This is a genomic window from Longimicrobium sp. (assembly GCF_035474595.1).
Classification (GTDB): Bacteria; Gemmatimonadota; Gemmatimonadetes; order Longimicrobiales; family Longimicrobiaceae; genus Longimicrobium.
The window spans coordinates 1-57,671 of record NZ_DATIND010000037.1 but is presented as its reverse complement, the minus strand read 5'-3'; the positions used below and the strand labels follow the sequence as shown (position 1 = coordinate 57,671).

44 protein-coding genes (1 of these 44 running past the window's edge) are annotated in these 57,671 nt (G+C 73.3%); 3 read left to right on the top strand and 41 right to left on the bottom strand.

Features of this window, described 5'->3' with window-relative positions; genetic code table 11:
- The 24 genes from VLK66_RS06155 to VLK66_RS06040 form a co-directional block, all read right to left on the bottom strand.
- On the bottom strand, positions 1-2,327 hold the 5' portion of the coding sequence (locus VLK66_RS06155) for a DUF6519 domain-containing protein (RefSeq protein WP_325308506.1). 682 nt of this gene lie to the left of the window's left edge; the window shows 2,327 of its 3,009 coding nt (coding positions 1-2,327); its start codon is at positions 2,325-2,327; its stop codon lies off the left edge, out of view.
- Positions 2,328-2,337: 10 nt separating this feature from the next.
- A complete protein-coding gene (locus VLK66_RS06150; protein WP_325308505.1) occupies positions 2,338-4,488 on the bottom strand; it encodes a phage tail protein in 2,151 nt (716 codons plus the stop codon).
- Positions 4,485-7,307: a putative baseplate assembly protein gene (locus VLK66_RS06145; protein WP_325308504.1), complete on the bottom strand. Its 2,823-nt coding sequence runs from the start codon at positions 7,305-7,307 to the stop codon at positions 4,485-4,487. The genes VLK66_RS06150 and VLK66_RS06145 overlap by 4 nt, the downstream gene beginning before the upstream one ends.
- Entirely contained in the window at positions 7,304-9,826 is a 2,523-nt protein-coding gene (locus VLK66_RS06140) for a putative baseplate assembly protein (RefSeq protein WP_325308503.1), read from the bottom strand. The genes VLK66_RS06145 and VLK66_RS06140 overlap by 4 nt, the downstream gene beginning before the upstream one ends.
- Before the next feature lie 434 nt (positions 9,827-10,260).
- A complete protein-coding gene (locus VLK66_RS06135; protein ID WP_325308502.1) occupies positions 10,261-10,617 on the bottom strand; it encodes a GPW/gp25 family protein in 357 nt (118 codons plus the stop codon).
- Positions 10,618-10,620: 3 nt separating this feature from the next.
- A complete protein-coding gene (locus VLK66_RS06130) occupies positions 10,621-10,962 on the bottom strand; it encodes a hypothetical protein (protein WP_325308501.1) in 342 nt (113 codons plus the stop codon).
- A 325-nt stretch (positions 10,963-11,287) separates the two neighbouring features.
- Positions 11,288-11,803 carry a phage baseplate assembly protein V gene (locus VLK66_RS06125; protein ID WP_325308500.1) on the bottom strand — a complete coding sequence of 172 codons (516 nt, stop codon included), beginning with the start codon at positions 11,801-11,803 and terminating at the stop codon, positions 11,288-11,290.
- The gene (locus tag VLK66_RS06120; RefSeq protein WP_325308499.1) at positions 11,800-12,930 is read right to left on the bottom strand and encodes a hypothetical protein; all 1,131 of its coding nucleotides are present in this window, start codon (positions 12,928-12,930) and stop codon (positions 11,800-11,802) included. Before VLK66_RS06120 ends, VLK66_RS06125 begins: the two co-directional genes overlap by 4 nt.
- Positions 12,923-13,282 carry a hypothetical protein gene (locus tag VLK66_RS06115; RefSeq protein WP_325308498.1) on the bottom strand — a complete coding sequence of 120 codons (360 nt, stop codon included), beginning with the start codon at positions 13,280-13,282 and terminating at the stop codon, positions 12,923-12,925. Before VLK66_RS06115 ends, VLK66_RS06120 begins: the two co-directional genes overlap by 8 nt.
- Entirely contained in the window at positions 13,279-13,938 is a 660-nt protein-coding gene (locus VLK66_RS06110; RefSeq protein ID WP_325308497.1) for a hypothetical protein, read from the bottom strand. The genes VLK66_RS06115 and VLK66_RS06110 overlap by 4 nt, the downstream gene beginning before the upstream one ends.
- A gap of 34 nt (positions 13,939-13,972) precedes the next feature.
- Entirely contained in the window at positions 13,973-14,596 is a 624-nt protein-coding gene (locus tag VLK66_RS06105) for a hypothetical protein (RefSeq protein ID WP_325308496.1), read from the bottom strand.
- The gene (locus VLK66_RS06100; RefSeq protein WP_325308495.1) at positions 14,593-15,939 is read right to left on the bottom strand and encodes a DUF4157 domain-containing protein; all 1,347 of its coding nucleotides are present in this window, start codon (positions 15,937-15,939) and stop codon (positions 14,593-14,595) included. Before VLK66_RS06100 ends, VLK66_RS06105 begins: the two co-directional genes overlap by 4 nt.
- Before the next feature lie 45 nt (positions 15,940-15,984).
- Complete coding sequence (locus tag VLK66_RS06095) at positions 15,985-21,120, bottom strand: DUF4157 domain-containing protein (RefSeq protein ID WP_325308494.1); 5,136 nt, start codon at positions 21,118-21,120, stop codon at positions 15,985-15,987.
- The gene (locus VLK66_RS06090; RefSeq protein ID WP_325308493.1) at positions 21,117-21,395 is read right to left on the bottom strand and encodes a hypothetical protein; all 279 of its coding nucleotides are present in this window, start codon (positions 21,393-21,395) and stop codon (positions 21,117-21,119) included. The genes VLK66_RS06095 and VLK66_RS06090 overlap by 4 nt, the downstream gene beginning before the upstream one ends.
- Positions 21,386-23,356, bottom strand: coding sequence for an ATP-binding protein (locus tag VLK66_RS06085; RefSeq protein WP_325308492.1), 1,971 nt, complete (start codon positions 23,354-23,356; stop codon positions 21,386-21,388). Before VLK66_RS06085 ends, VLK66_RS06090 begins: the two co-directional genes overlap by 10 nt.
- A complete protein-coding gene (locus VLK66_RS06080; protein ID WP_325308491.1) occupies positions 23,353-24,678 on the bottom strand; it encodes a DUF4255 domain-containing protein in 1,326 nt (441 codons plus the stop codon). The genes VLK66_RS06085 and VLK66_RS06080 overlap by 4 nt, the downstream gene beginning before the upstream one ends.
- The gene (locus VLK66_RS06075; protein ID WP_325308490.1) at positions 24,675-25,565 is read right to left on the bottom strand and encodes a hypothetical protein; all 891 of its coding nucleotides are present in this window, start codon (positions 25,563-25,565) and stop codon (positions 24,675-24,677) included. The genes VLK66_RS06080 and VLK66_RS06075 overlap by 4 nt, the downstream gene beginning before the upstream one ends.
- Entirely contained in the window at positions 25,562-26,302 is a 741-nt protein-coding gene (locus tag VLK66_RS06070) for a hypothetical protein (RefSeq protein ID WP_325308489.1), read from the bottom strand. Before VLK66_RS06070 ends, VLK66_RS06075 begins: the two co-directional genes overlap by 4 nt.
- Positions 26,303-26,524: 222 nt before the next feature.
- Positions 26,525-27,052 (bottom strand): phage tail protein, encoded by a 528-nt coding sequence (locus VLK66_RS06065; protein WP_325308488.1) that lies wholly within the window; start codon positions 27,050-27,052, stop codon positions 26,525-26,527.
- A gap of 168 nt (positions 27,053-27,220) precedes the next feature.
- Positions 27,221-28,822 (bottom strand): phage tail sheath family protein, encoded by a 1,602-nt coding sequence (locus VLK66_RS06060; protein WP_325308487.1) that lies wholly within the window; start codon positions 28,820-28,822, stop codon positions 27,221-27,223.
- Positions 28,823-28,856: 34 nt separating this feature from the next.
- Entirely contained in the window at positions 28,857-29,591 is a 735-nt protein-coding gene (locus VLK66_RS06055; protein ID WP_325308486.1) for a glycosyltransferase family A protein, read from the bottom strand.
- Positions 29,588-31,120 (bottom strand): glycosyltransferase family 2 protein, encoded by a 1,533-nt coding sequence (locus tag VLK66_RS06050; RefSeq protein ID WP_325308485.1) that lies wholly within the window; start codon positions 31,118-31,120, stop codon positions 29,588-29,590. Before VLK66_RS06050 ends, VLK66_RS06055 begins: the two co-directional genes overlap by 4 nt.
- A gap of 566 nt (positions 31,121-31,686) precedes the next feature.
- Positions 31,687-32,571 carry an aldo/keto reductase gene (locus tag VLK66_RS06045; RefSeq protein ID WP_325308484.1) on the bottom strand — a complete coding sequence of 295 codons (885 nt, stop codon included), beginning with the start codon at positions 32,569-32,571 and terminating at the stop codon, positions 31,687-31,689.
- Positions 32,572-32,760: 189 nt separating this feature from the next.
- Positions 32,761-33,360, bottom strand: a complete 600-nt coding sequence (locus VLK66_RS06040; protein ID WP_325308483.1) for a D-Ala-D-Ala carboxypeptidase family metallohydrolase — start codon at positions 33,358-33,360, stop codon at positions 32,761-32,763.
- Positions 33,361-33,764: 404 nt separating this feature from the next.
- On the opposite strand from VLK66_RS06040, the gene VLK66_RS06035 reads away from it, so the two are divergent.
- On the top strand, positions 33,765-34,718 hold the full coding sequence (locus VLK66_RS06035) for a c-type cytochrome (protein WP_325308482.1): 954 nt from the start codon (positions 33,765-33,767) through the stop codon (positions 34,716-34,718).
- Positions 34,719-34,727: 9 nt separating this feature from the next.
- Here VLK66_RS06035 and VLK66_RS06030 read toward each other — a convergent pair whose 3' ends face one another.
- The 12 genes from VLK66_RS06030 to VLK66_RS05975 form a co-directional block, all read right to left on the bottom strand.
- Positions 34,728-35,534 (bottom strand): hypothetical protein, encoded by an 807-nt coding sequence (locus VLK66_RS06030; protein WP_325308481.1) that lies wholly within the window; start codon positions 35,532-35,534, stop codon positions 34,728-34,730.
- 220 nt (positions 35,535-35,754) lie between these two features.
- Entirely contained in the window at positions 35,755-36,639 is an 885-nt protein-coding gene (locus VLK66_RS06025; RefSeq protein WP_325308480.1) for an energy transducer TonB, read from the bottom strand.
- 363 nt (positions 36,640-37,002) lie between these two features.
- The gene (locus VLK66_RS06020; RefSeq protein ID WP_325308479.1) at positions 37,003-38,214 is read right to left on the bottom strand and encodes an ATP-binding protein; all 1,212 of its coding nucleotides are present in this window, start codon (positions 38,212-38,214) and stop codon (positions 37,003-37,005) included.
- Positions 38,215-38,409: 195 nt separating this feature from the next.
- Positions 38,410-40,083: an ABC-F family ATP-binding cassette domain-containing protein gene (locus tag VLK66_RS06015; protein WP_325308478.1), complete on the bottom strand. Its 1,674-nt coding sequence runs from the start codon at positions 40,081-40,083 to the stop codon at positions 38,410-38,412.
- A 211-nt stretch (positions 40,084-40,294) separates the two neighbouring features.
- Positions 40,295-40,897, bottom strand: coding sequence for a hypothetical protein (locus tag VLK66_RS06010; protein ID WP_325308477.1), 603 nt, complete (start codon positions 40,895-40,897; stop codon positions 40,295-40,297).
- Positions 40,898-40,908: 11 nt separating this feature from the next.
- Positions 40,909-43,002, bottom strand: a complete 2,094-nt coding sequence (locus VLK66_RS06005) for a leishmanolysin-related zinc metalloendopeptidase (protein ID WP_325308476.1) — start codon at positions 43,000-43,002, stop codon at positions 40,909-40,911.
- 701 nt (positions 43,003-43,703) lie between these two features.
- A complete protein-coding gene (locus VLK66_RS06000; protein WP_325308475.1) occupies positions 43,704-44,975 on the bottom strand; it encodes an aspartyl protease family protein in 1,272 nt (423 codons plus the stop codon).
- 101 nt (positions 44,976-45,076) lie between these two features.
- Positions 45,077-46,132, bottom strand: a complete 1,056-nt coding sequence (locus VLK66_RS05995; protein ID WP_325308474.1) for a 3-isopropylmalate dehydrogenase — start codon at positions 46,130-46,132, stop codon at positions 45,077-45,079.
- Between the two features lie 402 nt (positions 46,133-46,534).
- Positions 46,535-46,927 (bottom strand): cytochrome c, encoded by a 393-nt coding sequence (locus VLK66_RS05990; RefSeq protein ID WP_325308473.1) that lies wholly within the window; start codon positions 46,925-46,927, stop codon positions 46,535-46,537.
- Positions 46,928-47,007: 80 nt separating this feature from the next.
- Positions 47,008-47,718 carry a zinc ribbon domain-containing protein gene (locus VLK66_RS05985; RefSeq protein WP_325308472.1) on the bottom strand — a complete coding sequence of 237 codons (711 nt, stop codon included), beginning with the start codon at positions 47,716-47,718 and terminating at the stop codon, positions 47,008-47,010.
- A gap of 184 nt (positions 47,719-47,902) precedes the next feature.
- The gene (locus VLK66_RS05980; protein WP_325308471.1) at positions 47,903-49,060 is read right to left on the bottom strand and encodes a tetratricopeptide repeat protein; all 1,158 of its coding nucleotides are present in this window, start codon (positions 49,058-49,060) and stop codon (positions 47,903-47,905) included.
- 115 nt (positions 49,061-49,175) lie between these two features.
- A complete protein-coding gene (locus tag VLK66_RS05975; protein ID WP_325308470.1) occupies positions 49,176-50,300 on the bottom strand; it encodes a tetratricopeptide repeat protein in 1,125 nt (374 codons plus the stop codon).
- Between the two features lie 216 nt (positions 50,301-50,516).
- On the opposite strand from VLK66_RS05975, the gene VLK66_RS05970 reads away from it, so the two are divergent.
- Complete coding sequence (locus tag VLK66_RS05970) at positions 50,517-50,846, top strand: hypothetical protein (protein WP_325308469.1); 330 nt, start codon at positions 50,517-50,519, stop codon at positions 50,844-50,846.
- A gap of 246 nt (positions 50,847-51,092) precedes the next feature.
- The gene (locus VLK66_RS05965; RefSeq protein WP_325308468.1) at positions 51,093-51,422 is read left to right on the top strand and encodes a hypothetical protein; all 330 of its coding nucleotides are present in this window, start codon (positions 51,093-51,095) and stop codon (positions 51,420-51,422) included.
- A 98-nt stretch (positions 51,423-51,520) separates the two neighbouring features.
- On the opposite strand, the gene aroE is transcribed toward VLK66_RS05965, so the two are convergent.
- The 5 genes from aroE to dnaB all read right to left on the bottom strand — a co-directional run bounded on the left by aroE (position 51,521) and on the right by dnaB (position 57,598).
- Positions 51,521-52,360 (bottom strand): shikimate dehydrogenase, encoded by an 840-nt coding sequence (gene aroE / locus VLK66_RS05960; protein WP_325308467.1) that lies wholly within the window; start codon positions 52,358-52,360, stop codon positions 51,521-51,523.
- Entirely contained in the window at positions 52,357-52,866 is a 510-nt protein-coding gene (locus VLK66_RS05955; RefSeq protein WP_325308466.1) for a hypothetical protein, read from the bottom strand. The genes aroE and VLK66_RS05955 overlap by 4 nt, the downstream gene beginning before the upstream one ends.
- Before the next feature lie 103 nt (positions 52,867-52,969).
- On the bottom strand, positions 52,970-53,740 hold the full coding sequence (ispD, locus tag VLK66_RS05950; protein ID WP_325308465.1) for a 2-C-methyl-D-erythritol 4-phosphate cytidylyltransferase: 771 nt from the start codon (positions 53,738-53,740) through the stop codon (positions 52,970-52,972).
- A complete protein-coding gene (radA, locus tag VLK66_RS05945; RefSeq protein ID WP_325308464.1) occupies positions 53,718-55,088 on the bottom strand; it encodes a DNA repair protein RadA in 1,371 nt (456 codons plus the stop codon). The genes ispD and radA overlap by 23 nt, the downstream gene beginning before the upstream one ends.
- A gap of 5 nt (positions 55,089-55,093) precedes the next feature.
- Positions 55,094-57,598: a replicative DNA helicase gene (gene dnaB / locus VLK66_RS05940; protein ID WP_325308463.1), complete on the bottom strand. Its 2,505-nt coding sequence runs from the start codon at positions 57,596-57,598 to the stop codon at positions 55,094-55,096.
- Positions 57,599-57,671: the final 73 nt, after the last annotated feature.

Genomic DNA, 57,671 nt, shown 5'->3' with positions numbered 1-57,671 from the left:
GGCTGGTCGCAGACGACGTCGATCCCCGAGAGCCCGAGCGTCGGCCCCGGAATCAGCACGTCGGGGCGCAGGTTGGTGGCGCCGACCGTCACGTTCTGCACCACGATGCGCTGCGGCGGCGCCCCCAGCCCGGCGCAGAGCTGGTCCAGCGCCGCCTGCACGTTGTTGATGCTCTGCGGCAGGTTGCAGTTGCTGGACGGCGTGTAGCCCACCTGCGCGGCGATGCTCAGCCCCCCGGTGAAGCGCACCGACACCGGCGAGCCCAGCGGCAGGCTGTTCGGCGCGGCCGACAGCGTGGCCGTGCACTGCTGCGACGGCCTGGTCCCGTCGTTCGCCGGCACCCAGAACACCTGCGCGAAGCCGTTCGCGTCGGTGGTCGCGGTGAGCGTCGCGGGCGCGCCCCCCGCCACGGGAATGGCCGCGCCCAGATGCCCGCCCGCATCCGCCGCGAAGGTGACGGTCGCGCCCGCCACCGGCCCGCAGGCGTTGGCCACGGAGACGCGCAGCGGCTGGGCGAGCGGCTGCCCGGGCATGGCCTCCTGCCCGTCGCCGCCGGCGTAGAAGAGGCGGCAGAGCTGCGTCTGCCGGTCCAGCGCCGCCTGCACCGTGTTCACCTGCGGCACGTTGCCGCTGCCGCAGACGTTGCGCGGGTCGTAGGCCACCTGCGTGGCCTGGCTCAGGTTGGCGCCGAAGATGATCGGCAGCCCCACCCGCTGATCGGCCGCGTCGCGCAGCGTGGCCCGCACCCGGTGCGGCGCGCCGGTGGACGGGAGCCGCCAGAGCGCCTCGGCCACCCCTTCGGCCGTGGTGAACGACGCCATCTGCGCCCCGAAGGCGGTGTTCGGGTTGGTCCCCTGCACCTGCCCGCCGCCGTCCAGCACCTCGAACACCACGCGCGCGCCCTGCACCGGCCACCTCCCGTTGGCCACACCGACGCGCAGCGGGAGGGCGAGGTTGGTGGAGTTCCCCGGCTGCAGGAAGTTGGGCATCACCTCCTGCCCGTCGCCCCCCAGATACTCGAACGTCGTCAGCTCCGTCACGGGCGGGAAGAGCGAGCGGCAGTCGAGGAAGCCGGACACGCTCCCGTTCCCCGCGATGTCCACCAGCCCCAGCCGCGCGTAGTGGTGCTGCGTTCCCGCGGGGAGGCGCTCGGCGGGCTGGTTGGCCCCGTCCTTCGGCCACTCCACGTCGCCCGTCGTGGTCCGTGCGGGAACCAGCCACCAGTCGCCCGCGCGGTAGGTGCCGGCGGCGAAGCGGATCTCCACCCCGTCCTGCTCCAGCGCGATCCATCCCCCCGTGGTGACCTTCACCGCCTCGCCGCCATCCCACCTGCGCAGCTTGGGATGGAGCGCGGCGTTCACCGCGTACCCCGGCGACTGGGTGAGGCGGACGGTGCCGGTGGAGACGTCGACCTCGTCGATCTCGTACATCGTCCCCGGGACGCCGCGCAGCTCCAGCGCGTCGTCGACCAGCTCCACCGTCTGCCCCGGAGCGAAGGAGAGGAGCGCGTCGCGCCCCACCTCGCCCACCACCACGTCGGCGCCGGCGATGGACTTCACCGAGGTGACCACCGCGCCGTTGTCGCGCGACCACTTGAAGGTGGCCACGCCCACCGCGCCGCCGTCGTGCACCTCCACGCGGTAGAGCTGGTTCTCCAGCCGCCGGTACCCCGCGTCGTCCGAGACCACGCAGGGGCCCTGGTTGGTGTTCCCCGCCGCCGCGCGGGCCCGCAGCGTTCCCGTGGGCGGCAGGACCAGCTGGTCGTACGCGGGGACCGCCGCCAGGCACGCGGTGCCGGCGGCCACGGGAAGCGCGCCGATCTGCCAGACCACGCGGGCGCGGGTGGCGGTGTCGGGGCCGTTCAGCGCCACCTCGCGCAGGAGCGGGTCGTCGAGCCAGGTCACGTGCCGCTCCCACACGTGCAGGTACAGCAGGTGGCGCCCGGCGGGGAGCGCGGACAGCCCCGCGCCGTCGGGCTGGTGCAGGTACGAGACGATCTGCTCGTTCTCGCACAGGACGCCGTCCACGTAGTAGCGGCCGGGGCCCAGCAGCACGTCGCCCGACAGGGGGAACACGACGCCGCGCCCCTGCAGTTCGGTGCGCTGCGCCTGCGTGAGCGGGGCCGCGTCCACGTAGCCGAACGCGGCGGCGTGCAGCGGGCCGCCCGCCGGGCCGATCAGGTCGCCCGCCGTCACGTGCCGCCGGTACGCCTCGATGTCGGCCTGCTCGTTCCAGTCGGCGTCCAGCAGCACGCGGCCCTGCTGCTGGCGCACGCTGGAGAAGTGGCGCTCCGGGCGGAAGGTGGCCCGGGTGAGGTCGCCTTTCATGGGGATCTCCTCAGGTCGCGAAGAAAAGGCCGGCCTCCAGGCCGACGCGGAGGTGCTCGCCCAGCCCGGCGCGCAGGTCGGCGATCCGCTGGGTCTGCTGCAGGAAGTGCCAGGCGCCCATCTCGCCCTCGTCGTCGGCGCCCTCGCGGATCACCGCGGGGCACGACAGGGAAAGCTGGGCGTACGCGGGGTGCCCGTATCCGCGCGAGGTGAACTGCGGCTCCTCGCGCCGCGCGGCCGACGCCGTCTCGGGGCGGCACTCGTAGCGGCGGGGAACGCGCGACTGGGGGGGCACCCAGCTGTAGCGCACGCACCCGGTCTGCCGCCGCTCCACCGTGACGGTGCGGGTGAAGATGGAGTTGCTGGCGGTGAGCGTGACCGCGCGCACGCCGCCGAAGAGGGTGACCGCCTCCAGCTCCACCGCCGGGCCGCGGAGCGCGGTGAGCGCCCCCAGCCCGTCGACGATGCTGTCCTCCACGCGCAGGAGGCGGGCGGCGCCGCGGATGCTCACGGCGCCGGTGATGCTGCGGGCGATGGTCACCTCCAGCCGCGGGTTCCCCGCCGCGCAGGTGACGCCGCCCGCCGCGGGAACCAGCGTGCTGTGCGAGACCAGGAGCTGCCCCAGGTTCCCGTCGCGCACCTCGATCTCGCCCTCGATCAGCAGCCCGTCGACCGAGAAGCTCCCCGGGTTCGAGCTCTCGATGGTGATCACCCCCTGCGGCTTCACCCCGCGCACGGCGATGGAGCCGCGCAGGTGCGGCCGCAGGTCCTGCGGGAGAAGGCGCGTCTTCCCTCCCCCCGGCGGCATCGGCGCGGGATCGGGCCACCCCGCGGCCACGAGGAGGAGGTGGCTTCCCTCGGGGATCAGCACGGTGTCGCCGCCGGTGAGCGGGTAGTCCAGCGTGCGGCTGTCCATCACCGCGATCACCCCCACCGTGCCCGGCGGCTGGGCGTTCCACGCGGCCACCGCGTCGCGCAGGTCGGCGTACAGCACGTCGGGGTCGGACGAGGGATCAGCCACCACGCCCGCCTGCCAGTGCACCTCGCCGCCCACGCGCTCCAGCCACGCCTCCACCGGCTCGCGGCGGTCGTACGGCCCGCCGCCCAGGTCGCCGGGGAAGCCGTAGGCGAAGCCCACCTCCACCGTGTCCGGCAGCGCCAGCCCGTCGGCCAGCGCCAGCCGGCCGCGCGGAGGATCAACCGACACCAGCGTGTCGAAGGTGCGTCCGTCGGGGAGCTGGAAGGTGGACGCGGGCGGGCGCCGCCAGGGGTCCAGGTCGCACACCATCACCTGCTCGCCGGGCACCAGCTCGCCGTCCAGGAATACCTGGATCACGGCATCGTCGCCGAACCAGGTCTCCACCACCTCCGCTCCCGCTTCCAGCGAGGCGCGGCGGGCCTCCAGCTCGTCGTACAGCGCGCGGCGGCGCAGCGGATCCGGAACGTCCTGCTCGCGGGCCAGGTGGCTGATGGCCGTCTCGGTCCGCGCGCGGTTGAAGAGCGGCCCATCCGTCCCCAGCGGGCTGAAGGTGTAGCCCGCGTCGCCCGGCGCGGTCACCAGCCGGGCCTGCGCGCGCACCACCGGGTAGCTCTGCAGCCGCCACAGGAACACGCCCACGTCGGGGATGTTGTATCTCCCCCGCCCGTTGTCGATGTGCCGCACCTCGGCCGTGTGGGCCACCTGCTCGAACGGCCCGCCGACCAGCTCGAGACTCGACGAATCGCGCAGGCTCGCCGTCCCCCCCGTGCCCGGGCGGACGTGGGAGAGGTGCTGGGTGCCCGCCAGGAGCTGGAAGTACTCCACCGCGTGCGCCGGCCACCCGGTGACGTCGCGGGCCACCTGCTCCAGCACCGCCGCGGTCCCCTTGCGGCGGCGGTAGCCGATGGCGTTGGCCACGCGGGCGCGCTGCGTGTAGGCGCCGCCGGCGGCGGGGCGCAGGCCGCGCACGCCCAGCAGGTCGCCCACGTAGGGCACCACCCACTCCTGGCAGGTCTCGATGAACCAGTTCTCGTACAGCCCGGAGATGTCGGCCTCCACCGCCGCCATCTCCGTCTCCATCACCGCCATCAGCGCGCGCAGGGGGTACCCCTCGTCGGCGTCGCGGAGGCGGTAGACGGCGGGAAGGAGCGCGTACAGGCGCTCGGCGCCGGATTCGCTCATGCGGGCACCTCGCGAAGGGTCACGCCGTGGTCGTCGAGCAGGAGCAGCTCGGAGGGAAGGGTCGTCGTCCCCGAAAAGCGCGTGGTCTGCGACGGAAGGACCTTGGCCGCGGGAAGCCCGCTCCCGGTGGACTGGCCGACCAGCTCGAGCCGGTCGAGATCGACCGCGACGATGCCGGGGACGGCCTGGATGACGGAGATCACCTCGGCGCCGGTCACCGGCTGCGCGAAGTCGCGCGCCTCGAACGAGAACGCCTCGCGGAGCGCGGCCTCCGCGTCGGCCAGCACGTCCACGGCCACGAAGACCGGGTCGATGATGACGGCCGCGTCGAGGCGGAAGGTGCGCGCGGCGTAGCTCTCCACCTTCACCCGCTCGCTCCCTTCGCGGTAGCGGTCGATGGCCGCGACCAGGTTGTGGTAGACGTCGGAATCCGACGCCACGCCGCCCCCGGTGGCCGCGGCGATGGTGATGTGGATCACCTGCCGCTCGCCGCTCCACAGCGCCACGGCGCGCGCCTTCCCGATCCCCCCGAAGGCGCGGGCGAAGTCCTCGAAGTCCTTCAGGGAGACGATCCGCCCCAGCGTCAGCACGGTCCGCGGTGCGTTCCCGCGGGCGTCCTCCAGCTCCTCGGGCGCGGCGGCGCCGGTGGCGGCGACGGGGTTCGTCACCTCCTTCAGTCCCAGCGGGCGGCTCTGCAGCAGGCTGAGCGTTCCCGTCCCCACCTCGCCCGCCGGGCCGATGCCGGTGCGGTACGTCGCGGTCACGTTGGCCGAGCCGGTGGGAAGGCGCGCGCCGCGGATCCCGTCGCCGAACTGCACGGTGGCGGTGCCGTCATCGGCCTGGCGGACGGTGTAGACCTGGCTCTCGGGGCCGGCGTCGTTGAAGGCCACGACCTCGCTCCAGCGCAGGTCGTTCACCCGCACCTCCAGCGTGGTCGCCGTTCCCGTGGCCGTCGCCGCGGAGACGTAGGTGAGCGGCGGGCGCTTCAGCGTGAACTTCTGGTTGGCCTGCGAGCCGTCGCCGCTGCCCAGCACCTCGCTGACCGTTTCGCCGTGAGTGGCGGCGGCCACGTTGGCCCAGATGCGCGTGGAGCCGCGGTCGTACCAGCGCTGCATCCCCGGGTTCTGCAGCTTCAGCGTGGTGTGCACCCCGTCATCGGTCACCGTATCGAGCACCACGACCTCGCTCAGCAGCTCGTCGCCCTCGTCCGCGTCCTCGTCGGTGATCTGCCCCTTGCCCTCGGCCACGGTGCCCTGGACGCCCAGGCGGTTCATCACCTTCCACGTGACCGTGGTGCCGGCGGTGGTGGCGGGCGCCACCATCCACAGCACCTCGCCCGCGTTCACCTTGGTCGTCGCCCCGCCGGTGGAGACCAGGACGAGGCCCGTGGCCAGGTCGGCCACCCGCGCGCGCCGCCTGCGGCCGGAGACGATCAGCGTGCGCCCGGAGACCAGCCCGTCCACCGTGCGGTCAAGCTGCACGGTGAGCCCGCCGACCAGCGAGGTGTCGGGCGCCTCGGTCAGCGGCAATTCCTCGCTCTGGAGATGGACGACCGTCTCGCGGCGCGGGAACCAGCTGAGGTGCTCGCGCGCGTCCAGCGTCAGCCGCGTCACCTTCGCGGTCAGCGTCCAGTCGGTGCGCGCCGCGGGGAGCGCGGTGACCACGCGGTAGAGCTCGGTGTAGTCCGCCTTGCTGAGGACGATCCAGCTCCCGGAGACGACCTTGGGATACGTGGCGTCGAGGTCCAGCTTCTCGTCGGCGCCCTCGGCGGTGGTGAACTCCGGCCACTGGGTGAGGCTGCCCGTGTAGTTCCCGTTGGCGTCGAGATCCGACTTCGCCGGATCGAAGGCGGCCTTGATGATTCCCGGCATCGCCCGCCAGTCCGGCGCGTTGAAGCCGAAGAGCGAGCCGCGGGCGCGGAACACGTAGCAGGCGGGGTCGTCCGCCGGCTCCACGCGCCGGGTGGACGACTTGTAGCCCAATCCTTCCGTCCACGTCACCTTCGTGCGCCCGTTGGCTGCGTCGGCCTCGACCGCCGAGACGAAGCGGAAGTCCCAGTTCTCGCTCCCGCCGTACGCCACCCGCTCCTTGCCGACGAGGAGCAGCGCGTCGCCCACCTGCAGCCCCGTAGCGATCCCGTCCAGCCAGAGCACGGTCTCGCCCAGCTCCAGCCCCTGCGTCTTCGTCTTCCGCGGATAAAGGAGGTTCCACTCCGGCCGCGCCTCCACCTCTTCCACCGTCTCGAAGGTCTGCGCCGTCTGCCCGGGGCCGGGAACGCTCTGCACCCGCAGCCCCGTGGCCAGCGTGACGGTTTCGGGAACGACCGAGGCGGCGGTGAGCGGGGCCACCTTCACGTCCTCGAGCGTGAACGCCAGCTCGGTGGACGCGGCCACGCCGGGGTTCAGCTCGTAGCCGATGGTGCGCGCCAGCTCCAGCACCGAGCGCCGCTCCGTGGCCGTGCGCAGGAACCCCTCGTTGGCGATGCGCTCCTGGTAGAAGGTCAGCACGTCCGCCGTGGTGGCCCACGCGTCGAGCAGCGAGATGGCGGGGTCGTCGGGCGCGCGGGTGGAGAGGGAGACCAGCGGGCGCAGCTCCGCCGTCCCGTCGTCGGAGAGCACGGTCTGCGAAACCAGGCGCTTCAGCATCCGCTCCAGGAACTGCGGCTGCGTGCCGATGCGGTACGCCAGCGCGGGAAGCCCCGGCGGGTTGGTGATCTCGGCCGCGGCGTCCGTCGCCAGTCCGGGCGAGTCGGTGCCGCAGCAGCCGCAGGTGTCCAGCGCGGCGCCGCAGTCGGCCGCGCGAGGGTCGGCGTCGCTCACAGGCCACCCTCCATCTGGAAGTCGATCTTGCCGTTCTCGGGAAGGCTGGGGTCGTTGTCCATCCGCGCGATCTCCAGCCGGTCCAGCACGATGGCGCCGCCGGCCAGCTCGCCGCGCGCGGGCTGCCCCCAGCGCTGGAAGGTCTTCGGCTGCACGAAGGACACGCCGGGCACCTGCATGGCCGCGGCGATCAGGCGGCTCAGGTACACGGGCTGGCCGAAGGTCAGGTTGTCGGGATGGAAGAAGGCGCGCTGCCCGTCGGGCGTGGTGCCGCTGCCGAACACGTCCAGCAGCGCCCGCTTCACGTCGGCGCGGAAGAAGCCCGGCTTCACGCAGACGGCGAGCACCACGTCGAGCGGCACGAACTGGGGCGAGTCGATCTCCAGGTCGTGCCCGGCCAGGCGGAAGGGCTCCAGGAAGGCCCGCATCTCGTCGCGGAAGGCCTGGTCCACCGCGCACCCGCCGCGCCGGTCGATGCTCACGAACACCGTGTACCAGCTTCCCGTCCACCGGCGGGTGGCGGCGGCGCGCTGCACCTCGGGGTGGCGCTGCGCCATCTCGGCGTAGTCGGCCTCGGTGACGGCGCGCTCCTGCCGCAGGAAGGCGGTCGGCGCGTACTTGCGCACGTCGGCCAGCGGCTCGGGGTCCTCGCCCCCCGCCGCGGGAAGCGGGTTGCGCACGCGGACCACGCCCTGGGGCGCATCCACCAGCCGGGTGATGGCGTCGGCGCCCACATTCCCCGCGCGGCCGTTCCCCACGCGGTAGGTGGCCGCCAGGTTCGAGACGGGAAGGCGCCCGGCCAGCCCGTCGCCGAAGCGCAGGAAGGTGGTGCCGTCCTCCTCGCTCTCCACCACGAACTCGGTGGCGAAGCGGTCGCTCCCCAGCAGGTCGGGGCGCGGGTCCCACACCGCGCCGGGCGTTTCGGGAGATTCCAGGCGGATCCATGGCCGCACGTCGCCCATCTCCCGCTGGAAGGCGGCGATCGCCGGCTTCGCGGGGTCCACGGCAACGGAGTTCCCCGCCGCGTCGGTGGCGCGCGCCTGCCGGGTGAGCGGCGCGCGCGCCAGCCGCGGGCGGTAGCGCGCGGAGGCGGTGAGCTCGTCCAGCTCCTCGGCCACCGTCCGCCCGTGGTCGGCCAGGACGACGTTGCCGCGGGCGACGGAGACGGCGTGCAGCAGGTCGGGGTCGGACGAATCGGCCACGTCCCACAGGCAGAGCGTGAAGGGGAGCGCGTCCTGCGGGTCCCACGACACCTCCAGCACGCGCAGGAGCTGGGTGGGATCGTCCTCGGTGAAGAGCGGGTCCTCCGTCTCCACCACCCGCGTGAGGCGGACGGCGTGGCGGTGGCGCGGGTCGGCGTCGGCCTCGGCGCGGCTCTCGGGCGAGCGCACCTCCTCGAACACCAGCACGTCGCCCGGGCGCAGGTCCACCAATCCCCCCTCGTTCAGGCGGACCAGCGTGGCGCGGGTGGCGCCGCGGGGCAGGCAGCAGCGCTCGTCGCCCCAGTTGTGCACGCGGATGCGCGAGTTGGCGGCGCGCAGGGTGACGGGGTGCAGCGTCTCGAATACCAGCGCCCCCGCGTCCTCGGCCGTCTGCGCCGGGTCGTCGCCGGTGACCTCGGTGGAGAGCGGGGTGGCGGCCTCGGTCAGCAGCTGCGTTCCCGGCTGCAGCACCTCGCCGTCGGCGTCGCTCGCGGGCTCGACCTCGAAGGTCACCCAGGTGCGCGCGTTGGCGCCGTCGTGCATGAAGTAGTCGACCAGCCGCGCGTGCCGGCGGACGGAGACGCGGCGGCGGGCGGTGCCCAGGTACGCCTCGGTGGCCACGGCGTCCTGGTAGTAGCTCAGGTGGTCGGCGGCGTAGGCCAGCACCTCCACCAGCGCGATCCCCAGGTCGGCGGCGTTGCGCTCGCTCCACCCCGGCATGGTCACGGCCATGCGGTCCAGCATCAGGCGGCGGAACGAGGCGTAGTCCTTGGCCAGGTAGTCGATGGGCGGCGGGGTGGCGGCGGGCTCGGCGCACCCCTCGCGGGGGCGGCAGTCGAACTCGCTGGGGCACTCCACCTTGAACGAGAAGGCCACCTCGGAGAGCTGGGGATCGAACCCCTTGGGCGGGAGGTCGGCGGCGCCGGGGCCGCTGTCCACCAGCCGCAGCGTGTAGGTGGAGAAGTCGCCCGCGCGGTCGGTGCGCACGACCAGCACGTTCTGCGGGTCGTCGTCCAGCGCCTGCAGCGTGTTCTTGAGCCTGTTCGACTCGGCGGCGTCGGGCTGCCCGGCCAGCACCTCGCTGGCGGGAAGCGCCCACTCCACGGCCACCCCCTGCACCCGCACGCCGCCCTCGATGCGCACGCTGGCGGCGGTGAGGGCGGTGACGGGAAGGAAGCAGTGCACCAGCAGCGTCTGCTGGCGCGGGGGGATGCTGGAGGTGTCGAGCACCTCCAGGAAGTCGATTCCGTTCAGCGTTCCGTCCTGCCGCACCAGGGCGCGGCGGGTGTCGCTGGGGCAGTAGAGCTGGCTCTTCATCCCTTCGGTCCGCTTGCTCGGGGAACGAGGGTGGATTCGGCCGCCACGCCGTGCGGCCTCACCTGCGAGGTCCGCCCGAACGCGCCGGAAGATCGGCGGCGATGGAACTGCGACAGCGAACGGCGATGGAACGACGGCGACGGAACCCGCGACTTCTGGATGGTCTGCGCGCCTGCATGAATCCCGATGAACCGCGTTCCCGTCGAGACTTCAGTGCGATTCCGCCGCGCCCGTGGAACCCTCTCCCCCCGCGGGCCCTCCCTTCCGCAGGCCCTCCCCCCGCGGCTGGGGCCGCGTACCCCCTCCCGATGACGGGAGGGGGTAACTTCGATGGCGGCGCTCAGGCGATGGCGCCCACTTCACTTCTCGTGTGATGCGTGGCCCGAGGCCGCATCTCCGCGCCACTCACGCACTTCCGCACTTCCGCACTTCCCTCACGCTTCCCGGCTGAACGTCTCTTCCCTGCGCTGGTCGGAGCGGCGGACCAGGTAGCGCACGGTGACCTCCACGCGGCCGTCGCCGGCGTCCACGGTGACGTCGTCGACCTGGATGATGTCGCCCAGCCACTGCTGGAGGGCGCCCTGGACCAGGAACTGGGTGGTCGCGGTCAGCTCGTCGCTCACGGGGGCGAAGACGAGCTGCAGCAGGCCGCTGCCGAAGTCGGGGCGGTTCACGCGCTCGCCGGGCGTGGTGAACAGCACCTGCTCGATCAGGTCGCGGACGTGGTCGTCGTCGCCGGTTTCGCCGGTGCGGCCGCGGTTGTCGGTGTGGAACGGGAAGTCGATGTTCATGGGCTACATCCCGGTGACGCGCGGCTGCACCGCCGAGACCACCGGCGGCCCCTGCGGAATCCCTTCCGCGCTGAAGCACATCCCGCTGCTGGCCTGGAGGATGGCGGGCGAGCCGTTCACCATCACCCGCGCGGCCGGCACCAGCCACTGCACGCGGATGCACGGCTGCGGCTTGGTGCCCGCGCCCACGGGGATCTGGAACGGGCACCCGGCGATGGGATAGCTGTCGGCCATCGACGCGGCGGGCGCGTTCACCACCACGCGCGGGCTCCCGGGAACGACCTGGGCCATCCCCCCGTGCGGGCACATGATCGTAGCCCCGACGTGCACCAGCGGTCCCGGCATCTCCCGGCCTCCTTTGAGATCATCCCCCGAACGGACATCACCGCGTTCCCTCCGCCTCGCGCCCTCCCCCGCGCCGGAGGGCGCGACCCCCTCCCGTTCCGGGAGAGGGTGGCTCCCAAACCATCTCCGCGCCCCGGCAGCCCCCGCGCGGAGGACGCTTCAGCCGGGCGGGCAGGACGCCTCCCAGTCGCACCACCCTCGCCCAGCCACCTCTCCCGGTACGGGAGAGGTGGACGGCCTGGGCCGGCCGGAGAGGGCGCGAGGCGTCGGACGCGCACTCCCGCACTCCCGCACTCCCGCACTTTCGCACTTTCGCACTCCCGCACTACGTCACCACCATCGCCCCCTGGTTCACCGTCACCGACGGCCCGGCCATCACGATGCTCGCCCCCTGGCCGTTGGTGATGATGATCCCCGTCTGGCTGATGGAGATCATGGCCCCGGTGTTGGTCTTCAGCAGGATGCCCCCGGCCGCGCCGGGAACGTCGCTGATCATCAGCGTGTTCTGCCCCTGCGTCTGCAGCACGATGCTGGGCACCCCCGGCGCGGCGGCCAGCGCCAGCGCCGGCGGCTCGGCGGCCGAGCCCCACCAGCAGCCGGACCAGATGGGGTAGTCGGGGTCGCCCTGCTCGTACTCGATCCACACCCCCGTGCCGATCTGCGGCAGCACCCACATCCCGTACTGCTTGCCGGTGATGGGCACGCACGCCGTGGCCCAGCTGCTGGGGATCACGCCGGTGACGTCGGGGACCATGGCCTGCACGCGCCCCTGCTGCATGGGGTCCACGTTGTTGATCACCGTGCCCCGGTACTTTCCGTAGAAGCGCTTCTTTTCGGTCATGCGGGCACCCGGGGAAGCGTGGAGACCAGCCCGTTGCGGACCAGGGTGAACTCCTGCCGGTAGTCGCCGCGCTGGATGGTGTGCGTCACGCTCTTCACGTAGTACAGCCCGTCGAACGCCGTCCCCGCGCCGCGCACCCCCACCAGCCCCCGCGCCTTCAGCACGCGCCCGTAGCGGGCCACGTTCAGCGTTCCCGTTCCCGTCACCGCGTCGCTGCTCTTCGCGGCCTTGGCCAGCCCGATCAGCGCCGAGCGGATGGGCCCCAGCTTGGCCGTGCCGTCGATGATGTAGAACTTCTTGGGGATCGGCGGCACCGCGCCCAGCGGCGGGCTGAGCGGGGTGATGTCGGGGATGGGGATGGGGATCAGCGCCTTGCTGCGCGGCTCCTGGATGATCAGGATCGGCAGCTCCTTGCTCTCGGTGTCGAAGGTGAAGCCCAGCCGCTCCACGTTGGTGTGCGCGTCCATGTCCACGTTCAGCGCCGGCTGCGGCGCGCCGATGCGGATCTCCGGCCCCCAGTACGCCACGCTGGCCCCCGGCGCCGGCCCCGGGCTCACGTAGAAGGCGTAGCCCACCTCGTCGGCCAGGCTCTTCACGTACGCCAGGTCCGTCCCCTCCTGCGTGGGGATGCGCTCCACGGGAATGGGGATGTCGATCAGCACGCTGGGGATCACCATGGGGATCACCCCGAAGGCCATGTACTTGGCCAGGATGATGGCGACGCGCGCCTCGGGCGGCATGGCCGGGTACAGCATCCCGCTGAAGTCCAGGTAGTCCATCACCGCGGTGAGGTCCTTCCCCTTGATGGTGAGCGTCGACGGGCCGCCGTTCTCGCCCGGGGCGAGCTCGTGGTTCGTCATCACCCCGTCCATCAGCACCTCGGGCGTTCCGTTCACCGTGGCCACGATCACCACGCGGACCAGGGGGATGGAGCCGCCGCCGGCCAGGAGGAAGATCGTCTGCAGCGGCGAGCTCTTCGTCAGCGAGAAGGTGAGCTCGAAGCCGCTGGCCGTTTCCCCCGCCGTGGTCATCACCTGCACGCGGACCAGCGCGTCGAGCACCGCCTGGGGTACGGGCACGGGGACCGCGGGGCCGATCATCAGCGACAGGCGTACCGGGTTAGCCATTCAGCCCCCCCGGCAGCCCCGCGGGAAGGGTGATGCGCAGCGTCCGCCCCTCCTCCTCCATCTCCGCCGGGCGCATGGCCCCGTTGGCGTCGCAGATGCGCCAGAACGCCTCGGGGTCGCCCAGGTAGCGCGCGGTGAGGTGGTCCAGCCGCTCGCCCTGGCGGACGGTGTGCTCCTGCAGCAGCGCGAAGCGGTCGGCCGCGGGGATGAAGCGGCGGCGCAGATACGCCACGATGCGGCCGTCCGCTCCGGTGTAGGCGGCCGTCTCCACGCCGGAGTAGCGCGACTGCGGGGGAAAGCGGCCGGCGGTGCCGGCCAGCGCCAGAAGCGCGCGTACGGGGTCGCTGCTCACGGGATCCCTCCGATCCCCAGCGCGCCGAAGGCGCCGCCCGCGGCACGCGCCGCGAGACGTTCCTTCTGCTGCTGGTAGGCCATGTACAGGCTTCCGCCGCGGTGCTGGAAGCCAAGGTCGTTCACGCTCAGCACCCGCATCCCCAGGCTGACCTTGGCGCGGATGGGGTTCAGCGCCGGGTCGAACGCCTCCTCGGTGATGCCGAAGTCGGTGATGCGCACCGGCAGCACCCGCGTCTTGCTCCACACGAAGAGCGAGAGCGGCGCCTCCATGGGAAGGATCTCCAGCGTCCCCGACTGCGCCAGCCGGTTGTTCTCCACCAGCGCGGCGCTGGTGGGGTAGACGATGGTCTCCAGCGCGGCCAGCTGCGGGTGGATGCCCAGCTGCACCGCGTCGGGGTTGCGGTCGGGCTGCTCCAGCTGGTCGGTGGCGTCGATCTCGGCCTCGAGGGTGATGGTCTCGACCGGCGGCGCCTTGATGCGCAGCGCCTCGCTGCGGTCGCCGCCGTCCTGGCCGGTGGCCTGCGGCTGCAGCTTGCGGGTGAGCGTGTCGGGGTTGTACTGCAGCACGATGATGCGCAGCACCGCCGACGTCTCGGCGTCGATCAGCACGATCCCCCCCTTCAGCAGCCGGGGCGAGCCGGGAAAGGTCGTCATGCGCTCCTCCTCGGCGGTGCTTGGGCCTCGCTTCTCATCCGTCTCCCTTCGGGTTGTCCCTCTCCATCCGCGTCTCCGCCATCAGTGCCGCGCGGAGCGACGCGATCTGCGCGTCCCGCTCCGCCGGGTCGCGGCGCACGTCCAGCGGCTCGCCGCGGATGCCGCGGACGAAGTAGAGCGCCAGGTCCTTCACCCGGAAGGCGAAGGCGTTGCCGAGCGTGGCCACCTGGCTGCCGCTGTACCGCACCGGCGCGCCGTCCTCCAGCAGCTCCCACAGCGGCGCGACGGCCGCCGTTCCCAGCGCGCGCAGGTGGCGCCCCGCCGGGCCCTCCACCTCGCCGGGGATGCCCCAGGCGTTCCCCCACCCGGTCCACCCGCCGGCCAGCGCCGCCGCGTAGACCGGCGCGAGCGCGGCCGCGTCTCCCGGTGGCGCATCGCCCGCATCTCCCAGCGCCAGGACCTCGGCGGCCAGGAAGCGCGCCTCGCCCGGCGCGCCGGGGTCCAGCATCACCTCCCGCAGCCGCTCGCGGCCGCCCGGCTCGTCGCGGAGGGCGGCGGCGGCGGAGGGGTCGGCGCGGTGGAAGAGCTCCAGGTAGCCCAGCCCGCGGAGCCGCCGGACCAGCGCCTCGCGCCCGGGATCGCCGCCCGGGTGCGTCACGGGGCCTTCGCGTCGGCGAGCGAGGCCGCGGATATCCACCCCACCGCGCCGCGCCGCGGGCCGTCGACCACGGTGACCATCCACCACTGGTCAGCCCCCAGGTTGAACAGCCGGCCGGCGGCCTTGTCGGTGACCTCGACGCGCGTGTTCACCGGCAGCTTCGCCTTCACCGAGTCCTTCGCCTTCGCGGGGTTGCCCACCAGCTCCACGTCCTTCGCGTTCGTGTACTTGCCGGTGACCAGCGGCAGGTCGATGGTCTCGTCGCCCGCGGCGGTCTTGCTGGCGTTCCACAGCTCCGCGGCGGCGCCGAACACGTCGCTGGGCGCGTCGGCCGAGACCACCGAGAGGGGGAGCTTGGTGAAGGCCCCCGCCGCGTCGATCTCCCATCCCCAGCGCACCGAGCCGTAGTAGGTGCCCCGCTGCGCCCCGTCGACCGCCAGCGCGGTGCTCTCGAACACCTCGCTGCGGTTCACCCCGGGCGGCGTGATGGTGGGCTTGTCGATCAGCAGCGCGTCCTGCTTGTGGAGCTTGCCGCCGTCGGTGTAGCGCCAGCCGTGCCGCCCCCATCCCTTGGTGGTGGGCGTGCTGGACAGGGTGTCGCCGGGAGATGCCTTCTTCGTGGCGTACAGCGGGTTGGCGTAGTCGTCGACGCGGTCGATCCCCACCCCTTCCCCCGCCTTTCCCGCGGGGATGGCACGTCCCCGGTCGCTCGCGCTGGCGAACGCCGCCTTCCCGCCGACCTTGGCGATCGAGGTCTGCACCATCCCGATCTTCCGCGCGAACACGTTCCGCCCGGGCTTGAAGCGGAGGGTGATGTCGACGCCCACGTCCTTTCCGCCGTCCTGCACCGCGTCGTACTTGTCGGTGTCGAACTCGCCCGCCCAGGTCGTCGCGGCGCGCTGCAGCAGCGGCGAGGGCGGCGCGGTCTGGGACAGGCGCCGGCGCGCGGCGGGGCGCGGGGCGGGCGAGCGCGAGACCTCGTCCGCGGCCCGCTCGGCGTCCGACGAGGCACGGCCGACGCGCGGCGGCCCGTCGGCCAACGGACGGCCGGACTGCTGGACCACGTGCGCCAGCTCGTGCTGCAGGAGCCTGCGCCCGGCGGGGGTGTGCGGCGAATACTCGCCCGCGCCGAACACCACGTCGCTGCCCAGGGTGAAGGCGCGCGCGCCGACCCCGGCCGCCGCGGCCGCGGCGCGCGCGTCGCTGTGCACGCGCACGCGGCCGAAGTCGTGGCCCAGCCGCTGCTCCATGGCGCGGCGCACCGGCGCGTCCAGCGCGCGCCCCGCGGACCGCTGCCCGGCCATCGCCGGCGCGGGCGGAGCCGTCGCCCTGGTGCGTGCCACCCGTTCGCGCATCGTCTCCCTCTTCCTTGCCGGATTTGCCGGCCGTCAGCGGATGATGATCTCGCGCAGCCGGGGCGCGCCGTACTCCCAGTACCGCTCCTGCACCACGATGACGAAGTTGCGGAGCTCGGCGGGGATCACCGAGCGCAGCGAGGCCAGCGTGCGCCCGTAGCCCACCGACTTGGCGATGTGCTCGGCGTGGCCGCGCGAGGTCACGTCGGCCACCACCAGCCGCCCGCCCGCGCGGTCCACGATCACCGCGTCGGGGCGCTCGTTGCCGGGGAAGATCTGCCGCAGCCAGCGCGTGGCCGCGTTTCGCCCGAAGCGCCCGCGGGGGATCATCTCCGCCTCGGCGGGAAGCTCGCTGGCCCAGCGCGCCAGCTCGCCCCGCTCCAGCGCCGTTCCCGCCGCCTGCCGGTAGCGCAGGTCGGCGATGTCGGTGGCGGTAGGCGGCTCGGCGGTGGCTTCCAGGTCGGCGATGGCGTCGGCCGTGTCGCTGGGGCCTTCCAGCACCTCGCTGGCGGAGGGGCGCCCGCGCGGCGCCTCGGCCTCGGCGGCCCAGAAGTCCTCGGGCCGGTCGAACGGCTCGTCGAACGGCCTGCGCTCCATCCGCCCGCCCCGGCTCCCCCGCCCGCCGCCGCGCCCGCCACCCCCGCGCCCGCCTCCGCCGCCCCGTCCCCCGCCTCCGCGTCCCCCGCCGCCCCCGCGCCCACCGCCCCCACGTCCCCCGCCACCCGCCGTGCTCCCCCGCCCGCCGCGCGGGCCCGTCGCCGTCCCGCCGCGTCCGCCGCCGCCGCGTCCCCCGCCACCGCCGCGCCCGCCGCGCCCGCCCGGGCCGGAGCTGGCGCGGGGTGCCTCGCCCGCGCTCTCGCCCGCCAGGCGCAGCCCGCGCCCGCCCGCGCCCTCTTCCGCCGCCAGGGCGACAGGGCGCTGCCCCTCGGCGCCCGCGGCCTCGGCAAACTCCACCGGCACCTCGCCCGAGACCGGCTCGGCCGGCGCCGTCCCCGGACGGGAATTCGCGCGGGCGCGGCTGGCGCGGTACTCGGCCAGGTCCACCACGTTGCCGCGTCGCGGGCTCGCCGCCGGGCGGCCGCCGTCCGCGCGCGGCGCCGGCTCGGGGGGCGCGCCCTCCGGGGCCGCGCGGGCGGGGCGCGCAGCCGGCGGCTCCACGGGCGGGCGTTCCGGCTGCACCAGCCGCAGCCGCGGGCGTCCGGCGGGAGCGGGCTCCGGCGCGGGGGTGGGCTCGGCGACGGACGCCGGCTCCGAGGCGCGGGGCCCCGCCGCAGGCTCCGCCGCGGGCGCCGGCTCGGCGACCGCGGGACGGCCGGCCGCCGGCTCGGAGACGGCGGGACGGCCGGCCGCCGGAGGCTCGGCCACCGTGGGACGCACCGGCGCCGGCGGCTCCACCGGCGGCGTGGCGGGCGGCTCGGCCGCGACCGCCGGGCGCGAGGCCGGCGCGGGCTCCACCACCGGCTGCGGCGGCGGCTCGGTCACCGTGGGGCGGCCGGCGGGCGGCTCCACGACCGCCGGCGGCTCCACCACGGGCGCGCGCAGCGGGAGGGCGGGTGCCCCCTCGGCCAGCGCGCCCGAGCCGCCGCGGAGCCGGCTGGCCGCCCGCCCCAGCGCCGTCCACGCCGCGCCCTGGCTGGGGTTGGTGAACGAGGGAGGGAGGCGGCCGTTGATCTGCTTGTTGATCCGCCCGCCCACGAAGAAGCTGGCGAAGGTCGTCAGCCCGTGCCCCAGCGCGTAGCCGGCCTGGAACGGGGTGAGGTCGGGGTTGGTGAACGCCGACGCCGCCTCGCTAAGCCCCAGGATGTCGAGCACCGCCCCGCCGAACGCCGCCGGCCCGCTCTGCCCCGCCCCCACCCGCCGCTCGTACGCCTCGTACAGCCCGTAGACGAGCAGGCCCACGGCCGCCACGCCCACGATGATCTCGGCCACCACCGCCGAGACCCCCGCCACCACCAGCAGGAAGACGGCGAGCTTGATGACCAGGATGACGGCCACGACCAGGAGAATCGCCGCGATGATCCCCACGATGATCCCCGCCACGATCTCGCCGATGTCGCGCAGCGCCGCGAGCACGGGATGGTCGTAGTCCCACCCGGTGTCGCTCCCCGCCTCGCGCGCCTTCGGCGCCACCTCGCGCACCGCGTCGTCGTTGTGCGCCAGCCCCTCGCGCACCTTCCCCGACACCTGCGTCTCCGCGTCGGAGAGCATCGTCCGGAAGCGCCCCCGCAGCTCGGTGGCGGACGGGGCCAGGCCGTCGCGCGCCTGCGTCTCCATCTGCCCCACCGACGTGTCCATCTCCGTCAGGATGCTGCCGTAGCCGGTGTCGACCTCGACCACGAAGGTGGAGAGCGAGGTGGAGATGGAGTCCACCGTGCGCGTGATCTCGGTGGTCACCGCGCGCTCCACCGCGCGCAGCCCCTGCCCCACGCCGGGGAGAACGCGGGGGAACTCGCCCGCCATCCCCTCGGCCCCGGTGCGCGTCTGGGCCACCGCGTCCTCGGCCGCCGCGCCCGCGAACTCGCGCACCTGCCCGGCGAAGGCCCGCGACGAGCCGGGGTCGGGCGCCGGCGCGTCGCGCAGCACCGCCGAGCCCTCGGCCACCAGCTCGCGGATGCGGCTCGCGGCCGGCTCCACCGACCCGTCGATGAAGCGCAGCGCCCGCCCCAGCGCCGCGTCGATCTGCGTGGTGGCCGCCGTTCCCACGCCGCGGGTGCGCGTCTCCGCCGCCGTTGCGGCCGCGTCCAGCGTGTCGGTGGCCTGCGTGTGCTGCGTGTCGAGCTGGGTGTGCGCGGTGGCGGCGCGGGCGTCCAGCGCGGCCAGCGCCGCGGCGGTCTGCCGGTCCACCTGCGCCAGGAGCTCGGGAAGGTGCTGGTCGTAGCCCCGCAGCGCGTCGTCGCCCCCCTGCCGGAAGCGGTCGGGAAGCGGCGTGGTCACCTCTTCCACCGCCGCCACGCCGTTGGGAATGCGGGCGCGGATCTCCCGCGCGGTGTTGGCTCCCACCCGCCGCGCGGCCGAGGCCTGGCGGCGGCCGCGCTCGTTGCCGGCGTACCCCGCCGCCACGCCGTTGGCGGCCTCCACCGCCTGGTTCGCCTGCTCCTCGCTGCGGGTGCTCACGCGCGTGGCGTGGCGGGTGCGCAGCGCCTCGGCATCGGCGATGGCGGTGGTGACGTGCCCCTCGATGGCGGTGCGGTGGTCGTCGAACACGCGCTGCATCCGCTCGCGCCCGGCGCGCCCCGCGATCTCGCCCTCGGAGCGGCGCGCGGAGAGCTGGCTGTCGACCTGCGCGTGCGCGGCGGTGAAGGCGTCGTCCACCGTCCGCCGCCTGGCCGTGAACACGGCCTGCACGCGCAGCACGGCGGCGTCGGTCCGCGCGGTCACCGCGCCGCGCACCTGCTGCGCCTGCCGCAGCACGGTGCGGCGCGCCTCGGCGGCCCCCTCGCGGATGCGCGCCTCGGACTCGGCCGGCACCTGCTCCGACAGCTCGCCGGCCAGCTGCGCGGCGTCGGCGCGCGCGGCCTCCAGGTCGATCTCCGGCTCCGCCGGCGCGGCGGCCGCGGGGCCGGCGGGCGTCGTCCCCGCCGCCGCGGGGGACGGCGCCGCGCCGGGGGAAGGAGAAGCGGGAGATGGAGATGCGGCGCCGCCCGTGCCACCCGCCGGCGTGGGAACGGGGAGGTCCTCCGACACCGCGGCGCGGTCGGTCCGGTCGTCGCCGGGAGACTGGCGGCCGAAGGCGCCCGCGAGCGAGATGAGCCCGCCCAGCCCCGCCGAGCGCGCCAGCGCCTCCAGCGCGCCCGGGCGCTCCGGCGCGGTCGGCCGGGCGGCGCCGCGCGGCCGCGGGCCCAGCGGCGCGCGCGCCGGCTCCGCGCGCTCGCCCGGAGGCGCGGCGGGCGCGGAGGGCGGCCCCTCCGCGGAGGGCGGGCCGCCTGCGCCTCCGCCCGGCGCCCCGGCACCGGCGGCGCCCTCGGCCGGCGGCGGGGGCGGCTCGGGGAGCGGCTCCACGCGGTCGGCCAGGCGCACCGGGCGCTCGCCCTCGCCGCCCTCGCGCTCGCCGGCGTCCGCGTCCGCCGCCGTCTGCGCCCCCGCCCGGGCCTCGCCGTCGGCGGCGACGGTCTCCGCGGCGGCGGCGTGGGCCGCGGCGGTCTGCGGGGCGCCGGCACCGGCCGGGGCGCGCGGCGTCGACGCTTGCGACGGCGGCGGCAGCCCCTCGCGCGCGGACGGCGGAACCGGAGCCGGAGGACGGGCGACGGCGGGCGCGGGCGGCACCGCGGGCGCGCGCCGCGCCGCCGCCGCGGCGACGGAGCGGTCGTCCGGCCGGCCCGGGCGCGCGGGGTCCTGCGCCACCGCCGTCCCGTCCGCCGCGGGGCGGAGCGGAGTGGGGTTCGCGGTCGCCTCGGGTCCGGGAGGACGGGCGGCGATGCGGTCGATCTCCCCCCGCCGCGCCGGGTCGGCCTCCTCGCGGAGGCGGCCGAGCACCGCGCCCCGCGCCAGGTCGCCCAGACTGGAGATGCGGAGGTGGACGCGCCCCTCGCGGTCGGCGGGGTCGCGGCGGAGGGCGCGGAGCAGCTCCTCGACCGACTCCACCTCTTCCTCTTCGTCGCGCGCGCCTTCGTCCGCCTCCGTCTCCTCCGCCTCCGCCGCGGCGGTCTGGCGGGCGATGACGCCGGGGATGGGCGACGGGGTGAGCGCGGCGGGGCCCGGCTCCCGCCCCGCCATCGCCGCCCGCGCCGCGCCCCCGGCCTCGCGCTCCGCCCGGTCGCCGGGAGAGGTGACGGGAGATTCGGGGGAGATGGAGGGCGATTCGTCCCCCTGCTGGACGGTGTGCGCCAGCTCGTGCGCGAGGAGCCGGGCCCCCGCCGCGCTCGCCGGCCGGAAGGCGCCCGCCGCGAAGAAGATGTGCGCGCCGCGGGTGAAGGCGCGCGCCTCCAGCGCCTCGGCCGCTTCCGCCGCCGCCGGCCCGGCGTGGACGCGCACTCGCCCGAAGTCGTGCCCGAAGCGCTCCTCCATCTCCCGCCGCACCCCCGGCTCCAGCGGCGCGCCGGGGGAGCGGGCCGCGCGCTCCAGCGCGGGAGCGAGGCGCTGGGCGCGCTCGTCCTCGCGCTCGGGGCGGGCGGGCTCGGCGGCGGCGGGCGCGGGGCGCGCGGCGGTGGGAGCGGCCAGGACGCGCGTCATCGCCCCTCCCCTCCCCCCAGCGCGCCGTACACCGAGCGGGCGAGGCGGGCACCGAGGACGGACGGGGAGGCGTCCGCCGGGAGCGCCGCCGCGGGAGCGCGCAGCGCGGGGACGTCGCCGCCGGCAGCGAGGCCCGCGGGAACGCCGTGCTCCGCCATCAGCCGCCCCAGCTCGCGCTCCAGCGCCGCGCCGATGCGGTGCCGGTCGCCGGGGCGGAAGCCCTCGAGCACCAGCGAGCCCACGTGCAGCTCCACGGCGCGCGGCTTCACACCCATCCGGCCGTCTCCGCGTCGGAGAGCGACTTCTCCAGCTTGGCGTACTCGGCGCGCGCGGCGCGCAGCAGGTGCGGCATGCGCACCGGCTCGCCCGCGTCGGCCGCCAGGAACGCCGCCGACAGCGCGATGTTGCGGATGTTGCCCCCCGCCACGTTCAGCCGCGCCAGCTTCGCCCAGTCCAGCCGGTCCACCGGCGTGGCCGCGGGGAACACGCGGCGCCAGATCTCCGCGCGCTGCGCCGCGTCGGGGAAGGGGAAGTGCACCACGAAGCGGAGGCGGCGCAGGAAGGCGCTGTCCAGCGCGTCGCGGGCGTTGCTGGTGAGCACCGCCAGCCCGCGGTACGCCTCCATCCGCTGGAGAAGGTAGCTGACCTCGATGTTGGCGTAGCGGTCGTGGCTGTCCTTCACCTCGCTGCGCTTGCCGAACAGCGCGTCGGCCTCGTCGAACAGCAGCACCGCGCCGCCCTCCTCGGCCGCGTCGAACACGCGGCGCAGGTTCTTCTCCGTCTCGCCGATGTACTTGCTGACCACGGCGGAGAGGTCGATGCGGTACAGGTCCAGCCGCAGCTCGCGCGCGAGCACCTCGCCGGCCATGGTCTTTCCCGTGCCGCTGGGCCCCGCGAACAGCGCGCTGATCCCCAGCCCGCGCGAGCCGCGCCCGGCGAACCCCCACCCCTCGTAGACCTGCGAGCGATGGCGCACGTGCAGGGCGATCTCGCGCAGCGTCTGCACCTGGCCGGCGGGGAGCACCAGGTCGTCCCACCCCGACTGCCCGGCAATGCGCTGCGCCAGGTCGTCCAGCCGCGGCCGGGCCTGGGCGCGGCACGCCTCCCACACGCCCTCGCCGGGGTCGGCCCCCGGCTCGCGGGCGGCGGCCGCGCGCGCCGCCGCGCCCGCCGCGCGGATGGCCTGCGCGCCGAAGCGGAACTCCTGCACCACGCCGTCCAGCTTCCCGTTCAGCCGCTCGTGCAGCTCGCCCAGCGCGCCGCGCCACAGCTCGCGCTGCTCGGGCAGCGTGGGCCGGGCCAGGTCCAGGCGAAGGAGGAGACGCTGGCGGGTCCGCAGCGGCTGCGGGCCGCACACCAGCACGGGCCCCAGCGGCTGCTCTAGGAAGCCGGCCAGCGAGCGCAGCGTCTCGGGGTCGTCGGCATCGTCCCACTCCAGCACCAGCACGTCGCCGGTGAGCGCCGCCTCGCGCTCGCACAGGCGGGCCACCTGCTCGCGCGCCTCGGCCCCGCGCGGGAGGTCGCCCGCGCGCAGCGCCCACGCCTGGCACCCGCGCGGCGCGGCCGCCGCGGCCACCGCGCGCGCGGCCGACGGGTCGTCGCCCACCAGCTGCACCGCCGGGGGGCCGGCCCAGTCGCCGGGGCGCGTCCACAGCTCGGCCACGGTGCGGGCCAGCGCCTGGTGCGAGGGCGGAAGGGTGCCCGAGGGGGGGATGGGCTGCAGCAGCCCGCGCAGCCGCTCGTCGTGGCACCAGATCCCGGTCAGGTAGTGCAGGATGCGCTCGTCGATGCGCAGCGGGCTGGTGGCCAGCGTGTCGCCCGCGCCCACCTCCAGCAGGCGCCAGCGGCGGAGCGGCGCGGCGGGGGCCACCGCGCTCCAGTGCGCGCCGGGGAGCACCGCCAGCGCCAGCCCGAAGGTGGGATGGGGGCGGCGCGCGTCGCCCTGCGCCTCGGCCACCAGCGCGGCGAACGAGCCGTCCAGCTCCACCCCGGCGCACAGCAGCAGCACGTCGCGCTCGAACGGCGTCAGCTCGAAGCTCTCCGCCACCGCCTCCAGCGCCGGCGGCCCCTCTCCCTCCTCATCTCCCGGGATCCCCATCTCCCCGTCGCCCTCGATTTCGGGAGAGACTTCGCCCGCGGCGTCGCGGCGGAGGAGGGCGCGCAGGCGGGCCAGCGCCTCCACCAGGAGGAGCTGGTTGGCCTCGGCCCACGCCGGCGCGGCCGCGGCGGCGCTCATGCGGAGATCTCCACGTCGGGCGTCACGTACGCGCCGAAGGTGGGGCTCTGCGCGTCGTCGTCCAGCTCGATGGGGCTCTCGGCGCCGTCCACCTGCACCCGCGCCAGGTAGCGCCCCGGCTCCACGCGCGCGATGGGGAGGGTGAGCTCCGCCGCCGTCTCGGGCGCGTCGGGGTCGGTCCGCCCGGGCGCGGTGAAGGCGTAGGCGAACGCCTGCCGATCTTGCGGCGCGCCGATCTCGTTCAGCAGCAGCACCACCTTCTGCCCGCGCCCCACCTCGGGGTCGATCTCCACCGTCACCTCGGCGGACACCAGCCCGTCTCCATCCGCCTCCTCGTCCGCCGTCTCGATCGAGACGAGCGTGGGGCGGAGGACGAAGGCCGCCACGTTCGAGGCCGTTCCCCCGTGCGGCACCGGCGGATCGCCCAGCTGCAGCTGGTGCACCACCTGCGCGCCCTGCACCCCGGCGCGCAGACCCGCGGGAAGGGTGATGGTGATGCGGTCCGGCGCCAGGTCCGCGGGCGCGGGGGTCACGTCGGCGCCGCCCAGGCGCACCAGCGTGTCCGTGCCGCGCAGCCGGCTCCCGGCCAGGGTGATGCGGCCGCCGGCCACGATCGGCTCGCGCTCGCCGGCCTCAGCGGTCACGCGCTCGACCACGGGCTGCTGCAGCGCGCCCACGTACAGGCGGCGCTCGCGCACGGGCAGGCTGGCGCGCGTGGACTTGCGCGCCTCGATCAGCACCACCGACGCCTGGTACGCCGCCGTGGGCCGGTAGCGCGACTGGAACGCCGTCCACAGCCGCGAGATCTCCTCGGTGTTCAGCGACTCGGGCGAGAGCTTCACCAGCTCCACCTGGTCGGCCAGGTCGGCCGCGGAGAGCGCCTGGAAGGCGGCGGGAAGCGAGCTGGCGTCCACCGGGCTCTGCGGCCCCAGCGCGCGGCGAATGGCGTCGCGGGTCAGGATGGGGTTCTCGTGCAGCAGCTGCATCCCGTACCCCAGCAGGATCTCCTGCACGTACTCCGGCGCGCCGTACGCCGTCAGCAGGTAGTGCAGGTTCAGCGCGAGCGGCGGGTTGCTCACCCGGCTCCCGCGCGAGTCGTACGCCGGCAGCGCGTGCGCGGCGAACGCGGGGTTCGGCGCCACGTGGTACAGGAACAGGTTCAGCCGCGCGTCTTCCTGCGTGCCCGTGGTGATGCGGTCCGGCGGGAGCGAGGTGACCGCCACGTTGCCCACGGCCGACGAGAGGTCGTGGTCCACCATCCCGTTGTTCAGCAGGTCGCGCAGCACGGCCGTGACCGCGGCGATGGCGAGCGCGTTGCTCATGGCCGCCTCCGCGAGGAGTTGCGCAGGTAGTCGCCCAGCGAGGCGCGCGGCGGGCCGGCGGGCGCGGGCGCCGGGCGCGGCTGCGGCGCCGGCTGCGCCGAGGCCCGCACCTCGATCCGCCCGATGCTCACGTGGATCACCGGCGCCGCCTCCTCCTGCGCCGCCGCGGGCGATGGGGCCTGCGGAGCGGGGCGGACCGCCGCCGCGGGCACCGCGATCCGCTCGATGCGCGGGACAATGACCGGGATCCGGCGGGGAGATTCGTCCGCCGCGCGCACCTCCCTCACCTCGCGCACCGTCTCCCGGCGCTCGACCAGCAGCGTCTCACGCGCGGGAGATGCGGGAACGGCGTCGGCCCGCGTCACCACGTCCGCCGGGGCCGGGGCGGGACGGACTTCGGGGGATGGAGAGGGAGATGAGGAGGGCGGCGGAGATGCGAAGCGCGGCGCGTCCTCGCCCACCGGCTCGATCCCCATCACCGGCGCGGGGATCGTCCGCGCGCGGCGGGGGACGGGCCGCGGCTCGGCGATGGGCGTGGGCTCGGGAGACGGGATCGCCGCCGCGCTCCGCATCTCCTCGCGCGGCCCGCCCATCTCCCCCCGCACCGGCTCGGTCGGCCGCGCGGGAGATGGAGACGTGGAGGGTGCGGCATCCCCCGCCCCCGCGGACGCCGGAATCGACGCCGCAGGGGATGGGGAGGACGGCGATGCGGGAGACGCGGCGATGCGCGGCGATGCGACCTCCGCCGCCGGGCCCTCGCCCCACGCCGCCGCGCCCGCGTCCGCCGCCGCCGCGGGCGCGCCCTCGAAGCGCGAGGCGCGGCGGGGCGCCAGCGCGGGGGCGGCGCCCAGGCTGCGGGCCGCCAGCGAGGTCAGGAAGTCGCTCATTCGCCCACCATCTCCAGGTATCGCCGCCGCCGCGCGGGGGTCAGCGCCAGGACGTCGCCCTCGCGCCAGCCGTACGCGCGGGCGAGAGAGTGCACCTCGCGCAGCGTGCGCTCGCCCCACGCCTCGATCTCGCTCCACAGGAACGAGACGATGTCGAACAGCGCCTCCCAGCCGTGGCCGCAGGCGGGACAGGTGAGGGAGAGCCGCACCTCGGCCTGCGGGTCCGCCTCCACCATCTCCGCCGCCACCGCGCGGACCACGGGGTCGGGCAGGTCGCCGGGCGCGCGCGCCTCCCCGCCCTCGCGGGCGTCCACCACGCAGCGCTCCAGCAGCAGCCGCCGGGCGCCGTCCACCCCGCGCGCCCGCGCCGCATCCGCCGCGTCGGCCGAGGTCGGCAGCCGCACCGCCAGCTCGAATCCGTCCACCGCCAGCGCGATCGGCCCCGCGGAGGGCGACGCATCCATCCGCACGTCGTCCACCTCGAAGTCCAGCTCCAGCCGCTCGCCGCACGCGGGGCAGGCGGCGGTGCTCACCACGCGCGGCCCGAACAGCCGCTCGCGCAGCGACAGCAGCACCGCGTCGCGCTGCCCCACCGTCAGCCCGCCCGCCGCCTCCGGCCGCGCGGACGCCGCCGCGGCCAGCGCCAGCCCTCGCCAAGCCGGGGGCTCCCCGTCCCAGCGCTCCCAGAGCGCGAGCAGCTCGTCGGCGGCAGGTGTGCGGAGGGTGGTTTCGGGCATCGGTCGGGTTCGGGTAGGAGCCGGTGGAGTCCTGGGTCCCAAGTCCTGAGTCCTGAGTCCTAAGTCCCAAGTGCTGAGTGCTGAGTGCTGAGTGCTTCCTCCGGATGACGTCGACGCGAAGTGGCGGTGCGGGTGCGCGGACGGCCCGACGCACTCACGCACTTCCGCACTTCCGCACTTCCGCACTTCCGCACTTCCGCACTTCCGCACTTCCGCACTAGATCACGTCGCCGGCTCGGTGAACGACGGCTCCGTGGGCTCCTGCACCTCGTAGTCGCGCTCCCATCCCTCGTTCTCGAGCTTCAGGTGCTGGATGGCGACGGCGTTGGCGTTCGCGTCGAGGTCGGGGAGCGCCTGGTACTCGCTGGGCCAGCAGCGGTACAGCTTGTAGGCGATGGCCAGCTGCCCGGCCTCGTTGTAGAACTCGATGACCAGGTCCTTGCGGAAGTCCTTCAGGCTGGTCTCGGCGCCCAGGCCGGAGCCGTAGTTCCACACCTTGTTCGCCCACTTCTCGAACTCGGTGTCGTGCGTCACGCCGCGCTCCAGCGTGACCGCGTCGTACTTGGTGCGCCCGGGCGACTTGCGCGAGCTGCTGGGGTCGCCGCCCTCGCGGTGCTCCACCACCTCGGTCGTCCGCTTCAGCGAGCTCACCTTGCTCACCCCCGCCACGTACCGCCCGTCCCACTTCACCCGGAACTTGAAGTTCTTGTAGGGATCGAAGCGCTGCGCGTTCACGCTGAACTGGGCCATGGGTCTCCTCCCCGAAGGAAGCTCGGATGGTCGACAGGAAAGTCCTGAGTCCTGAGTCCTGAGTCCTGAGTCCTAAGTCCTAAGTGCTGAGTGCTGAGTGCTGAGTGCTGAGTCTCTGCTGTTCCACTTGGGACTTGGGACTCAGGACTTAGGACTTCTTTTCCTCCCCTACGCCTGCGTCTGCCCGGCGAGCTGCTGGATCCGGATGACCACGAACTCCGCGGGCTTCAGCGGCGCGAAGCCCACCACGATGTTCACGATGCCGCGGTCGATGTCGTTCTGCGTGGTGGTCTCGGAGTCGCACTTCACCAGGTACGCCTCGCGCGGCGTCTTCCCCTGGAAGGCGCCCTGGCGGAAGAGGTTCTGCATGAAGGCGCCTGCGTTCAGCCGGATCTGCCCCCACAGCGGCTCGTCGTTGGGCTCGAACACCACCCACTTCAGGCCCTGGAACAGGCTCTCCTCCAGGTACAGCGCCAGCCGGCGGACGGGGATGTACTTCCACTCGCTGGCCTGCTGGTCGGCGCCGTCCAGCGTGCGCGCGCCCCACGCCACGCCGCCGTAGATGGGGAACGAGCGCAGCGCGTTCACCCCCAGGGGGTTCAGCCCGCCGTTGTCGCCGTCGGTGATGCGCGTGACCAGGCTGGCGCCGTTCAGCGTGGCCTCGGTTCCCGCGGGCGCCTTCCACACGCCGCGGGTCGCATCCGTCCTGGCGTAGATGCCGGCCATGGTGCCGCTGGCGCCCACGTTGCGCGGCCGGTCCTCCTTCAGCCGGTCGGCGATGGTGAGGCGGGGGAAGTACACGGCGGCGTTGCGGCTGCGCAGCCCGTCGCCCTCCAGGGCGGTGAGGAAGTCCGCCATGTCGCCCGGCGTGGCCACCTCCTCGGGGATGTCGGCGATCAGGAAGGCGCGCTTCTCCAGGCAGTACGCCTCGGCGTCGGCCAGCACCGCGAAGTGGCTGTCCTGCTCCAGGTTGGCCGCGGCGGGAATGACCAGGAGGTTGAAGACGAACGGGGCGATGGTGTCGAGCGTGTGCATCCCGGCGATCAGCGCGTTGCTGTCCGGCGCCGCGCCGTCGCCCGCCGCCACCGCGCTCCCACCGTCGATGTCGGGAAGGTCTTCGAAGGGGGTGAACGCCGCGTTCGCCGCGTCGCCCAGCACCCCCGGCGCGGTCACGTCGGTTCCCGTGGGCACCGGGCGCTCGCCCAGGCCGGCGTCGGCCAGCGTCACCATCCGCGACGCCTCGTTCACCGTGGTCACGGCGTAGCGGGGATGCGTCTCGTCCATGCTCAGGTTGCGGTGCACCTCGCTGTCCACCACGGTGTTGCGCCCGTTCACCACGCGCACTTCGCGGATCACCAGGTTGAACAGCGTGGCGGGGTCCGAGGTCTTGTGGTCGACCCCGGCCTGCAGGTTCATCCCCCACAGCCCCGGGTTGGCCGCGGCCAGCAGCAGCGAGTCTTCCAGCGGCGAGGCGCCCTGCAGCATCAGCCCCGCGGGGGTGCCGCCGGTGTCCACCCGCACCACCCAGGCGACCGAGCCGCCGTTGCGGTAGTACTGCTGCAGCGCGAACGACGCCTCGCTGCGCTCGTCCAGCCCGCCGAACACGCGCTCGAAGTCGCCGAAGCTGGTGATCCGCTGCGGGTCGTTCACCGGCCCCCGGGCGAAGAAGTCCACGAACGCCGTGTCGCTGGTGCTGACGCCGGCGATGGTGTGCACCCCGCTCGGGACCTCCTCCACGTACACGCCCGGGTAGCTGTAGGTGCTGGGCATGGAACCTCCTCCGGTTTTGGGGTCTGCGGCCCGGTCAGCGGTGGAGCGCGGCGGCGCCGGCGGTGGCGCGGTCCGCGCGAAGGCTTGCGTAGAAGGCCCGGTCCTCGGGCGCCGGCACCACCTCCGCCAGCGTCCGCGCGTAATCCGGCCGCCGGGCGAACCAGCCGGTCACGTCGGTCTCTCGCATCCGGTTCCACGCGTGGCCGTGGCCGTGGCGCACCAGGATGTACAGCTCGGGGGCGTGGTCGATCGAGGTCCTGGCCGCGCCGCACTCCTCCTGGAACGCGAGGTCGGCCTTCACCCGCACGTCGCGGAAGGGGCAGCGCTCCCACAGTTCGCGGCGGAAGCAGAGCGTGCCCCCGGCGAACCATCCGCCCCCCGGGTCCTTCAGCGCGCCGGCGCCGGCGATCAGCACCAGGAAGCGCCCCATCCCCACCAGCGCGGGCTCCGCGGCCCGGCGCAGCGCGGCCACCGTGGACTCGACGAAGCGCGGGTGGTACCAGTCGTCGTCGTCCAGCTTCTGGATGATGGCGCCGCGCGCGGCCTCCATCCCCCGGTTCAGCTTCATCCCCTGCGAGGTGCCCGGCGGCACGCGCAGGTAGCGGATGCGCGGGTCGCGCGGAAAGCCGCCGCGCACCGGCTCGGGGTCGTCGTCCACGATCACCAGCTCGCGGCCGGCGAAGGTCTGGCGCTGCCAGCAGCGCAGCAGCTGGCGCAGGAAGCGCGGCCGCCCGCCGGTGCACACCACGCCGCTCACCTCGGGCCTCACGCGGCCACCCTCGTCGCCACGCCGGCGCTGGAGAACGAGGCGTAGAAGGCCAGGTCCTCGGCGGGGAGGAAGGGCGGCGTCGCCATCTCCGTCCAGTCCTCCGCGCCGCTCCCCGGCTCGCCGAAGCGCCAGGAGTTGGCACCGTGGCGCACGTACAGGAAGCGCCCCTCGCCGGGGAGCCGCTCCACGCGGGCCTTGTGGGCCAGCAGCGCGCGCAGGAACCCCGCGTCCTCGGCCAGCGAGGTGTCGGGGAAGGCCGCGCCGCGCCGCCACACCTGCCGGAGGAAGGTGACGGTGCCGCCCACCACCCCGTGGAAGAACATCGCGTCGCGCCGGCGCGGGGTGCATTGCCAGAAGCGGCACCCGGGCAGCTGCAGCAGGACCGCGCGGTCCAGCGCCGTGGCCGCCGCCCGGCCCGCGGCGATGGGCGCCACCTGCACGCTCAGCCGATCGCAGCCGTACCAGTCGTCGTCGTCCCAGCAGGCGATCACCTCGCCCTCGGCGGCCTCGCACGCCAGGTTGCGCTTGGCGCCGATGCTCATCCGCCGCGGCGCGCGCAGGTACACGATGCGGGGATCGCGCTCGGCCAGGTCGGCAACGGGCTCGCGGCCGTCGTCCACGATCACCAGCTCGCGGCGGGGATGGTCCTGCCGCAGGAAGTACTCGACCGCGCGCTCCGCGAACCGGCGCCGGTCGGCCGTGGGCATGATGCACGACACCAGCGGCGGCTCGGGCTCGGCCGCGGGGACGGGCGTCTCCACCGCGCGGGGGGAGATGCGGATCCGGCGCGGCGCCGGCTCCATCGCGGCGGGGCGGCCGCGGGCGGCGGACCGGCCGCGCAGCGAGGCGTAGAAGCGCTGGTCCGCGCCCATCAGCGCGGCGACGTCGGAGAGCGGGCGCGGCTCCCACTGGCGGCCGCGCAGGTTCTTCGGGCTGGCGTTGGCGCCGTGGATCAGGGCCACCAGGAACGACGCGTCGTCCATCGCGTGCAGCCGCTCCGGGTCCAGCTGCCAGACGAACGCCGTGTCCTCGCCGATCGTCGTCCGCTCCGGGAAGGGCGCCGCCTCCCACGCCGCACGGCGGTAGGCCAGGGTGCAGCCGGCCAGCCAGGGGCGCGCGCCGGAGTAGCGGTAGAGCCACGCCTGCCCCGCCGGAAGATGGTAGTGCAGCAGCGTTTGCGCGCCGCACGCGTCCGCGCCCGAGGCCCGGAGCGCCGCCACCTGCCGCGACAACCGGTCCGGCGCCATCCAGTCGTCGTCGTCCCAGTGCACGATCACCTCGCCGCGCGCGAGCTCCACGGCGCGGTTGCGCTTGGCGCCCAGCGGGAGGCGCGCGTCCAGGCGGTGGTAGCGCACCCGCGGGTCGGCGGGGATCAGCGCCTCCAGCCCGTCGCCGCCGTCGTCCAGCACCACCAGCTCGCGCCGCTCGTAGTCCTGGCGCAGGAACCACTGCACCGCCTGCGCGGCAAGGCGCCGGCGGTTGCGCGTGGGCATGATGCAGCTGACGAGCGGAAGCACGGTGTCGGCCAAGCGGGGGTCGCGATGGAGGGTGGGATCGCGGCTCCGGAACGGCGGGAGCGGACCTGCCGCGCACGGAGCCTTCGCGCGAAGGCGGATGGGGCGCGATCGGCGCGGGCGGCATGCGGCGGGCACCCCGCACCGGGACGCGTAAGTTCAGCCACCGCGGGGACGATGGCAAGCAAAACTTTTTCGCTTATCGGCCGGATGTGGCTATCTGGAATTCAGAATAGTACTTGTCGCTTTCGCGGGAAAAATATGGCGCTCCCGAGGACGGGAAGAAGTCGCCAGCCTGCTACTAAGAACGGGACCAGATATAGAAACACCTGAATAAACTGAGGCATTCATGCCGCACCGGGCGTGGTCCGTCGCTGGAGAGGCGGTGCTTCGATGGTAGATGAATATGCTCTTTCTACGCGTAATGGAGTGATTCGCCTTTCCAAATCTGAAAAATTGCTCTTTCTACGATCGTGATCTTTTCCGAACATCTGTGAGATCGTGACGACGGCATTCTTGCGATCGGATGAAGCGGCGCGAGCCGCGGAGGATATGCCTCCGCGGCCCGAACGGGTATGCGGTCAGGACTCTCCGGCGCCGCGCGAGGCCTCGTCCAGCTCGCGCATGGCGTCGTCGTCCAGCGACAAACCCGCGGCGGCCACGTTCTCCTCCAGGTGCTTCACCCGCGAGGTGCCGGGGATGGGGAGCATCATCGGCGAGCGGCGCAGCAGCCAGGCGAGCGCCACCTGCCCCGGCGTGGCCCCCAGCCGCCGGGCGATGCGGTCCACCGGCCCGCCCTCGCGCGCCAGCGGCCCCGCCGCCAGCGGGAACCAGGGGATGAAGGCGATCCCCTCGGCGTCGCAGAAGTCCACCACCGGCTCCCACTCGCGGTCGGCCAGGTTGTACCGGTTCTGCACGGACACGACCGGAAGGACGCGCCGCGCCGCCTGGATCTCGTCGACCCCCACCTCCGACAGCCCGAAGTGCCGGAACTTCCCTTCGCGCTGCAGCTCGGCCAGCATCCCGAACTGCTCGTCCGCCGGCACCTGGGGGTCGATGCGGTGCAGCTGGTACAGGTCGATGCGCTCCACCCGCAGACGCCGCAGACTCCCGTCGATCGCCCTGCGCAGGTGCTCGGGACGGCCGTTGGGCGTCCACTCGTCGGGCCCGGGGCGCTCCAGCCCCGCCTTGGTGGCGATCACCAGCCCCTCGGGGTACGGGTAGAGCGCCTCGGCGATCAGCTCCTCGCTCACGTGCGGCCCGTACGAGTCGGCGGTGTCGATCAGGTTCACCCCCAGCTCGGGAACGCGGCGGAGAACGCGCAGGCACTCCTCGCGGTCCTGCGGCGGCCCCCAGATCCCCTTGCCGGTTACGCGCATGGCCCCGAAGCCCAGCCGGTGCACGGGCAGGTCGCCCCCCAGCCGCAGCGTTCCCGCCGCCTGCGCGTCCGCGATGTTCTGTGCCATTCGTGCTATCTCTCCCGCTCCGTTCGGTTTTGCAGTGATGAGCGAACGGCAGCCCCCGCCCGGGAGCTGCCGTTCGCGGCCGCCAAACCTTGGTGCAAGCCCCGTGCGCCGGCGCGGTACAGCCGGGTTCCGGGCGCAGTGAGCCCCCGCGAGCGGTAGATCGCAAAGAACCGGAAGCGAATCGCGCCCCTACTTATGATACCGGCTGATTTTCCCGATCCCGGGACCTGTGGATGGAGCCGCGACGCCGTTGGCCCGACAGGGAAATGAACTACTGCGAAAATCGGCGCCCCAGCCGCGATAGCTGCGCGCGTCGATATGAAAACGTCGGCCGCCGTAGATTCCAAGGCCAATCCCGGCGCGTGCGCCTTTTCTCTGGTGAATGGCGCACAATGTGGAAATTAACCTTTCACGCGTGACCGCGCGGTCCACGGGAATCAGATCGACGGCGTAGAATTCCTTGTGTGCACTGGCCGGCGCCCCGCCCACGCAGGCATTGAACGCCGGATCGCGATAGGCCGAGACGACCCGCACATCACCAATTGCCGGCTCGACGTGATCACGGATGAACCGCAGCGCCGGGACGATGTTCGGCCAGTCCCTGTCGGGTGGAGCGGCAAAGAGCTCGACCAGGCACTTCGGTTTCGAACGGTCGGCGATCCACAGATCGTACGCAGGAACGACGTCTCCCACGCCAGCGGCGTTCAGCATTGCCTCGAAACGAGCAAAGGCTTCAGCCCTGCCGGGGGCCTCACCGCTCCACCGGCGGAACTCGGCGTCGGTCGCCACGGGACTGCGCCCCGCGACACACCCCGCAGCGAGCACCGCGAGCAACGCAACCCATCGGGACCATCGGCGTTTGCGCATCGAATCCCCCTGTTCCGGCCGCTCCACCTGCCGCGCGAGCCGCATCTCGCATTGCCGCGTCAGCCGTTTCGCCGCCCGCGCCGTAGCGGGCGAATATCTCCGCCTGATGACGGAACCGCCGTGGTTTGATCTGAAGTGCGAGATTTCTGGAGAAGCGTCTCGCTACGGAACAGCGGCCACGCACAGCGTCGCGGATTCGTTCGGCCGGCGCGCGTCTGGACGGCGGATTTCCGCGGCGTTGCTGGAGAATCGGGACCGGCGTGCGGATTGCCGCATGGGAGGGAAGATGCTGGTCGCTGGGCGTACCCTGGCCCCGGGAGGCGCAGATGTCCCACCGCCGCACCGTCTTCCCCATTCGCTCGATGGCTCTCCTCGCCGCTTCGCTGCTCGCCGCGTGCGGCGGGGGGAAGGTGCCGCTCCCGCGGCTCTCCACCTCCACCGCGGGCGACACGGCGGGGCTGGTGGCGCGCGGCGAGTACCTGGTGCGCAACGTGTCGGTCTGCGGCCACTGCCACGCGGCCGACCCGCGCAACCCCGACGGCCCGCTGGCCGGCGGCCTGCCGTTCCGCAACTGGCGCCTGGGCACCATCTTCGCCGCCAACCTCACGCCGGATCAGGCGACGGGGATCGGGAGCTGGAGCGAGGCCGAGATCGTGCGCGCCATCCGCAACGGCCAGGACCGCGAGGGCCACCTCCTTGCCCCGGTGATGCCCTACGAGTGGCTCTCCGGCCTCTCCGACCGCGACGCGCTGGCGATGGCGGCGTATCTCAAGACCCAGCCCCCCGTCTCGCGCCGGATGCACAACCGCCCCGACCTGGTGTTCAACGTGGCGAAGGCGCTTATCCTCCGCCCCGCGCGCACCGGGGCCGGTCCGGCGGCGCCGCGCGGGCCCACGGCCGAGTACGGGCGCTACCTGGCCGACCACGTGGGCCTCTGCGCCGACTGCCACACCCCGCGCGGCGGCCTGCAGCAGGCGCCGGACAAACACAAGCTGTATGCGGGAGATGCCACGCCCCCCAGCGCCTTCCCCGCCAACCCGTCCAACCTGACGCCCGACGCGGAGACGGGGATCGGGCGATGGACGGAGGAAGACTTCCTGCGCACCCTGCGCACCGGCGTGAACCCGGACGGCGACCGGCTGCACCCGTTCATGCCCTGGCGCGAGTACCGGCGGATGACGGACGACGACCTGCGCGCCATCTACCGCTACCTGCGCACCCTGCAGCCCATCCGCAACCCGGTCCCGCGCCGCCCGTCGCCACCCCCGCCCGCGGGGTGACGCGGCGGGCTACTTCCGCTTGCGGTTGCGCTTGCGCGACTGCTTCTCCGCCTTCCGGCGCTTGCGGGCCTGCTCGCGCGCGCCGGCGGTGCGGGGAGCGGGCGGCGCGGGCGCGTCGTCCGCGGCCCAGTCCAGCAGCGGGCTGAACGCCGTCGGCGGCGTCGCCCGCTCCTCCAGCATCCCCAGCGCGATCTGCACGTCCTCCCAGTCCCCCTGCACGCGCAGGTCCACCGCGCCGGCCGCGAACGCCGCTTCCATCGCGGGCGCGGCCTCCTTCGCCTCCAGCCCCACGAGCTCGGCCACCAGCAGCGCGTTGAACCCGGGGTCCTGCAGCGCGTGGTCCTCCAGCTGCTTGGCCAGCAGCGCCACCACCTCGCCGCGCCGCTCGGGGTGCTCGTGCCCCACGTTCGCGATCGTCTGCGCCGCGGCCACGCGCACCGCTTCGTCCTTCTGCTCGTCGAACAGCAGGAGCGTGGCCCCGGGAAGCGCGGCGGGGCCGATCATCCCCAGCGCCGCGGGGAGTTCATCGAACACCCAGCCGTTCTCCCCCACCCGCTCGAAAAGCGCCAGCAGCGGCGCCGCGGCCTCGCCGGCACCGAGCTGCGCGAGCGCGCGCCAGGCGTGCACCGGCGCCCACGCGGACGGGTGGCGCTCCTCCACCGTGTGCAGCGCGGGATCCGTCGCCATCCGGACGAGGTCGGGGACGTGGCGCTCCAGCAGCCCCAGGTGGCGGTAGTCGGGCCAGACGCGGCGGCGCGCGGGCTCGGCTCCGAGCTTCAGCAGCCGGTCCAGCGGAGGTGCGTACGACGAGCTCATCGGTTCGGGCGGAATCAGGTCAGGACGGTGGATCGAAGTGCGCGAAGATGACGGAATGCGCGCCGCGCCGCAATCGGCATCGTGGCGGGCAGGGGAAGGTTCGAGGCAAAAAGATGCGCGGCGATGGCTTGGATGCATCGCCGCGCTCGAAATTCTCCCCGTCGCTTCGTGATGATCCGGGGCGGACGGCGATCAGGCCATCCGCCCCGGATGCGTCACGTCAGCTCGCGATCGTCCAGCGCACCGGGATGGTGGTGGTGACACGGACGGTGCGGCCGCGCGCCTTGGCCGGGCTGAAGCGCATGGACCCCACGATGCGCCGCGCCGCCGCCGAGAAGGCCTCGTCCGACGACGAGACGACCTCGACCGAGCCGGGCTCCACGCGCCCGTTCTCGTCGATCACGAACTGCAGCACCGTCTCGCCGGTAACGCCCGCCTCGCGCAGCTGCGACGGGTACACGCGCTCCAGCGCGCGCTGCATGTCGTCGGCGTTGCGCAGCGAGGGACGCACGTCCACCTCGCTCTCCTCCATCGGGCCGCTGGGGGCCGGCTCCGGCTCCGGCGCGGGCTTCTCGGCCGGCGGGGCGGGCGGCGCGGGCTCGGTGTGGCCCGTGGGCGCGCGGTGGTCCGACGGGTCCACGGCACCCACCACGTCGCCTTCCTTGCCGATGCCGCTGAAGTCCGACGGGGTGATCGGCACCGCGTTCGGGTTCACCACCGGGATCCCCGCGGGCGGCGTCTCGGGCGGCTTGGGCGAGACGAAGTCACCCTTCACCGGCGCGGGGCGCGGGGCGGGCGCCGGGCGCTCGCGCGGCGTCTCGACCTTCGGCGTCTCCAGCCGGGGCGTCTCCTCCCTGGGCGCCAGCTCCACCCTGGGCGGCTCCGGCTGCACGACGGGCGGCGGGGGCGGCGGCGGCTTGGGCTTGTCCTCCAGGTTCCACTCGGCGATGACCTCTTCCCGCATCGGCTTGGCCTCGGCCTCGCGTGCCAGCCCGACCACGGCCCCGATGGCCGCGCCGTGCGCCAGGACGGAGATGGCGATGGTCGTCGGTGTCCAACGCTTGCGGCGCTTCGTCGTCGAGCTTGGATCGTAGTGGGCGAACATCCTCACGCTCCTGCAAAGGCTCTCCGAAAGGACTCCGGATGCGAGCCTCGGAACATTTGCAGGTGTCGTGCCGTCGTAACCGATTGTGAGAAGGATATTTAGATCACGAAGAGGCATGAAAGCCGGATTTCGGCGTCCTGACTGAGATTTTGGGCTAGATCGAACGTAAATCGTTGCAGGAAGATATCTTCCAAACAGCGGCCGGGCGGGGACTGCGCGTGCCGATCAGCGCGCGCTGTGTCCGGCACTTCCCAGCCGGGCGATGCCGGTCAGAGGGGAGCGACGGCAGGATTTGGGGCAGAACAAACATCCGTATTAGCGGCAGGTCCGGGTGGCGCGGAGTAATGTCTGGGAATCGCACCGCTACGCCGCCGTTCTCACGATCACCGTCACGTGCGACGGAGTCACCTTCGTCTCCAGGGACGGATTTCCGTTCTCGGCCAGCGCCCGCCGCGCGATGGCCAGCCCGAATCCGAACCGCTGCACGAATCCCAGCACGCGCATGGCCTCGGCGAGGTTCGGGTTGCGGTAGTCGGCCACCCCCGGGTCGCCGAAGTTCTCCACCGTCACCGTTCCGAACGGCCCGCCCGGACTGGTGATCTCGATCCGGTCGTCGTACCAGTAGACCCGCACCGGAGCGTTCGTCGCCTCGTAGGTGCGGTGCATCACCGCGTTGCGGACGAGCTGCTGCAGGGCCGGGAGCGGATAGTCGGAACGGCGCTCCTCCCGCGGGCCCGCCGTGATGTCCACGGAAGTCCGGTTGTGCGCCTGAAGCTTGTGGTCGATACCGGTCAGCAGCTCCGAAACCGGCCCGTCCACCGCCAGCTCGTCCACGACCGGATCGCCGAGCTCCTTCCCCGCGATCCTCAGGAACTGGATGTACGCCCCGGGAACGTAGTCTCGCGGCGCCCTTCCCAGCACCAGCACGCCGAGCACCGTGGGAATCACCGTGCTCGCCGCGTCCACCATCTTGGTGACGGCGAGCCGCTGCGCCAGCGTGCGCTCGTTCGCCTCCAGCACGTCCGAGGCGAACGCAGCGGGAAGATACTCGTTCTCGAAGCGCACCCGGTCCAGCTCCGCCACCGTCGCGGAGACGAGCGGATGCACGTCGAACGGCGTATCGCGCGCACGGCGCTTCTCCGTGAGGATGCGCTCGTCCTGCGCGCTCGCGATCCCCCGGCGAGGACCGATGCGGATGTGCACGCGGCCGCGGAACCGCACGGGAGGCGAATCCGAGGGCTCGACCGTGATCACCGCCATCGGCCCGCCCCGCAGCACTCGTTTGGACACCGTCAGCGTGGGAGGCGGAACGATGTTCCCGTCCGTCTTGATATCCGCCAGCTTCAGAAGGAGCTCGTCGGTGATCGCGATCCCGCTCGGATCTCCCGACCGGTCACGGGCACCGATGAAGATCACGCCCGCGCGGCGATGGTCCGGAAGGTCGTTGGCGAACGCGCAGACCGCCTCGCGCACCTTGGTGGGCGCGTCGCCCGAAAACGACTCCTTGCGCTCCGCGAGATCCGATTCGAGGTCGGCCAGCAGCGCCTCGAGCTCAGCATCCGTGTAGTTGGTCATTCGGGCGAAGAATCCGGCGGCGCTGTTGACGTGAATGGACGCGCGAAAGCTATCCCGCGTGCGTCCAGAACAACATACCACGGCTGACGGATCGTGGCAGGACCGCACGAACTCGACTCCTGCGATACGAAGCGCCCGCGCCGCCATCTGGCAGCGCGGGCGCAAATCGATCCGGGCGGATGAAGGTGATCGGCGCTACGCCCCCACCATCTCCCGCTTCTTCCCCTTTTTGTCCTCGCGCTTCGCCTTCAGCACGACGGTGTCCGCGTCCAGGTGGTCGTCGCCGCAGGCGTGCACGTACTCCGGGTAGGTGCCCAGGAAGTCACGGATTCCGGCGCGGCTGATCTCCACCACGCGCGTGGCCAGCTGGCTCACGAACCAGCGGTCGTGGCTCACCAGGATCAGCGTTCCCTCGTACGTCTGCAGCGCGGCCACCAGCGCCTCGATCGACTCCAGGTCCAGGTGGTTGGTGGGCTCGTCCAGCACCAGCACGTTGGGCTGCTCCAGCGCCAGCCGGCTGAACACCAGCCGCGCCGCCTCGCCGCCCGAGAGCGCGGCCAGGCGCTTCTCGCCGTCGTCGCCCGAGAACAGCATCATCCCCATGTGCCCGCGCACGAAGCCGCGGTCCTTCCCCGGCGCGAAGTCCCACAGCCACTGCTCGGCCGTCTTGTCGATGTCGTCCAGCTGCTCGTGGTGGTCCTGCGCGAAGTAGCCGGGGTGCGTCTCGTACCCCCACTCCACCGTGCCCTCGTCGGCGGCCAGGTCGCCCACCAGGATCTTCAGCAGCGTGGACTTGCCGATCCCGTTGGGCCCCATGATCACCAGGCGGTCGCCGCGGTTCACCTGCAGGCTCACGCCGGGGAGCACCTCCTTCTCGCCGAACGCCTTCTTCACCTTCGAGATCTTCAGCACCTCCTTGCCGCTGGTGCGCCGCGGCAGAAAGCGGAACTTGGGATACCGGCGCGAGCTCCCCGGCAGCTCCTCCAGCTCCGCCGCCTTCCGCTCGATCATCCGCAGCTTGCTCTGCGCCTGGCGCGCCTTGCTGGCCTTGGCCTTGAAGCGGTCCACGAACTGCTGGTGGTGCGCGATCTCCTTCTGCCGCCCCTCGATCTCCTTCTCCTTCCGCTCCCGGTCCTCCACCTTCTGCTCCAGGAAGTCCGAGTAGTTGCCGCGGTACAGCGTCACCGTGGCGTAGTCCACGTCCAGGATGCTCGTCGAAACGTTGTCCAGGAAGCGGTGGTCGTGCGAGATGACGGCGACCGGACCCTCGAAGTCGTGCAGGAACTTCTCCAGCCACCGGATGGAGAGGATGTCCAGGTGGTTGGTGGGCTCGTCCAGCAGCAGCACGTCGGGCGTGCCGGCCAGCACCTGGGCGAGAAGGACGCGCAGCTTGAAGCCGCCGGAAAGGGCCGACAGCGGCTGGCGGTGGATCTCCGCCGGGAGGCCGAGTCCTTCCAGGATGGTGGCCGCGCGCGCCTCGGCGGTGTAGCCGTCCAGACGCTGCACCGTTTCCTCCAGCTCGCTGAAGCGCTCGGCGTCGAACTCCTCGTGCGCGCGGGCCAGCAGCGCCTCCTTCTGCACGATGGCGTCCCACAGCTCGGGGTTCCCCATCAGCGCCACGCCCAGGATCTCTTCGTTCTCGTACAGGAAGTGGTCCTGCCGCAGCACGCCGATCCGGGCGCTCCTGGGGATGGAGACGGTGCCGCGCGTGGCCTCGGCGTCGCCGCTCAAAATGCGCAGCAGCGTGGTCTTGCCGCTGCCGTTGGCGCCCACGATGCCGTAGCGCTCGCCGGGGTTCAGCTGGAACGCGGCATCGGCGAACAGCACCCGGTCGCCGTAGGACTTTTCGAGGTTGGATACGGAGATCATGGCTTCAACGCGGGAGCGGACGGATCCGGCCTGCGCCCCGATGGGATGGACGGACGGACAGAAAAACACACCGCGGGCAGCGGTGCCCGCGGTGTGTACAGCTTCCGGATGCGCGGCCGGAGCCGTGCTTGCGGCGGTGATACCCGCATCCCCGCCGATCGTTCGGTTTTCCGGCGCCGGGAGATGCATCCCCGTCGCCCATGGACCGGCATCACCGCGCCGCGACGCGCTCCGCGCAGAAGTGGCCGCCCGCCTCGCGCTCGGCCACGCCGCTGCTCCAGCGCCCGGAGAAGCGATCGGCGGAGAGCGCATCCACGTACAGCGCCAGGTAGCTGCCGTCGAACCGCTGCGGCCCCGCGCCGTTCGCCTCCGCGCCGAAGCGCAGCATGAGCCGCGTTCCCTCGCCCCCGCGCTGCTCGATCGCCAGCACACCCGGGCGCGACGCGGAGGCGATGGCGATGTCGCCCGGCGCCTCGGCCCCCACGCTGTCCAGCGGGAGCGAGGCCGCGCCGTGCGCCGGGTAGCGCACGTCCGGCCGGGCCTCGATGGACGGCCCCGCGCCCGCCGCGTAGCGCGCCAGCCGCAGCGTTCCCGCGGCCGCGTGCCCGGTGCGCGGCCCGCGCGTGGCCACCAGCGTCACCGCGAAGTCGCCCGCCAGCGCGTCGGTCCGCGCATCGGCGGGGAGCGTGCCTTCCGCCGGCGCGCACGCCGTCGATGCCGCGGGCGGCGTCGCGGGGGCGGGCGCCGCGCGCTGGCAGGTCCACGCCCCGCCGCCCAGCGCGAGGGTGATGGCCAGCCGCCGCGGCGCCTTCATCCGCGCGCCCTTCAGCGGATCCGGGTGGCGCGGCCGCGCCGGTCCATCAGGTACTGCGGGCCGGTGTAGACGTCGTTCACCAGCTGCAGCTTCGGGCCGCTGGTGCCGGACTTCGACCCGCGCACCGAGAGCGTGAGGAAGAACGGATCGGCCTGGGTGACGTCCACCGAGTACCCCAGGTCGGCCAGCGAGCGCACCGTCAGCTGGCTGAGCGGGTTGGGGCCGCCGCCGTTCAGGAAGCCGGTCATCAGCTCGTTGGCCAGCACCGACTCGCGCCAGTGCGAGTTCACCGTGCCGCCGCCGCCGGTGTTCTCCACCGGCACCTTCTGCCCGCCCGTGTAGGTGGCCCCGCCGATGGCGTTGAAGCCGGCCAGGCCGTTGGTGCCGCTGAACCAGGTGTCCTGCGCGATCCCGCTCGACGGGTCCTGCAGCAGCCCGAAGGCGTTCCAGAGCGAGCCGATCCCCAGCACGTGCCCCATCTCGTGCAGGATCACCGACCCGAACTGGCCCCCGGCCTCCAGCATGGCCACGTCGGCCGCGTCGAAGCGCATCAGCCCCGCCAGCGGCAGCCCGGCGTCGCGGCGGTAGCACCACCCCGCCGAGCCCAGGATCTGCCCCGCCCCGTCGATGTCCTCGATCGCGGCGAAGATCACCAGGTCGTCGATGTTGAAGTTCACCTCGGGCGAGCCGCTCCCGCAGGTCCCCCCGGCCACGTCGCCCGGCACGTTCACCAGGTCGCCGGTGACGATGGCGCCCCAGCGCGCGGCGGCGCTCTCGAACACCGCCCGCTGCGACGTCGTCATCGACGTGGTGAAGCAGAGGGTGATGGCGTACCCCGACCCGCCACCGCCCGAGCACCCCACGGCGCTGAAGTTCACCGCCGGCTTCCCGGAGATGCTGGCGGACATCCGGTTGGGCCCGGCGAGGCCGCCCACGGTCCACCCCACCGAGGCCACGCCGCTGGCGTTGGTGGTGGCCGTCGCCGAGGCGACGGTGCCGCCGCCCGCCGTGACCGCGAAGCTCACCGGCACGCCCGGCATCACGTTCCCCAGCACGTCCTTCACCACCACCGCGGGGGCGGTCTGCACCGCCGTGCCGGCCATCGCGGCCTGGCCGCTCCCGTGCACGGCCGCCACGCTTCCGGCGACCGCGGTCAGGGCGGTGGCGTTGAACACCACGGGGGGCAGCGCGGTGCCGGGGATGGTCGCGGTCAGCGTGTTCACGCCGGGGACGGCGCCCATCGTCCAGCTTCCCACCGAGGCCACGCCGGCCACGTCGGTAACCGCCTGCGCGCCGGTGATCGACCCGCCGCCCGCCGTCACCGAGAAGTTCACCGTCAGCCCCACCACGGCGTTGCCCGAGGCGTCGGTCACCTTCACCCCCGGAGGGGTGGGAACCGCCGCGCCCACCTGCCAGGTCTGCCCCGCGCCCACCGCGGCCGTCGCCGAGGCCGCGGTGCCGGCGTTCACGTTGGCGGTGAAGGTCACGCCCCCGGCCGCGCCCACGGTGGCGGTCACCACCTGCCCGCCCGCGTTCCCCGGCCCCAGCGTCCAAGTGGTGGCCGCCGTGCCGTCGGCGCCCGTGGTGGCCGTGGCCGGGTTCACCGAGCCGCCGCCCGAGGTGACCGCGAAGGTCACCGTCTGGCCCGCCACGCCCGCGCCCCGCGAGTCCACCACTTTCACGCGCAGCTGCGTGGCCAGCGCGGCGCCGGCCGAGCCCGACTGCGCGTCGCCCTGCGTCTTCTGCACCGCGGCCACGGCCTGCGCCACGCTCACGCTCGCCGTGCCCGCGGCGCTGCCGGAGGTGGCGGTGATGGTGGCCGAGCCGTTGGCCACGGCGGTCACGATCGCGCTGTCGCCGCCCGCGCCGGCCACGGTGGCCGCCGCGGAGCTGGACGACCACGAGAGCGACGCGCCGCCCATCGCCTGGCCGTCCTGGTCGCGGACGGAGGCGTGGACCACGCGCGTGGCGCCCAGCGCCTCGAAGGTCACCGCGTTGGGCGAGACGGACACCGAGCTGGCCACGCTGGTGTGCGTGCCGGAGTCGGAAGACGAGCACCCCCAGAGGGAGAGCGCGGCGGCGGCAAGGGCGAGCGGTCTGCGCATGGTGGGCGGGAGTTCCCGGGGCGCGTGGCCCCGATCATGGATGGAGATGAAAACCGCCCCGGATCCCTGAAACGCATGGCCCGGCGGCACCGGAGCGATTCCGGCGCCGTCGCGGCTTTCTGGAGCGTTGGAGATGCGGAGCGGTGCCGCGGAACGGAAGTCGTCCTCGCGGCTGGATTTGCGGCGTTCGTCCGCGCGGCTCCGGATGGACCCGCGCGCGCAACGAATGCCGTCCATCTTATTGCATCAAGCCACTTTGCGCAAGTCCCGCCCCTCCCCGCCGCGACATTCCGTCACGTCGGGAAAGGCGGCCAATCGCGTAATTCCGATCCTCACGACGAGTGCGTGGGTGAGTGCGGAAGTGCGTGAGTGCGTGAGTGCGGAGGTGAACCTCAGATGTGGGGAGACGCTTCAGTGCGTGGCCGCGGCCTCGCGCCCTCTCCGGCCGGCCGAGGCCGTCCACCTCTCCCGTACCGGGAGAGGTAGCTTTCACGCATCACCGGCACAGGAAAGCTCCGGTGTGACCAGAGGTTGCAGGCCCCGCCGGAGGATTGGCAGCCTCCCTCGCCCGGTACGGGAGAGGGCGAGCGCTCCAAGGCGCGGGGAGAGAGCCCGCGGCGAGCACCGCGCCCGGTCATCATCGATGCCGCGCGGCACGCATCACCAACGCACTCTCGCACTCTCGCACCCTCGCACTTCGTCTACCTGAACCGCAGCTGCATCGCCCGGTAGTCGATCGTCATCGCCGCGAAGCGGCCGATCACGTCCTGGCCGATGTCGCCCGCGGCGTAGCGGCTGCGCTCGCCCGTGGGTTCGGTGGTGGCTTCGATGTCCGGCAGCGTGGCCGTCCGGCCGCCGATGGTGAGGGCGAACGGGGCGACCGTGTACGCGCGCAGCGTCCGCATCCCCCCCGCCCCGCCGATGTGCACCTCCTTCAGCGTCCCCGCCTCGACCTGCGCGCGGTGCGCCTCGTAGTACGGGGGATAGAGATGCGACGTCTGCGCTCCCGTGTCGAAGCCGAACATCAGCGGCTCCCCGGCCACGGTGACGCGGACCAGGTTGTCCAGCTCGTGCAGGCAGAGGTTGGGCTCCGCGCCGGCTGCCGGCGGCGAGGGCCGCGCGGGAACGAGGAAGCGGCCGTCGCGCGTCAGCGTCACCTCGCCCAGCGCGGCGATCACCGGCTGGCCCAGGATGCCGTGGATCTGGTAGCCGATCTGCGGGAACGCGAGCGCCGAGTCGGGGAAGACGAGGAAGATGGCGTTGCGCACGGTCGCCGCGCCGATCCGCAGCTCGGGCGCAACCGCGAGGTGCGCCGTGGTACGCGCGCCGGTGACGGAGCCCACCTGGACGCCCTGATCCACCCTCCGCAGCCCCAGCGCCCGCGCGGTCGACTCCACCACGGTGGAGAGGTTGGCGCCAGTGTCGAAGATGAAATTCTCGCTCGCCGTGCCGACGGTCACGGGCAGGGTGATGAGGTTGGCCCGGTCGCGCGCCGTGGGCACGTCCACGTCGCCCGCGAACGACACCGTCTGCGCGGGGACGTCGCGCAGCGCGCCGAAGAGGGCCACGTTGTTGGCGAAGTCCGCCTTCTCGCTGTCCGCCGCCGACTCGGCCACGCGCGCGTACGCATCGGCCGCCTCGCCGTAGCGGCCCTCGCGCACCAGGACGTCGGCCAGCAGCTTCTCGGCCGCCTGCCGCCGCTCCGCGTCGCCCGCCGCCGCGGGCGAGGCCAGGAAGCGCCGCAGCTGGGCCGCCGCGCTGTCCGGCCGGTTGAACGCCGCCGCCACCCAGCCGCGGTAGAACGCCAGCTCGGGCGCCGGCGAGGCCGGCGCGCCCAGCGCCTCGCGCGCGGTGAAGCAGTCGTGCGCCCGGTACAGCTCGGCCAGCCGCGCGGCGTCCGGCGCCTGCGCCCGCGCCGCGCCCGCCGTGAGCGCCGCGATCGCGAGGGCGGCGGTGATGGAGATGTATCGCATCGGAATCGTGGATCCGGGTAGGCGGGCGATGGGAGAACGGACCGGGCCCCGCGCATGCCGCGCGGGGCCCGGTCCTATACCAGCGGAGCGGCGCGGGGGTTTCAGGAATTCTCCAGCCGCGCCACGATCGCATCCCCCGCGGCCGCGGTGCCGAGGGTGCCGCCGAGCTCCGCGGTGGTCTCGCCGGCCAGGATGCAGGCGCGGACGGCGTTCTCCAGCCGGTCGCCGGCCTCGCGGTGGCCCAGGTGGCGCAGCATCAGCGCGGAGGTGAGGACCGCGGCGAAGGGGTTGGCCCTGTCCTGCCCGGCGATGTCGGGCGCGGAGCCGTGCACCGGCTCGAACATCGACACGCGGCCGGGGTGGATGTTGGCCGACGCGGTGAGCCCCAGCCCGCCCGCGATCCCCGCGCCCAGGTCCGAGAGGATGTCGCCGAACAGGTTGCCGGCCACGATCACCTGGTAGCGCTCGGGGCGGCGCACCAGGTCCATCGCCAGCATGTCCACGTACAGCGCCTCGGTCTGGATCTCCGGATACTCGGCCGACACCTGCTTGAACACGCGCCGCCAGAGGCCGCCGGCGCTCTCCATCGCGTTGGCCTTGTCGGACATCGTCACGCGCTCCAGCCCGTTCGCCTTCGCGTGGTCGAACGCCGCGCGGATGATGCGCTCCACGCCCGTGCGCGTGTTCACGTCCTCCTGGATCGCGACCTCGTCCGGCGTGCCCTGCTTGAAGGTGCCGCCCATCCCCACGTACACGCCCTCGGTGTTCTCGCGGAAGATGACGAAGTCGATGTCGCGCTCCGTCTTCCCCTTCAGCGGCGTGAGCCGCTCGTGGTACAGGCGCACCGGGCGGAAGTTGATGTACAGGTCCAGACGGAAGCGCATTCCCAGCAGGATCTGGCGCGCGTGCTCGTTGCCGGGCACGCGCGGGTCGCCCAGCGCGCCCAGGAGAATGGCCTGGTAGTTCGATTCCAGGTCGGCGAACTCGGCGTCGGTGATGCTCTGGCCGGTTTCCAGGTAGCGGTCGGCGCCGTGCGGCCACTCGACGATGTCGAGCGCGGGGCCGCCGTGTGCCTCCAGCGCGCGCAGCGCCTTCACCGCCTCGCGGGTGACCTCCTTGCCGACGCCGTCGCCGGGGATGACCGCAATCCGCGCCATGTCTCTGTTCCGCCGCTCGAGTTTCGGGGGTGATTCGGAAGGGCGGGAAGATACCGGGGCAGGTGGGGAGGCGCTAGAAATCGTGCTGGATGCTATGGGGATGGGACCTCAGCGCACGGAGAAGCTTCGGCTCGCGCCCTCCGGCATCGCGCCCTCTCCGGCCGGCCCAGGCCGTCCACCTCTCCCGTACCGGGAGAGGTAGCCATCCGGCATCACCGGCACGCCGAAAATTCAGCGTTAGCGGGGTTTGCAGGCCGCGCGGACGCTGGACAGCCCCCTCGCCCGGAACGGGAGAGGGCGAGCGCTCTCAGGCGCGGGGAGAGGGCGGCGCGGATGCAGCGGAGACGCGACGCAGCAGGGCAGCACCGGCCGCCTGTCCGGCCGAGCGCGACCAACGAGTCGTCAGCGCGCGAGGCCGTGCACGTACTCGGCGACGGTGCGGACCTCGGCGTCGGTGAAGGCGCCGTCGCCGCGGGCGGGCATGGGGGTGCGGGGCGGCTCCGCCTGGGGGACGCCGGCGGCAACGGCGCGGACGACCTCGTCGACGGTGCGCGCGCGGTCGTTCAGCGCGGAGCCGAGCTGCGTTCCCGCGCCGCGCTCGCCGTGGCACATCACGCAGGCGCGGAGGTAGAGCGTGCGGCCGGAGCTCTCCGGCTCGCTGTCCTGCTTCGCGTCCGCCGCGGGAGCGCCGCTCGCAGTGGAGGGCGCATCCCCCTTCCCCGCGTCGCCGCCGCGGCCGCACGCGGAGAGCATCGCCGCCAGCACCAGCATCCCGCCCCGCCTTCCGATCGACATCCGCCATCCACAGCAAGAGCCATCCAAGCGGAACCCGCGGCGCCGCTCGGGGCCGCGGGTTCGTAGAACCTTCGCTCGCGCTACCGCAATCGTTGTTCCGGCGGGGGCGGCACCGGCGCGGCGTCGCGCGGCCAGCCGCACATCACGCAGAACTTCCACTCCGGCTCCACCACCGTGCTGCACTCGGGACAGGGGATGGGCGCCAGGCACTTGCCGCAGAACGGGCAGAAGCGCACCTCGCGCCCCGGCGGCAGCGTGGACCGGCAGCCGGGGCACGCCTTCAGCTTCGGCCTCGCTGCCGGCGCCACCGGCGTCCCCGGGGTCGCCGCCCGCTCGGGCGCGGTGACGTCGAGCACCACGCCCGGCGCGTCGGCGTCGCCGTTGCGGGCGAGCGCGGCGGCCATCGCGGAGCTCTGCGCCGGGGCCGCGGCGGGCGCGGAAGCCGGCGGCGCGGTAAGGTCGAGCGCGGGGACCTCGGGGGCGTACGGATTCAGGTAGACGCCCACGTCCGCATAATCGCGGTAGATGCCCAGGATGGGGTTGGGCGTGCGCAGCTCGCGCTGGAACTCCTCCTGCACGTCGGCGCGCTCCACCACCAGGTAGTCGCGCTCGCCGGAAAGGAGGCGCAGCAGCGCGTGCTCGTACTCGGCCAGCTCGCCGAAGCCCAGCTCCGAGCGCACCGTGCGGTACGGCACCAGGTGCTGGTACAGGTCGCCCACCGTGACGGCCGTCCCGGGCTCGCGCAGGAGCACGTCGGCGATCCGCCGGTAGAGGCGGTCGATGGAGTCCATGGCCCAGGGGGTGCGAAAGTGCGAGAGTGCGAAGGTGCGAGAGTTGGTGGAACTGCCGGTAGGATAACGGATTCGGCGCGCGTGCGCTAATGTCGCCGCGTCCCCGTCCATGAAGCAGAGCCGCGGAGGAGTTCCCTCTGCGGCTCTGCCTCTCTGCGTGAACTCCGTCTTTCCCGACCCGGCTCTACGGCTGCAGCGGCGGCGCGGCGACGGTGCCGAAGGTGTCGGGGGGATACGTTCCCGCCGGCGCGGTCTGCGGCGCCATCCCCGGCTGCGTTCCCGGCGCGGCGACGGTGCCCGGCGCGGGGACGGCGGGCGCGGCGTACGTGGCCGTGTCGGCGCGGACGCTGCTGATCAGCGAGCGGACCTCCACCGGGGCGCGGGCAAGCACGCGGTCGGCCTCGGCCGGCCGGCCGGAGCGGCGGAAGGCGGTCATCAGCCCGGCCCAGGCCCGCGCGTTGCTCGAGTCCAGGTGCACCGCGGTGTTGAAGCGCTCGGCGGCCTGAGGGGCGCTGCCCTGGTCCAGCATCAGGTAGCCCAGCTCCGTGTGCAGCCGCGCGTCGTCCGGCGCCAGCTGCAGCCCCTCGCGCAGTTCGCGCGCGGCCTCCTGCGGGCGCCGCTTCAGCCGGTAGATCTGCGCCATGTAGTAGTGCGGCTCGGCCGACTTCGGGTGCGCCCTGGCGGCGTCCAGGAAGAGCGCGAAGGCCCGCGCCGTGTCGCCCTTGCCGTACGCCGTGGTCGCCTCGCGCAGAGGGTCCGGACCGCGCCCGCGCAGGAGGAGCACGGCCAGCAGCGCGGCGATCACCAGCCCCGCCGCGCCCAGCACCCACGGCAGCGGCGAGCGCATCCGGCCGGCCGTGGGAACGGCGTGCACCGGCTCCGGGTCTTCGGGAGACTGGGGGATCAGCGTCTCGTCGCGCGGGGTGAGGACGGGGTCCTCGAGCCGGGCTTCGTAGGGATTGGAGAGGACGTGCTGCTCCAGCCCGTCGGCCGCGGCCACGGCCACCTCCACGTCGCGCGGCGTCGCATCCCCACCCTCCGTCGCGAGGCGGTTGGCGGCGGCGGAGAGCTCGTGGAACGACGCGGCCAGCTCCATGGGCAGCCGGTCGCGCCGGCGCAGCTCCGCCAGCAGGGTGCCGGTGGGAACGTCGTCGGGCGACAGGGCGCGCAGGCGCAGGTCCACCGGCGCGGTGGGGTCGTCGCGGAGCATGCGCCGCAGCACCGACTCGGCCGCCCGCGCGATGCGCACCACCCCGCCCGCCCCGCCCTGCCCCGTGCGCAGGGCGATCACGTCGCCCTCCACCCCCCGCAGCGGCTTCAGCGTGTTCTCCGGATCGTGCATGCGGCCCGTTCCAAGCACAAAACGGACCGTCCGGCCCCGCGCCCCCATGGCGCGGGCCGGACGGCCCTCACGTTTCCGATCCCGCGGCGATGCCGCGCCATCCCCGGCTCCGGGCTCAGGCCTCGATCTTCAGCAGCCCCAGCCGGGCCGCCGCCTTCACGAACGCCTCGGGGCTCTCGGTGGGCACGGTGCGGCCGGTGCGCTCGCGGATCTGCCGCGCCGCGCGGCGCATGAACACGCTCACCTGCAGCGTGGGGTCGGCGTGGTCGCGCATCCCGCCCACGATCTCCTCCCACGTCCCCTCGAACACCGTGCCCTCGGCGGTGCGCACGCGGTGCCCGTCGATGCCGCCCTCGCGCGCCTCGCCCGCCGGGGTCAGCATGCGCATGATGAAGTCGATCTGCGCCGACAGCTCCAGCGGCTGCGCGGGCTCCTCCTCGGCCCCCTCGAACGACGACTCGACCTCGGCCAGCAGGTGGTCGATGTCGTCGGGGTCGGCCTCGAGCTCGGCGATGCGCTCCTTCCAGGGGATGAAGACGTCGTCGTCGTCGCGCACCTGGTCAACCGCGCACTTCAGCTCCACGAAGCGCCAGAGCGAGAGCGTGTCCCAGTGCTCGGCGGGCGGCACCTTCTCCAGCTCGCGCAGCGCCCCGGCCACGTCGCCGCGGTCGTGCAGCAGGTGGCTGAGGTAGATGCGGGCCTCGTGCAGGGTGCCGTCCAGCCGCAGCGAGCGGCGCAGCTCGCGGCGGGCGCCCACGTCGTCGCCCAGCGCGTGCAGGGTGTAGCCGCGGGCCGCCGCCACCTCGGCGCTGTCGGGGTGCCCGTGCGCCAGCGCGGTGAAGCGGGTGCGCGCCTCGGCGAAGAGCCCCTCGCGGTACAGCGCGCGCCCCATGGTCAGCCCCAGCTCCAGGTCGTCGTGCAGCCCCATGGCATCGACCGTGGAGAAGCACTTCAGCGCTTCGTCGACCCGGCCGAACTTCAGCAGCGTCTCGCCCAGGCCCACCCACGCGTCCTCGTACTCGGGGTCGAGATCGAGTGCCTCCTCGAACGAGAGCCGCGCCCACGCGTACTCCTCGCGGGCGATGCGCACGTAGCCCAGCCCCACGTGCAGCAGCGCCGAGTCCGGGTGGTGCCGGAGCCCGTCGCGAAGCACGTCCAGCGCGTCGTCGTACTCTCCCGACTCGTACAGCCGGTGCGCCTGCTCGTCGAACTCTTCCGCGCTGAGGAATGAGGTGCCCATGCCGCTAGAAACCAGTAAGGAGAGTGCAGCCCGGCCAGGTTGGCGGGGAACTACGAGGCGGGGCGGCGTCCATTCAGGCGGCTGCCCGGCCAAATATAAGCAGGGCAGCAATCTCCATCCACCCCCCGGCGCCCCGTTCCGGCCGCACTTGCGACCCTGCCCTGCCCCAGACAGATTTCACCTTGTTGCGCATCTGATACCACCCGGGGAGAGGACATGTTCGACTGGCTGCGCCGCCGCCGCCTGAGCGCCGAAGCGAAACGGAAGCTGCTGATCGTGGCCGCCCGCAGCGAGGAGGCGATCATCGAGACGCACGTGCACAACGTGCTCGACATGTTCGAGATCCTGGGCGACGAGCTGGACATCGACCGCGCGCTGGAGCTGTACGGCGAGATGCTGCCGATGGACGAGCACGTGGCGGCCACCGTGGCCAACCGCGTGATCGCCCGGCACGACGCCCCCGGCACCCCCCGCCGCCGTCCCGGCGGAGGCGGCGGCGACGGCCGGCGCTTCGCGGACGTCTTCCGCGACCCGGGCCGCAAGTAGGCGCTGGCGGCGTCCGATTTCCCGACGCCGCCGCGTTTTCGCGCGCGGCGACTGGGATCCACGGACAAGACAGAGGCGGAGTGTCGAAGAAATCGACGCTCCGCCTTCGCGTGTCCGGCCTCTTCGCATCTCCCGTAACCCATCGTCCTGCATCGGCTTACGCGGAGAGATCCGCCCCGGCGCGCCGCTTGCCCTGCGGGGGATCGTCATCTCCCCCTCCGTCGTCTCCTGCAGGACAACTACACCGTGATCGCCAGAGCAGCCCCGCCGGTGCGCCCCGCCGCGCCTTCCACGCCCTCGATGGTCGGGAACCGGCGCCCGCAGCCGCACCGCATCCACCTGAGCACCGGCCGCGTGCTGGAGGGAAATCTCCACCGCGCCCCCGGCACGCGCCTGGCCGACCACCTGTCCACGCTGAAGGGCTTCCTCTCGGTCACCGGCGCCGCCTGCCCCGCGACCGGCGAGCGGTTCGACCACGCCGTCCTGAACGTGGACCACATCCTCTTCATCGAGGAGATGGTTCCCAACGTCGAGCCCGCGGGCGCCGCCGTCCCCTTCGGGACACTGCCGCGCTGAACAAACGTTTCACCCGGAGACGCGGAGGCACGGAGGAGCGCGGTGAGCTCTCCCGTGTCTCTGCGTCTCCGTGCCTCTGGGAAATGCGGTTGGGGGATTCAGGGAGATGCGAGAGCGTCGCGCATCGCCCGGACCGGCGCGTCCACGCCCCACCAGCGATGGAAGGCGGCGGCGCCCTGCTGCAGCAGCATCTCCGTGCCGTCCGCGGTGGGGATGCCGCGCTCGCGCATGGCCCGCACCCACGCCGTCTCGCCCGTGCGCGTGTAGACCAGGTCCAGCGCGGCGTCGATCGGCGGCGCGGCGGCGGGGTCCAGCGGGAGCGGATCTCCCGGCTTCAGTCCCAGCGACGTCGCGTTGATGGCCAGGTCGAACCCGTCCGCCCCCACCTCCGCGAGCGACGACGCGGCGCGAACCGTGGTGCCCGGGCGGGCGAAGCGCTCCATCTCCCGCGCCCGCTCCGCCGTCCGGTTCAGGACCACGACCTCGCGCGCGGCGTGCTTCGCCAGCGCGTGGGCGGCCGCGCGCGCCGCGCCCCCCGCGCCCACCAGCAGGACGCGCCCGCCCGCGATCGAGCGCCCCATCAGCGAGCGGATGGCCGCGGTCACGCCGTCCACGTCGGTGTTGCCGCCCCACACCTCGCCGTCCTCCAGCCAGAAGGTGTTGCAGGCGCCGGTCGCCTCCACGGCTTCCGTCCGCCGGTCGACCGCGCGCGCCGCGGCGCCCTTGTGCGGCACGGTGACGTTGCCGCCGCCGCCCGCGAGCGCCAGCCCTCGGACGAGGCCGGGGAGGTCGTCCGCGGAGCAGCGGAGCGCAACGTAGACGCCATCCAGGCCGAGGGCCCGGATGGCGGCGTTCTGGAAGACGGGGGACAGGGAGTGCGAGACGGGGTCGCCCAGCAGCGCGAGCACCCGGGTGGCCGCGGTAACGGGGTGCGTCACGGCGCCAGGATGGGCGCCAGCCGGTCGAGCGCGGCGGCGATGAGCCCGCGCAGCTCCTGGAAAGTCTCCTGGTACACGGCCTCGCTGCCGCCGTACGGGTCCGGCACCGGCCGCCCCTCGCCCTCCGCGCCGGCCGCGAAGTCGCCCAGCGTGCTCGCCTTCTCGCCGGCGCCCAGGCGGTCCAGCACGGCCAGGTGGCCCGGCCCCATCCCCAGGATCAGGTCCGCCCAGCGGGCGATGTCCTTCGTCAGCCGGCGCGCGGAGTGGCCGGTGAGGTCGATCCCCTCGCGCCCGGCAACGGCCACGGCCTCGCGCGCGGCCTCGTCGCCGTCGCGCGCGGAAAGGCCGGCGGACGCGACCTGCACGTTCCGCCACCCGCGCCGGGCGATCTCCGCCCGCGCGATCCCTTCCGCCAGCGGGGAGCGGCAGGTGTTGCCGGTGCAGACGAAGAGCAGGTTGAAGGTCGTCGTCGCCGGCGTCTCGGCCCCGGGCTGCTGATCGCTCATCTGCACTCCCGGGGCGTCGCGGTCGTCCGCTGTGGGCACTTCGAGCCTCCGTCGTTCCGCCCGGCGCCCGGTTTTCGGTAGATGGGGCGCCGCGCCGTGTGGATCAGGCCGAACCGTAAACTTCACCCGCCGCGCCGTCCGCTGCAAGGGCCAGCGCCTCGGCCACGGCCAGGTCCTCGGGGCGCGTGACCTTGAGGTTGCGCGGCGATCCCGCCACCACGCGCACCGGGCCGGCGTAGCGCTCGTACAGCGCCGCGTCGTCCGTCGCCGCCACGCCCTCGGCCCGCGCCCGCTCGTACGCGCGCATCAGCGCGGCGCGCGGAAACCCCTGCGGCGTCTGCGCCTGCCAGAGCCGCGCGCGGTCGGGGGTGGCGGTGATTGTCCCCTCCCCATCCACCTCCTTGATCGTGTCCGTCACCGGCACGGCGGCGATGGCAGGGATCGAATCCAGCACGCGGTCGATCGTCCCGCGGTCCACGAACGGCCGCGCGCCGTCGTGGACCAGCACGATCTCCGCATCCCCCCCCACCTCCCGCAGCCCGTTCCACACCGAATCCCCCCGCTCCGCGCCCCCGGCGGCGATGCGCACGTCGAGGTCTGCGAGCCACGCGGGCGGATTCTCCGCGTCCTCCGGCGGCAGCACGACAATGACCTGGGAGATACGGGGATGATGGAGAAACGGGAGGATGGCGCGGAGGAGGACGGGGCGCCCGGCGACCAGGAGATACTGCTTCCGCACCGGCCCGCCGATGCGCCGCCCCGAGCCGCCCGCGACGACGATGGCCGCGGCCGATGCCGAAGCCCCGTCGTACTCCCGTACTCCGGTACTTCCGTACTCCGCCGAAGGCGGGTCAGGAAAAGGCGTTGCGGACAAGGCTGCGGACGTCCTCGGTGGGGATGACGCGAATCCCCGCCGGCAGCGTGCGCGGCACGGCGCGGGGGGAGAGATACGCGGCGGAGAAGCCCATCCGCGCGGCCTCGGCCAGGCGGCGCTCCATCTGCCCCACCGGCCGCACCTCGCCGCCCAGCCCCAGCTCGCCGATGAACACGGCGTCCGCGGGGACGGGGCGGTCGTACACGCTGGACGCCAGTGCCGCGGCCACGGCCAGGTCGCCCGACGTCTCCGCCAGCCGCAGCCCGCCGACCACGTTCAGGAACACGTCCAGCTGGCCGAAAGGGATCCCGGCGCGCTTCTCCAGCACGGCCAGGAGGAGCGAGAGCCGCTTGTGGTCCAGCCCCGTGCTCACCCGCTGCGGCGCGCCGTAGCTGGCCTTCGCGGCCAGCGCCTGCACCTCCACCAGCAGCGGCCGCGTCCCCTCCATCGCCGCGACCACGGCCGAGCCGGAGGCGCTCGCCTGGCGGTCGCCCATGAACAGCTCGGAGGGGTTGGGGACGGGGACCAGCCCCTCGGCCGTCATGCGGAAGACGCCGATCTCGTCCACCCCGCCGAAGCGGTTCTTGGTGGCGCGCAGCACGCGGTGGTCCACGCCGCCCTCGCCCTCGAAGTAGAGCACCGTGTCCACGATGTGCTCCAGCGTCTTGGGCCCGGCGATCCCCCCGCCCTTGGTCACGTGGCCGACCAGGAAGACCGCCGTTCCCGTCTGCTTGGCGAAGCGCTGGAGGCGGGCCGCGCACTCGCGCACCTGCCCCACGTTCCCCGGCGCGCCTTCCAGCGACGGCGAGTAGACGGTCTGGATGGAGTCGATGAGCAGCACCTGCGGACCGCCCTCGGCCGCGCGCAGGAGGATGCCGTCGAGCTCGGTCTCGGCCAGCAGCGTCACGTCCGCCGCGTGCTCGCCCAGCCGCTCGGCGCGCAGCTTCACCTGGTGCGCCGACTCCTCGCCGGAGACGTACAGCGTGCGCAGCCCGGCCGCTTCGAGGCGCGCGGCCACCTGCAGCAGGATCGTCGACTTCCCGATCCCCGGCTCCCCGCCGACCAGCACGACCGAGCCGGGAACGATCCCGCCGCCGAGGACGAAGTCGAACTCGCCCAGCCCGGTGGTCCACCGCCGCCGCTCCGTCCCTTCGACGTCGCGCAGCCGCACCGGCACCGCGTCCGTTGCCGCGCGGTTCACCGGCGCGCCGGAAGAGGCTGAGCGCTTCGGGGCGGCGGGCTCCTCGACCAGGGTGTTCCACTCGCGGCAGGCGGGGCACTGCCCCTCCCAGCGCGGCGTCTCGTTGCCGCACTCGCGGCAGAAGAAGGCGGTCTTCGTCTTCGGCACCGGCGTCAGTCCTCGCTGCGCGCGCTGGACATGCTCTCGAACAGCGTGAACTCCTTGCGGAAGAAGAGCGGCACCGAGCCGGTGGCCCCGTTGCGCTGCTTGCCGATGATCAGCTCCGCCTTCCCCTCCAGGCTGTTCCCCTCCTTGTCCACCGGCCCGAAGTAGTACTCGGGGCGATACAGGAACATGATCACGTCCGCGTCCTGCTCGATGGCTCCGGATTCACGAAGGTCCGACATCATCGGACGCTTGTCGGGGCGGCTTTCCACGGCACGGGAGAGCTGGGAGAGGGCGATGACGGGGATGTTCAGCTCCTTGGCCAGCGCCTTCAGCCCGCGGGAGATCTCCGACACCTCCTGCTGGCGGCTCTCGGTCTTCCCCGCGCCCACCATCAGCTGCAGGTAGTCCACGATGATCATCGACAGGTCGTCGCGGTCGGACTTCAGGCGCCGCGCCTTGGCGCGCATCTCCAGCACCGAGATGCCGGGCGTGTCGTCGATGTAGATCGGCGCGGTGTTCAGGTGCCCGGCGGCGATGGCCAGGCGCGCGTAGTCGTCGTCGGTGAGCCGGCCGCGGCGCAGGCGGCTGGCGTCCACGCGGGCCTCGGCGCAGAGCACGCGCTGCACCAGCGACTCCTTGCTCATTTCCAGCGAGAAGAACGCGACCGGCTTCTGCGCCGAGATGGCCGCGTGCTGCGCGATGTTGAGCGTAAACGCGGTGTTGTGCACGCACACGTCGTTCGCCACGAAGTTGTGCGTGCCGGGGACCGTCAGGTCGTACACCTGCTTCACCCCCACCGGCTCGATCGCCACCACCTCGTCCCAGTAGACGTCGCTGGCCGGCGTGTCGCTCGACCGCGCGGCGACGGGCCGTGCGTCCGCAGCGGCTGCGAACTCGGCGAGGTCTTGCTGATGGCCGAAAACTCCCACTTCCGACGCAAAGAGGCGCAACGAATGCGGATTGGAGATCATCACCTGCCAATCGTCCCAACGGGCGCGAGCGGAGAGGATGCCGAACCGCAACAGAAGGTGCTGCACCTGGCGCGACAGCCGTTCGCTCGGACTGCGGAAAACAACGGCCGGACCATCCGGTGAAGCCACACCGTAGGCGTGCAAGGAGAAGAGCCGATTCAGCAGGAGCGCGATCGATTCCCGGTTCAGCTCGAAAACCGGAGCGGGAACGTGCGCCTCGTCCTGCTCCACCTCATGGAGCACGAGGTTCGCGAGCTGGTCCCAGCAAGCACTGTCGCCATTGCGGTTCCTCACGGACGAAGCGAGAGCCGCGAACGAACACGTCTTGCCCCTGCCGGTTTCCATCGTAAGCAGGACCCCGGCCGATTCGGCGTAAATCGCACCCACTCCGGCTGGCACCGGAGCATCGGCGAGATCGTCTACGGCTTTCGCGAAATCAGCCCGCACTGCGGCACTGGCTCGCGCGAGTCGCGGCGCCGCACGGGTCAGCCCGCCATCGCCGATCAGGTACGCGAGCAGCTTCACCTCGCACTCGCGCATCTCCCGACTGCCGAAGACGCCGATCCGGCGCGGGACGGCGACGTGCTGGCCGGCGCGGATCTCCTCCAGCCGCTTCCAGCCGTCGATGGTGAGGAAGGGGTGCGTGAGCGTCGTCTCGATCTGCCGGCCCAGGCGCGTGGTGACGCGGAAGACGGGCTTCTCGCCGTCGTCCACGAACGCGCTGGGCTCCGTCATCTCCAGCTTCCAGCCGTCGTTCAGCGTCAGCAGGCGCGCCGAGCGGCGGCGGTACAGCTCCTCGATGGTGGCGATGGAGCCGTCGTCCAGCACGATCTCGGAATCGAACGCCAGGCACTTCCCCATCGACGGCCTGGCGGCCACGATGACCAGGTCGCTGGACTGGAAGCCGGCGGTGAGCTCGTCCAGGTCGTGGAAGCCGGAGGGGACGCCGGTGATGGCGCTCTGGTTGGCCTGCAGCTGCTCGATCTTCTCGAACGTGGGCCACAGGATCTCCTTGATCCACACGAACCCGCGCCGGTCGCTGCTCTGCGCCAGCTGGAAGATGCGGCTCTCGGCCAGGTCCATCAGGTTCTCTACCTCGCCCTGCCAGGCGTACGTCTCCTGGATGATGGAGGTGCTGGCCTCGATCAGGCGGCGCAGGATGGCCTTCTCGCGGACGATCTTGCAGTGGTACTCGATGTTGGCCGCGGTGGGCACCGCGTCCAGCAGGCTGGCCAGGAACGCCACCCCCCCCACCGCCTCGTAGTCGCCCGCCTTCTTCAGGTCGTCGGTGACGGTGATCTCGTCGATCACGTCGCCGCGCTGCCAGATGCGCACGAGCGAGCGGAAGAGGCGGCGGTTCGCCTCGCGGTGGAACATGCTGTCGTCCACCAGCTCCACCGCGCGCACGACCGCGTCCTGGTCGATGAGCATGCCGCCCAGCACCGCCATCTCCGCCTCGGCGGAGTACGGCGGCGTGCGGTCGGTGAACGCGCTGGGCCCCGGCGGGGGCGGAGCGATCTTGAATGCGGGGGTCGACATCGGTCTCGGGACTGCTGTACGGCGATGGAACGACGGTCCAGCATGAAGTGCGGAAGTGCGGGAGTGGGTGAGT

What these genes read in the sequence shown, in the direction of transcription:
- VLK66_RS06150 (WP_325308505.1), bottom strand. Translation starts at nt 4,488, where the DNA reads ATGAGCGAATCCGGCGCCGAGCGCCTGTACGCGCTCCTTCCCGCCGTC.
- VLK66_RS06140 (WP_325308503.1), bottom strand. Translation starts at nt 9,826, where the DNA reads ATGAAGAGCCAGCTCTACTGCCCCAGCGACACCCGCCGCGCCCTGGTG.
- VLK66_RS06135 (WP_325308502.1), bottom strand. Translation starts at nt 10,617, where the DNA reads ATGAACATCGACTTCCCGTTCCACACCGACAACCGCGGCCGCACCGGC.
- VLK66_RS06130 (WP_325308501.1), bottom strand. Translation starts at nt 10,962, where the DNA reads ATGCCGGGACCGCTGGTGCACGTCGGGGCTACGATCATGTGCCCGCAC.
- VLK66_RS06125 (WP_325308500.1), bottom strand. Translation starts at nt 11,803, where the DNA reads ATGACCGAAAAGAAGCGCTTCTACGGAAAGTACCGGGGCACGGTGATC.
- VLK66_RS06120 (WP_325308499.1), bottom strand. Translation starts at nt 12,930, where the DNA reads ATGGCTAACCCGGTACGCCTGTCGCTGATGATCGGCCCCGCGGTCCCC.
- VLK66_RS06110 (WP_325308497.1), bottom strand. Translation starts at nt 13,938, where the DNA reads ATGACGACCTTTCCCGGCTCGCCCCGGCTGCTGAAGGGGGGGATCGTG.
- VLK66_RS06095 (WP_325308494.1), bottom strand. Translation starts at nt 21,120, where the DNA reads ATGACGCGCGTCCTGGCCGCTCCCACCGCCGCGCGCCCCGCGCCCGCC.
- VLK66_RS06090 (WP_325308493.1), bottom strand. Translation starts at nt 21,395, where the DNA reads ATGGGTGTGAAGCCGCGCGCCGTGGAGCTGCACGTGGGCTCGCTGGTG.
- VLK66_RS06085 (WP_325308492.1), bottom strand. Translation starts at nt 23,356, where the DNA reads ATGAGCGCCGCCGCGGCCGCGCCGGCGTGGGCCGAGGCCAACCAGCTC.
- VLK66_RS06080 (WP_325308491.1), bottom strand. Translation starts at nt 24,678, where the DNA reads ATGAGCAACGCGCTCGCCATCGCCGCGGTCACGGCCGTGCTGCGCGAC.
- VLK66_RS06075 (WP_325308490.1), bottom strand. Translation starts at nt 25,565, where the DNA reads ATGAGCGACTTCCTGACCTCGCTGGCGGCCCGCAGCCTGGGCGCCGCC.
- VLK66_RS06070 (WP_325308489.1), bottom strand. Translation starts at nt 26,302, where the DNA reads ATGCCCGAAACCACCCTCCGCACACCTGCCGCCGACGAGCTGCTCGCG.
- VLK66_RS06065 (WP_325308488.1), bottom strand. Translation starts at nt 27,052, where the DNA reads ATGGCCCAGTTCAGCGTGAACGCGCAGCGCTTCGATCCCTACAAGAAC.
- VLK66_RS06060 (WP_325308487.1), bottom strand. Translation starts at nt 28,822, where the DNA reads ATGCCCAGCACCTACAGCTACCCGGGCGTGTACGTGGAGGAGGTCCCG.
- VLK66_RS06045 (WP_325308484.1), bottom strand. Translation starts at nt 32,571, where the DNA reads ATGGCACAGAACATCGCGGACGCGCAGGCGGCGGGAACGCTGCGGCTG.
- VLK66_RS06035 (WP_325308482.1), top strand. Translation starts at nt 33,765, where the DNA reads ATGTCCCACCGCCGCACCGTCTTCCCCATTCGCTCGATGGCTCTCCTC.
- VLK66_RS06030 (WP_325308481.1), bottom strand. Translation starts at nt 35,534, where the DNA reads ATGAGCTCGTCGTACGCACCTCCGCTGGACCGGCTGCTGAAGCTCGGA.
- VLK66_RS06025 (WP_325308480.1), bottom strand. Translation starts at nt 36,639, where the DNA reads ATGTTCGCCCACTACGATCCAAGCTCGACGACGAAGCGCCGCAAGCGT.
- VLK66_RS06020 (WP_325308479.1), bottom strand. Translation starts at nt 38,214, where the DNA reads ATGACCAACTACACGGATGCTGAGCTCGAGGCGCTGCTGGCCGACCTC.
- VLK66_RS06015 (WP_325308478.1), bottom strand. Translation starts at nt 40,083, where the DNA reads ATGATCTCCGTATCCAACCTCGAAAAGTCCTACGGCGACCGGGTGCTG.
- VLK66_RS06010 (WP_325308477.1), bottom strand. Translation starts at nt 40,897, where the DNA reads ATGAAGGCGCCGCGGCGGCTGGCCATCACCCTCGCGCTGGGCGGCGGG.
- VLK66_RS06005 (WP_325308476.1), bottom strand. Translation starts at nt 43,002, where the DNA reads ATGCGCAGACCGCTCGCCCTTGCCGCCGCCGCGCTCTCCCTCTGGGGG.
- VLK66_RS06000 (WP_325308475.1), bottom strand. Translation starts at nt 44,975, where the DNA reads ATGCGATACATCTCCATCACCGCCGCCCTCGCGATCGCGGCGCTCACG.
- VLK66_RS05995 (WP_325308474.1), bottom strand. Translation starts at nt 46,132, where the DNA reads ATGGCGCGGATTGCGGTCATCCCCGGCGACGGCGTCGGCAAGGAGGTC.
- VLK66_RS05990 (WP_325308473.1), bottom strand. Translation starts at nt 46,927, where the DNA reads ATGTCGATCGGAAGGCGGGGCGGGATGCTGGTGCTGGCGGCGATGCTC.
- VLK66_RS05985 (WP_325308472.1), bottom strand. Translation starts at nt 47,718, where the DNA reads ATGGACTCCATCGACCGCCTCTACCGGCGGATCGCCGACGTGCTCCTG.
- VLK66_RS05980 (WP_325308471.1), bottom strand. Translation starts at nt 49,060, where the DNA reads ATGCACGATCCGGAGAACACGCTGAAGCCGCTGCGGGGGGTGGAGGGC.
- VLK66_RS05975 (WP_325308470.1), bottom strand. Translation starts at nt 50,300, where the DNA reads ATGGGCACCTCATTCCTCAGCGCGGAAGAGTTCGACGAGCAGGCGCAC.
- VLK66_RS05970 (WP_325308469.1), top strand. Translation starts at nt 50,517, where the DNA reads ATGTTCGACTGGCTGCGCCGCCGCCGCCTGAGCGCCGAAGCGAAACGG.
- VLK66_RS05955 (WP_325308466.1), bottom strand. Translation starts at nt 52,866, where the DNA reads ATGAGCGATCAGCAGCCCGGGGCCGAGACGCCGGCGACGACGACCTTC.
- dnaB (WP_325308463.1), bottom strand. Translation starts at nt 57,598, where the DNA reads ATGTCGACCCCCGCATTCAAGATCGCTCCGCCCCCGCCGGGGCCCAGC.